Source organism: Pseudomonas sp. FYR_5 (assembly GCF_043106315.1).
Taxonomy (GTDB): domain Bacteria; phylum Pseudomonadota; class Gammaproteobacteria; order Pseudomonadales; family Pseudomonadaceae; genus Aquipseudomonas; species Aquipseudomonas putida_Y.
In genome coordinates this window covers 1-55,748 of sequence record NZ_JBICMK010000112.1, presented here as the reverse complement: position 1 = coordinate 55,748, position 55,748 = coordinate 1, and the positions used below count along the sequence as shown (strand labels likewise).

53 protein-coding genes and 1 pseudogene (1 of these 54 running past the window's edge) are annotated in these 55,748 nt (G+C 62.2%); 22 read left to right on the top strand and 32 right to left on the bottom strand.

The window, feature by feature from the left end; all coding sequences use genetic code 11:
• Together ACF8RA_RS23555 and ACF8RA_RS23550 are read right to left on the bottom strand one after the other, a co-directional pair.
• Nucleotides 1-1,534, bottom strand: the 5' portion of a protein-coding gene (locus ACF8RA_RS23555) for a TonB-dependent receptor (RefSeq protein WP_392519633.1). The gene continues 893 nt to the left of window position 1, outside the view; only the first 1,534 of its 2,427 coding nucleotides appear in the window; the start codon lies at nt 1,532-1,534; its stop codon lies off the left edge, out of view.
• A 228-nt stretch (nt 1,535-1,762) separates the two neighbouring features.
• Nucleotides 1,763-2,887, bottom strand: coding sequence for a sigma-70 family RNA polymerase sigma factor (locus ACF8RA_RS23550; protein ID WP_209964759.1), 1,125 nt, complete (start codon nt 2,885-2,887; stop codon nt 1,763-1,765).
• Between the two features lie 131 nt (nt 2,888-3,018).
• Between ACF8RA_RS23550 and ACF8RA_RS23545 the strand changes: the two genes are divergently transcribed.
• Nucleotides 3,019-3,501 carry an LEA type 2 family protein gene (locus ACF8RA_RS23545; protein WP_176684894.1) on the top strand — a complete coding sequence of 161 codons (483 nt, stop codon included), beginning with the start codon at nt 3,019-3,021 and terminating at the stop codon, nt 3,499-3,501.
• A gap of 17 nt (nt 3,502-3,518) precedes the next feature.
• Here ACF8RA_RS23545 and ACF8RA_RS23540 read toward each other — a convergent pair whose 3' ends face one another.
• Nucleotides 3,519-3,782 carry a hypothetical protein gene (locus tag ACF8RA_RS23540; RefSeq protein ID WP_003248880.1) on the bottom strand — a complete coding sequence of 88 codons (264 nt, stop codon included), beginning with the start codon at nt 3,780-3,782 and terminating at the stop codon, nt 3,519-3,521.
• 127 nt (nt 3,783-3,909) lie between these two features.
• Between ACF8RA_RS23540 and ACF8RA_RS23535 the strand changes: the two genes are divergently transcribed.
• On the top strand, nt 3,910-4,230 hold the full coding sequence (locus ACF8RA_RS23535; RefSeq protein WP_176684893.1) for a YqjD family protein: 321 nt from the start codon (nt 3,910-3,912) through the stop codon (nt 4,228-4,230).
• 22 nt (nt 4,231-4,252) lie between these two features.
• Here the strand turns inward: ACF8RA_RS23535 and ACF8RA_RS23530 are convergent, their stop codons facing one another.
• On the bottom strand, nt 4,253-4,870 hold the full coding sequence (locus ACF8RA_RS23530) for a tRNA-(ms[2]io[6]A)-hydroxylase (protein WP_003248869.1): 618 nt from the start codon (nt 4,868-4,870) through the stop codon (nt 4,253-4,255).
• A 154-nt stretch (nt 4,871-5,024) separates the two neighbouring features.
• On the opposite strand from ACF8RA_RS23530, the gene ACF8RA_RS23525 reads away from it, so the two are divergent.
• On the top strand, nt 5,025-5,888 hold the full coding sequence (locus tag ACF8RA_RS23525; protein WP_176684892.1) for a universal stress protein: 864 nt from the start codon (nt 5,025-5,027) through the stop codon (nt 5,886-5,888).
• 114 nt (nt 5,889-6,002) lie between these two features.
• On the opposite strand, the gene ACF8RA_RS23520 is transcribed toward ACF8RA_RS23525, so the two are convergent.
• From ACF8RA_RS23520 to ACF8RA_RS23475, 10 genes are all read right to left on the bottom strand, one after another.
• On the bottom strand, nt 6,003-6,206 hold the full coding sequence (locus tag ACF8RA_RS23520; protein WP_392461044.1) for a formate dehydrogenase subunit delta: 204 nt from the start codon (nt 6,204-6,206) through the stop codon (nt 6,003-6,005).
• Nucleotides 6,203-9,085, bottom strand: coding sequence for a formate dehydrogenase subunit alpha (fdhF, locus tag ACF8RA_RS23515; protein WP_176684891.1), 2,883 nt, complete (start codon nt 9,083-9,085; stop codon nt 6,203-6,205). The genes ACF8RA_RS23520 and fdhF overlap by 4 nt, the downstream gene beginning before the upstream one ends.
• Nucleotides 9,082-10,641 (bottom strand): formate dehydrogenase beta subunit, encoded by a 1,560-nt coding sequence (locus ACF8RA_RS23510; protein WP_392487658.1) that lies wholly within the window; start codon nt 10,639-10,641, stop codon nt 9,082-9,084. Before ACF8RA_RS23510 ends, fdhF begins: the two co-directional genes overlap by 4 nt.
• Complete coding sequence (locus tag ACF8RA_RS23505) at nt 10,635-11,117, bottom strand: formate dehydrogenase subunit gamma (protein WP_209964750.1); 483 nt, start codon at nt 11,115-11,117, stop codon at nt 10,635-10,637. Before ACF8RA_RS23505 ends, ACF8RA_RS23510 begins: the two co-directional genes overlap by 7 nt.
• A gap of 401 nt (nt 11,118-11,518) precedes the next feature.
• Nucleotides 11,519-12,034 carry a ProQ/FinO family protein gene (locus ACF8RA_RS23500; RefSeq protein WP_176684888.1) on the bottom strand — a complete coding sequence of 172 codons (516 nt, stop codon included), beginning with the start codon at nt 12,032-12,034 and terminating at the stop codon, nt 11,519-11,521.
• Between the two features lie 123 nt (nt 12,035-12,157).
• Nucleotides 12,158-12,712 (bottom strand): helix-turn-helix domain-containing protein, encoded by a 555-nt coding sequence (locus tag ACF8RA_RS23495; RefSeq protein ID WP_176684887.1) that lies wholly within the window; start codon nt 12,710-12,712, stop codon nt 12,158-12,160.
• Between the two features lie 183 nt (nt 12,713-12,895).
• Complete coding sequence (locus ACF8RA_RS23490; protein ID WP_392519626.1) at nt 12,896-14,254, bottom strand: aspartate aminotransferase family protein; 1,359 nt, start codon at nt 14,252-14,254, stop codon at nt 12,896-12,898.
• A 69-nt stretch (nt 14,255-14,323) separates the two neighbouring features.
• Nucleotides 14,324-15,097: a gamma-glutamyl-gamma-aminobutyrate hydrolase family protein gene (locus ACF8RA_RS23485; RefSeq protein ID WP_176684885.1), complete on the bottom strand. Its 774-nt coding sequence runs from the start codon at nt 15,095-15,097 to the stop codon at nt 14,324-14,326.
• A 72-nt stretch (nt 15,098-15,169) separates the two neighbouring features.
• Nucleotides 15,170-16,516: a glutamine synthetase family protein gene (locus ACF8RA_RS23480; protein ID WP_176684884.1), complete on the bottom strand. Its 1,347-nt coding sequence runs from the start codon at nt 16,514-16,516 to the stop codon at nt 15,170-15,172.
• Nucleotides 16,517-16,543: 27 nt separating this feature from the next.
• Nucleotides 16,544-17,098 (bottom strand): helix-turn-helix domain-containing protein, encoded by a 555-nt coding sequence (locus ACF8RA_RS23475; RefSeq protein WP_209964741.1) that lies wholly within the window; start codon nt 17,096-17,098, stop codon nt 16,544-16,546.
• Nucleotides 17,099-17,312: 214 nt separating this feature from the next.
• On the opposite strand from ACF8RA_RS23475, the gene ACF8RA_RS23470 reads away from it, so the two are divergent.
• The 4 genes from ACF8RA_RS23470 to ACF8RA_RS23455 all read left to right on the top strand — a co-directional run bounded on the left by ACF8RA_RS23470 (nt 17,313) and on the right by ACF8RA_RS23455 (nt 20,449).
• Nucleotides 17,313-18,206 carry a LysR substrate-binding domain-containing protein gene (locus ACF8RA_RS23470; protein WP_392519632.1) on the top strand — a complete coding sequence of 298 codons (894 nt, stop codon included), beginning with the start codon at nt 17,313-17,315 and terminating at the stop codon, nt 18,204-18,206.
• Nucleotides 18,207-18,305: 99 nt separating this feature from the next.
• A complete protein-coding gene (locus ACF8RA_RS23465) occupies nt 18,306-19,010 on the top strand; it encodes an SDR family oxidoreductase (RefSeq protein WP_392487656.1) in 705 nt (234 codons plus the stop codon).
• Nucleotides 19,011-19,091: 81 nt separating this feature from the next.
• On the top strand, nt 19,092-19,481 hold the full coding sequence (locus ACF8RA_RS23460; RefSeq protein ID WP_176684880.1) for a GFA family protein: 390 nt from the start codon (nt 19,092-19,094) through the stop codon (nt 19,479-19,481).
• A 128-nt stretch (nt 19,482-19,609) separates the two neighbouring features.
• Entirely contained in the window at nt 19,610-20,449 is an 840-nt protein-coding gene (locus ACF8RA_RS23455) for a GyrI-like domain-containing protein (protein WP_392519625.1), read from the top strand.
• A gap of 71 nt (nt 20,450-20,520) precedes the next feature.
• On the opposite strand, the gene ACF8RA_RS23450 is transcribed toward ACF8RA_RS23455, so the two are convergent.
• Together ACF8RA_RS23450 and ACF8RA_RS23445 are read right to left on the bottom strand one after the other, a co-directional pair.
• Entirely contained in the window at nt 20,521-21,495 is a 975-nt protein-coding gene (locus ACF8RA_RS23450; RefSeq protein ID WP_392461038.1) for an EamA/RhaT family transporter, read from the bottom strand.
• Complete coding sequence (locus ACF8RA_RS23445; protein ID WP_392519624.1) at nt 21,492-22,055, bottom strand: TetR/AcrR family transcriptional regulator; 564 nt, start codon at nt 22,053-22,055, stop codon at nt 21,492-21,494. Before ACF8RA_RS23445 ends, ACF8RA_RS23450 begins: the two co-directional genes overlap by 4 nt.
• Nucleotides 22,056-22,257: 202 nt before the next feature.
• Here ACF8RA_RS23445 and ACF8RA_RS23440 point away from each other — a divergent pair, with 202 nt between their 5' ends.
• Complete coding sequence (locus ACF8RA_RS23440) at nt 22,258-22,875, top strand: LysE family translocator (RefSeq protein ID WP_392519631.1); 618 nt, start codon at nt 22,258-22,260, stop codon at nt 22,873-22,875.
• 45 nt (nt 22,876-22,920) lie between these two features.
• On the opposite strand, the gene ACF8RA_RS23435 is transcribed toward ACF8RA_RS23440, so the two are convergent.
• The 4 genes from ACF8RA_RS23435 to ACF8RA_RS23420 all read right to left on the bottom strand — a co-directional run bounded on the left by ACF8RA_RS23435 (nt 22,921) and on the right by ACF8RA_RS23420 (nt 25,305).
• Nucleotides 22,921-23,229, bottom strand: a complete 309-nt coding sequence (locus ACF8RA_RS23435) for a chorismate mutase (protein ID WP_012053142.1) — start codon at nt 23,227-23,229, stop codon at nt 22,921-22,923.
• Nucleotides 23,230-23,662: 433 nt separating this feature from the next.
• On the bottom strand, nt 23,663-24,292 hold the full coding sequence (locus ACF8RA_RS23430; RefSeq protein WP_176684875.1) for a glutathione S-transferase family protein: 630 nt from the start codon (nt 24,290-24,292) through the stop codon (nt 23,663-23,665).
• A 76-nt stretch (nt 24,293-24,368) separates the two neighbouring features.
• A complete protein-coding gene (locus tag ACF8RA_RS23425) occupies nt 24,369-24,977 on the bottom strand; it encodes a glutathione S-transferase (RefSeq protein WP_392519623.1) in 609 nt (202 codons plus the stop codon).
• A 28-nt stretch (nt 24,978-25,005) separates the two neighbouring features.
• Nucleotides 25,006-25,305 (bottom strand): hypothetical protein, encoded by a 300-nt coding sequence (locus tag ACF8RA_RS23420; protein WP_392519622.1) that lies wholly within the window; start codon nt 25,303-25,305, stop codon nt 25,006-25,008.
• A gap of 134 nt (nt 25,306-25,439) precedes the next feature.
• On the opposite strand from ACF8RA_RS23420, the gene ACF8RA_RS23415 reads away from it, so the two are divergent.
• A complete protein-coding gene (locus ACF8RA_RS23415) occupies nt 25,440-26,351 on the top strand; it encodes a LysR substrate-binding domain-containing protein (RefSeq protein ID WP_392519621.1) in 912 nt (303 codons plus the stop codon).
• Nucleotides 26,352-26,598: 247 nt separating this feature from the next.
• Here the strand turns inward: ACF8RA_RS23415 and ACF8RA_RS23410 are convergent.
• Nucleotides 26,599-26,876: pseudogene (locus ACF8RA_RS23410) on the bottom strand (site-specific integrase); the annotation flags it as partial.
• A gap of 94 nt (nt 26,877-26,970) precedes the next feature.
• Between ACF8RA_RS23410 and dusA the strand changes: the two are divergent.
• The 3 genes from dusA (at nt 26,971) to ACF8RA_RS23395 (ending at nt 31,095) form a co-directional block, all read left to right on the top strand.
• Complete coding sequence (gene dusA, locus ACF8RA_RS23405; RefSeq protein ID WP_028697573.1) at nt 26,971-27,981, top strand: tRNA dihydrouridine(20/20a) synthase DusA; 1,011 nt, start codon at nt 26,971-26,973, stop codon at nt 27,979-27,981.
• A gap of 156 nt (nt 27,982-28,137) precedes the next feature.
• Entirely contained in the window at nt 28,138-29,064 is a 927-nt protein-coding gene (gene tal / locus ACF8RA_RS23400) for a transaldolase (RefSeq protein ID WP_319901960.1), read from the top strand.
• 180 nt (nt 29,065-29,244) lie between these two features.
• Nucleotides 29,245-31,095, top strand: a complete 1,851-nt coding sequence (locus tag ACF8RA_RS23395; protein ID WP_176684870.1) for an alkaline phosphatase D family protein — start codon at nt 29,245-29,247, stop codon at nt 31,093-31,095.
• A gap of 147 nt (nt 31,096-31,242) precedes the next feature.
• Here ACF8RA_RS23395 and rssC read toward each other — a convergent pair whose 3' ends face one another.
• Both rssC and rssB read right to left on the bottom strand, forming a co-directional pair.
• Entirely contained in the window at nt 31,243-31,725 is a 483-nt protein-coding gene (rssC, locus tag ACF8RA_RS23390; protein ID WP_021785405.1) for an anti-sigma factor antagonist RssC, read from the bottom strand.
• A complete protein-coding gene (gene rssB / locus ACF8RA_RS23385; protein ID WP_176684868.1) occupies nt 31,722-32,906 on the bottom strand; it encodes a two-component system response regulator RssB in 1,185 nt (394 codons plus the stop codon). Before rssB ends, rssC begins: the two co-directional genes overlap by 4 nt.
• Nucleotides 32,907-33,176: 270 nt before the next feature.
• Between rssB and ACF8RA_RS23380 the strand changes: the two genes are divergently transcribed.
• Nucleotides 33,177-33,476: a PilZ domain-containing protein gene (locus tag ACF8RA_RS23380; protein ID WP_176684867.1), complete on the top strand. Its 300-nt coding sequence runs from the start codon at nt 33,177-33,179 to the stop codon at nt 33,474-33,476.
• 34 nt (nt 33,477-33,510) lie between these two features.
• Here ACF8RA_RS23380 and ACF8RA_RS23375 read toward each other — a convergent pair whose 3' ends face one another.
• Nucleotides 33,511-34,218, bottom strand: coding sequence for a VacJ family lipoprotein (locus ACF8RA_RS23375; RefSeq protein WP_176684866.1), 708 nt, complete (start codon nt 34,216-34,218; stop codon nt 33,511-33,513).
• Between the two features lie 201 nt (nt 34,219-34,419).
• Between ACF8RA_RS23375 and ACF8RA_RS23370 the strand changes: the two genes are divergently transcribed.
• Nucleotides 34,420-34,983, top strand: a complete 564-nt coding sequence (locus ACF8RA_RS23370) for a phosphonoacetaldehyde phosphonohydrolase-related protein (protein ID WP_176684865.1) — start codon at nt 34,420-34,422, stop codon at nt 34,981-34,983.
• Between the two features lie 122 nt (nt 34,984-35,105).
• Nucleotides 35,106-35,369 (top strand): DUF4404 family protein, encoded by a 264-nt coding sequence (locus tag ACF8RA_RS23365; protein WP_003248815.1) that lies wholly within the window; start codon nt 35,106-35,108, stop codon nt 35,367-35,369.
• A gap of 30 nt (nt 35,370-35,399) precedes the next feature.
• Here ACF8RA_RS23365 and queF read toward each other — a convergent pair whose 3' ends face one another.
• Nucleotides 35,400-36,230: an NADPH-dependent 7-cyano-7-deazaguanine reductase QueF gene (queF, locus tag ACF8RA_RS23360; protein ID WP_392514856.1), complete on the bottom strand. Its 831-nt coding sequence runs from the start codon at nt 36,228-36,230 to the stop codon at nt 35,400-35,402.
• A gap of 68 nt (nt 36,231-36,298) precedes the next feature.
• Nucleotides 36,299-36,808, bottom strand: a complete 510-nt coding sequence (locus ACF8RA_RS23355; protein WP_176684863.1) for a plastocyanin/azurin family copper-binding protein — start codon at nt 36,806-36,808, stop codon at nt 36,299-36,301.
• Between the two features lie 201 nt (nt 36,809-37,009).
• On the opposite strand from ACF8RA_RS23355, the gene cinR reads away from it, so the two are divergent.
• A complete protein-coding gene (gene cinR, locus ACF8RA_RS23350; RefSeq protein ID WP_176684862.1) occupies nt 37,010-37,690 on the top strand; it encodes a two-component system response regulator CinR in 681 nt (226 codons plus the stop codon).
• Nucleotides 37,687-39,039, top strand: coding sequence for a two-component system sensor histidine kinase CinS (cinS, locus tag ACF8RA_RS23345; protein ID WP_176684861.1), 1,353 nt, complete (start codon nt 37,687-37,689; stop codon nt 39,037-39,039). The genes cinR and cinS overlap by 4 nt, the downstream gene beginning before the upstream one ends.
• Before the next feature lie 39 nt (nt 39,040-39,078).
• Here cinS and ACF8RA_RS23340 read toward each other — a convergent pair whose 3' ends face one another.
• From ACF8RA_RS23340 to ACF8RA_RS23330, 3 genes are read right to left on the bottom strand one after another with little or no spacing between them, the layout of a single operon-like run.
• Nucleotides 39,079-40,320 (bottom strand): lipoprotein-releasing ABC transporter permease subunit, encoded by a 1,242-nt coding sequence (locus tag ACF8RA_RS23340; protein ID WP_176684860.1) that lies wholly within the window; start codon nt 40,318-40,320, stop codon nt 39,079-39,081.
• A 60-nt stretch (nt 40,321-40,380) separates the two neighbouring features.
• On the bottom strand, nt 40,381-41,064 hold the full coding sequence (lolD, locus tag ACF8RA_RS23335) for a lipoprotein-releasing ABC transporter ATP-binding protein LolD (protein WP_392488162.1): 684 nt from the start codon (nt 41,062-41,064) through the stop codon (nt 40,381-40,383).
• A gap of 7 nt (nt 41,065-41,071) precedes the next feature.
• On the bottom strand, nt 41,072-42,322 hold the full coding sequence (locus ACF8RA_RS23330; RefSeq protein ID WP_176684858.1) for a lipoprotein-releasing ABC transporter permease subunit: 1,251 nt from the start codon (nt 42,320-42,322) through the stop codon (nt 41,072-41,074).
• Nucleotides 42,323-42,415: 93 nt separating this feature from the next.
• Here ACF8RA_RS23330 and ACF8RA_RS23325 point away from each other — a divergent pair, with 93 nt between their 5' ends.
• Together ACF8RA_RS23325 and ACF8RA_RS23320 are read left to right on the top strand one after the other, a co-directional pair.
• A complete protein-coding gene (locus ACF8RA_RS23325) occupies nt 42,416-43,000 on the top strand; it encodes a PilZ domain-containing protein (protein WP_176684857.1) in 585 nt (194 codons plus the stop codon).
• 31 nt (nt 43,001-43,031) lie between these two features.
• On the top strand, nt 43,032-43,748 hold the full coding sequence (locus tag ACF8RA_RS23320; RefSeq protein WP_176684856.1) for a glycerophosphodiester phosphodiesterase: 717 nt from the start codon (nt 43,032-43,034) through the stop codon (nt 43,746-43,748).
• A gap of 48 nt (nt 43,749-43,796) precedes the next feature.
• On the opposite strand, the gene sthA is transcribed toward ACF8RA_RS23320, so the two are convergent.
• The 3 genes from sthA to ACF8RA_RS23305 form a co-directional block, all read right to left on the bottom strand.
• Entirely contained in the window at nt 43,797-45,191 is a 1,395-nt protein-coding gene (sthA, locus tag ACF8RA_RS23315; protein WP_176684855.1) for a Si-specific NAD(P)(+) transhydrogenase, read from the bottom strand.
• 204 nt (nt 45,192-45,395) lie between these two features.
• Nucleotides 45,396-46,394, bottom strand: coding sequence for an FAD:protein FMN transferase (locus tag ACF8RA_RS23310; RefSeq protein ID WP_209964643.1), 999 nt, complete (start codon nt 46,392-46,394; stop codon nt 45,396-45,398).
• Between the two features lie 179 nt (nt 46,395-46,573).
• Nucleotides 46,574-48,037, bottom strand: a complete 1,464-nt coding sequence (locus ACF8RA_RS23305; protein WP_176684853.1) for a glyceraldehyde-3-phosphate dehydrogenase — start codon at nt 48,035-48,037, stop codon at nt 46,574-46,576.
• Nucleotides 48,038-48,204: 167 nt separating this feature from the next.
• On the opposite strand from ACF8RA_RS23305, the gene mfd reads away from it, so the two are divergent.
• From mfd to ACF8RA_RS23290, 3 genes are read left to right on the top strand one after another with little or no spacing between them, the layout of a single operon-like run.
• A complete protein-coding gene (gene mfd / locus ACF8RA_RS23300; protein ID WP_176684852.1) occupies nt 48,205-51,654 on the top strand; it encodes a transcription-repair coupling factor in 3,450 nt (1,149 codons plus the stop codon).
• Nucleotides 51,655-51,663: 9 nt separating this feature from the next.
• Nucleotides 51,664-52,236, top strand: a complete 573-nt coding sequence (locus ACF8RA_RS23295; RefSeq protein WP_176684851.1) for a CsiV family protein — start codon at nt 51,664-51,666, stop codon at nt 52,234-52,236.
• 4 nt (nt 52,237-52,240) lie between these two features.
• Nucleotides 52,241-55,558 (top strand): SNF2-related protein, encoded by a 3,318-nt coding sequence (locus tag ACF8RA_RS23290; RefSeq protein WP_392519620.1) that lies wholly within the window; start codon nt 52,241-52,243, stop codon nt 55,556-55,558.
• Nucleotides 55,559-55,748 lie beyond the last annotated feature (190 nt).

Below are 55,748 nucleotides of genomic sequence, written 5' to 3'. Positions count from 1 at the left end.
AGCTGGGGTAGCGTGCGGCCTTGCTGTCTTTTTCCAGCTCCAGGCCACCCGACTCGGACGAGGTCTGGGCGTTGAAGGTGGTCTGCTCCGCGTTGAAGCGCTCACGATCCAGATCAACGCCGTAGGTCAGCTTCAGCGTATCCCACTGTTTGGCAAACAGGCCCTTGAGGCTGGTGACCTCGAAGTTCTGCTGCGAGGCGGCAAAGTACACCCCGCGCGAGCCGGTGGGTGTGGCACGGTTGTAGTACGGGAACGGGTAGAAGTTGTCGTCTTCCTTGCGGTACGAGGCCTGCAGGTAGAAGTCCTGGCCCAGCACGTCGGTGTGGTGGTAATTGGCATTGAGCAGCAGGCGCCGCGTACGCGGCTCCAGGTCCGATGAATAACCGCTGCGCAGCTCGGCGTCTTCCAGGTCGGATGGCGCGTTGTAGTTCAGGTTGGGGAAGTAGATACCCGTGCTGCCGTGGTTGCCCGAGTCGTAGTACTGGGCCAACAGGTCGAGGCTCTGCTGGTCGTTCAGCTGCAGGCCCAAGGTACCGAGTACGTCGATGGTGCGGTTGTACTGCAGGTCGGTCTGGGTGTTGTCGATGAAGATCTGGTCGCCAGCACCATCGTAGAAGGCTTCGTTCTGCTCACCGGAAACCCCCAACCGGGCATTGACCCGCTCGTTGCCGCCGCTGACCGACTGGGCGAAACGCGTAGCCAGGTCGTCGCTGTTGTTGAAACCACTGCTGGCCCCCAACTGGGTCTCGAAGCGCGCCGGGCCGGGCTCGCCCTTCTTGGTCACGATGTTGATGATGCCGCCGGTGGCACCACCGCCGTAGATGGCGCTGGCGCCAGACAGCACTTCGACGCGCTCGACGTTGAACGGCGAAATGCTGTCGAACTGACGCGACAGGCCGCGTGAGCTGTTCTGGCTGACCCCGTCGATCATCACCAGCACGTTGCGCCCACGCATGTTCTGGCCGTAATTGGTGCGCCCTTCCGGCGCCAGGTCAAGGCCCGGCACCAGCTTGCCGATGGCTTCCTTCAGGCTGACGCCGCTGTCGATCTGCTCGCGCAATTGCTGCTGGTCGACCACCCAGACGGTCCCGGGGATTTCGCTGATGGCGGTGCTGGTGCGCGAGGCTACGCTGACCTCGATCGGCTTGAGGTTGACCGCCTGCGGCGCGGCCTCGGCCTTGCGCAGGGTGACGGTGCGAGCCTCGCTGAACTGCCAGCTCATGCCGCTGCCGGCCAGCAACTGCTGCAGGGCCTGCTCGACACTGTAGTTACCCTGCAACGCCGGGCTGACCTGGCCGGCGACATCGCCTGTGGTGTACAGCAGGTGCAGGCCGGCCTGGTCGGCGAAGGTGGTCAGCGCCTGGTCCAGTGGTTGGGCTGGCAGGTCGAGCTGGACCTGGCGAGCTTGCATCTGGGTCTGTTCGGCGGTCGTCGCGGCCCCTGCGTGCAGGGGACCGAACAACAAGGCCAAGGCACTGCAAGACATCAAGGCATGGTGAAAAGAACCGCGACGGCGGTGCAAGGGCTTGAGCATCAGAGGCACGAATGAGCTTCCTGACAAGTCGTAAATGAGAATGGGTTGCTGATCAGTCTCACTACGACGATCTGGCTTGCAGGAACTTGCAGTGCCAAATGAAAAATATTTTTATTTCTGTCCGGCCTCTTCGCGGGCAAGCCCGCTCCTACAACGACTGCGCCCGCCTGAATATCGTGCGACCTGTGCAGGAACGGGCTTGCCCGCCAAGAGGACGGTACAAGCTCATCAATGCACTACGGCCAACCACGGCAGGTAGGTCACCTTCAGGCCATACCGCTGCTCCAACGTCCGCAACAGGGCCTCAGGTTCATCCAGGTCGAACACCCCGCTCACCTCCATCGCAGCCAGCTTGCTGTCGGACAACACAATGCGCCCATGCCGGTAACGCTCAAGCTCCGTCAGCACCTGCCCCAGCGGCTTGCCGTTGAAGATCAGCTTGCCCCGCTGCCAGGCCATCTGCGTGACGGCATCGGCCGCCACCGCCAGTTGATGTTCACCCACCCTGGCTTCACCGCGAGCCAACACGACGTGGCCATCGCGCTGCACGCTGAAGGTGGCGGCATTGCCCTGCACCCGCGCACCGGCCGTATCGACCACAAACGGTCGTGAATCATCGGCGGTCTCGAACAGTGCCTCACCCGCATCGAGTACCACACGCCGCTCATGCTCGTTGAACGCCACGCTCAAGGCACTGGCGCTGTTCAGCGTCACCCGCGTGCCATCTGTCAGGGTAATGACCTGCCGCTCGCCCACGGCGGTGTGATAATCGGCCAGCAGCATCGGGGCTTGCTGCCAACCCGCCACCGCGGCGACCAGCAATACCACCGATGCCGCCACACCCGCCTGTTTCAGTCGGCCGCGGCAATGGCGCAGGGCCTGGCCGATGTACTTCGCCACCATGCTCTCGGAAACCCCCAGGCGTTGAGCAACCTGCTTCTGGGTCAGGCCCTCGACACGGTTGAGCAACAGCGCCTGGCGGGCATTGTCCGGTAACTGCAACAGCGCCTGGTCAAGAATCTGCAAGCGCTCACGGGCCAGCAACGCCGCCTCGGGTGCCGGCGCCGGGCAGGCCACCTCACAGGCTCCGTCGCTGTCGTCGTGGCTGGCGGCGATGCGTTGCTCACGGCGCAAGGCGTCAATCGCCAGGTTGCCCGCCACGCGGAAGATGAAGCTGCGCGCGTGCAGCACCGGCACCGCCTGCTCGTCGATGTTCACCAGCTTCAGGTAGGTTTCCTGGGCCACGTCGGCGGCACGCTGGCGGTCGCTCATGCGCCGCGTCAGAAACTGCAGCAGGTCGTCGTAGTGCTCCTGGAAACTTGCCAGCAGGCCCGACATGGGTGAAGTCAGCATGATTGGGGAACAGCCAGTAAGAGAGGTTAGCGGGCGTTAATGAGAAACAGTATCTTTCATATCAACCGATACTTTCAACGTCGACGCGCATTTGCCACACTGCCAGCTCCACTCCGGCAAGGTCACAGCCCATGACTGCCCGTCTGTACCGCAACACCCGCCTGTTCCTGGTCCTGCTGCTGACCTGCGGGCTGGCGGCCTGTGCGCTGTTCCAGCCACGCGACCCGGTGAACATCAGCGTGATCGGCATCGAACCACTGCCCGGGCAGGAGCTGGAACTGCGCATGGCGGTGAAAATGCGGGTGCAAAACCCCAACGAGGCGCCGATCGATTACAACGGCATCGCCTTGAACCTGGAAGTGAACGGCCAGCCGCTGGCCGCCGGGGTCAGCGACCAGCAGGGGCACATTGGCCGTTACGACGAAGCGGTGATCGTGGTGCCGGTCAGCATCACGGCGTTTTCCTTCCTTCGCCAGGCCTATGGGCTGGGCAAGCTGGATTCGCTGCAGGGGCTGCCCTACAAGCTGCGCGGCAAACTGGCCGGCGGGCCGCTGGGGACCGTGCGCTTTACCGATGAAGGCAGGCTGGACCTGCCCAAGGGCACCTACTGGTAAGCACCAAGCGGGAGTGCTCAGCGGTTGGCGCTGGCTGCGGCCATCAGCTTGTTGACTTCGCTGCGCACCATGCTGGCGTATTCAGGCGGCGTCATGCCGTCCAGTTCGGCGCGCACCCACTCGGCCCATTTGCCCTTGCGCCGTGGCTTTTCGGCAATCAGCCGGGCGGCTTCGCCCTTGGCTTTGCCCAGGTTGTTCTGCCACATCTCGAACAGCCGGGCCTTCTCTGCCTCGATCTGCGCCCGTTCCTCGAAGCTCATGTTGGCCAGATTGAAACTCATGAAGTTACCTGCAGGTTTGAAAATGGCCGCTATCTTACACCCAGGCAACCCATCATCGGAAAGCCGCCGCAACTTTCCCGACGTGGCGGCATCCATTGTTCACACTCCCATTGACGAGGACGAGTTCATGGCCCGGAAAAACGCCACGCTGACGGACAGCGATCAGATCAAGGACCAGGTATTCAGCGAACTGCAATCGCTGATAGAGGAATCGGAAAAACTGCTGAACGACAGTGCCGCCCTGGTCGGCGAAGAAGCAGAGACGCTGCGCGCCCAGGTAAGCCTGAAACTTCGTCAGGCTCGCCAGGCGGCCAGCAACGTGCGCAGCAAGGCGCAACCGGTGGTGGACGCCACCCAGGACTACATCGGCGGCCACCCCTGGCAAACCGTTGCCATTTCCGCCGGCCTCGGGCTGGTAGTGGGGCTGCTGCTGGGTCGGCGCCATTAAGGCCTGCGCCGCCTGGTGCACATCAGGCGGCCAAAGCCTGCGGGATGCCGCTGTGGAAGCGCAGTTCCTGGTCTGGTGACTGGATCAGCTCCATTTCCGCAGCGCGCACCAGCTCGACGCGGCGGGCGATGTCCGCCTCGTCTCCGTAGTTGTGCGCCAGTTTCAGGTAGCCCTGGTAGTGGCGCGCTTCGCTTTTCAGCAGCCCGTGGTAGAAGCGGCCCAGTTCTTCATCCAGATGCGGCACCAGCGCAGCAAAACGTTCACAGCTGCGCGCCTCGATGAACGCCCCCACCACCAGCGTATCCACCAGCTTGACCGGCTCGTGGGCGCGCACCAGCCGGCGCAACCCTGACGCATAACGCCCCGCCGACACCGGGCGCAACGGCACACCGCGACGCTTCATGAGGCGTAACACCTGTTCGTGATGCACCAGCTCCTCGCGGGCCAGGCGCGACATCATGTTGATCAGATCAAGGTGAGTGTTGTACTTGGCGATCAGGCTCAAGGCCGTGCTGGCGGCCTTGAACTCGCAGTTCTTGTGGTCGATCAGCAGGGTTTCCTGGTCGGCGAGCGCCGCTTCGATCCAGGCGTCTGGCGTCGGGCAGCCAAGAAAGGCGTCGATTTCGGGGATCAGGGACATAAGCGTGCAACCACACAGAACAGGCAGGGTCGGCGATTATACCGGCGGCGGCTGGCGACGCCAGTGACTATGCTTGATGTACATCAAGCGCTGGAGGGGAAAGCGCCGACTATAGTCAGGCACTGGTCGCCATCATCGAAGGGAGTTAACGCCCATGCAAGCCGTCCGCAGCATCCTCGTCGTCCTCGACCCCACACACGCCCATAGCCGGGCGCTTACGCGGGCCAAGCTGATCGCTGGCATCACCGGCGCACGCCTGCACTTGCTGATGTGCGACAAACGGCATGATCACAGTGCGCTGCTGAGCCTGCTGAGCAGCCAGTTGCATGATGACGGCTTCGACAATGTCACCCATGAAGAGGGCTGGCGCGACAACCTGCACGACACCATCATCCATGTACAGCAGGCCGAAGGCTGCGAACTGGTGATCAAGGATCACCGTCCGGACAACCCGCTGAAAAAGGCCCTGCTTACCCCCAGCGACTGGAAGCTGCTGCGCCAATGCCCGTGTGCCGTGCTGATGGTCAAGAGCGAGCGGCCGTGGACCGGGGGCAAGATCCTGGCGGCGGTGGACGTGGGCAACCAGGACGAAGACCACCGCCGCCTGCATGCCAGCATCATCGACCACGGCTTCGAGATTGCCAAACTGGCCAAGGGAGAACTGCATGTCATCAGCGCCCACCCCTCGCCGATGCTGTCAGCGGCGGACCCGACGTACCAGCTGAGCGATACGATCGAAAAGCGCTACCGTGAAGCGTGCAAGGCGTTCCAGGTCGAATACGGCATCAGCGAAGAGTGCCTGCATGTGGCCGAAGGGCCGGCGGATGTGTTGATTCCACATACCGAGCAGAAGCTCGATGCCGTGGTGACGGTGATGGGCACGGTGTGCCGCACGGGGATTTCCGGGGCGTTGATTGGTAATACCTCGGAGGTGGTGCTGGATGCGCTGCAGGGTGATGTGCTGGTGCTCAAGAGCGAGGAAGCCATCTCCCACCTGGCGGAGCTGGCCCGCGGCTGAGTAGGCAATATGCAGGCCCCTTGTAGGAGCGGGTTCACCCGCGAATGCGTCATTGATTTCAACGCCACATTCGCAGGGAAACCCGCCCCCAAGGTTCCGTTGCCGCCCGGGAATCTAGACCAACGCCTCCCGCACCTTCGGGTCAAGCCCCTCCCCCGCGTGGGCCTCGCTCCATTCCGCCAGCTGCCGGCGCATCGCCGGCGTCCAGAAGCTCTGCATATGCTGCCGCACCCCTTGCACCGCCAGCGCCCGGTCTGGCTCGCTGTCGAAGTAATGGGCAATCTGGTTGGCCATCTTGACCAGGTTTTCGCTGCTCATCGGCGAACCTCGGCTTTCTCCGCAGTACGGCGCTCTTTCAGCAGGCGCTGCTGTTCATCACTGAAGTCCTGGTAGCGCTTTTGCCATTGCGATGGCTGGAACACTTTCACCACTTCCACTGCCGTCACCTTGTACTCGGGGCAGTTGGTGGCCCAGTCGGAGTTGTCGGTGGTGATCACGTTGGCCCCCGACTCGGGGAAGTGGAAGGTGGTGTACACCACGCCCGGCGCCACCCGCGTACTGACCTTGGCACGCAGCACAGTCTGCCCGGCGCGGCTGCCGATGCCGACCCAGTCACCGTCGTGGATACCACGGCTTTCAGCGTCGGTCGGGTGGATTTCCAGGCGGTCGGCGTCATGCCAGGCGACGTTGCCGGTACGCCGGGTCTGGGCGCCGACGTTGTACTGGCTGAGAATGCGCCCGGTGGTCAACAGCAACGGGTAGCGGTTGTTGACCTTTTCGTCGGTGGGCACATAGCCGGTGAGCATGAAGCGGCCCTTGCCACGCACGAACTGGTCGATGTGCATGGTCGGCGTGCCGTCTGGCGCGGCGTCGTTGCACGGCCACTGCAGGCTGCCGTGGCGGTCGATTTCAGCGTAGCTGACACGACGGAAGGTCGGCGTCAGGCGGGCGATCTCGTCCATGATCTCGGAAGGGTGGCGGTAGTTCATCGGGTAGCCCAGGGCGTTGGCCAGGGCCACGGTAGCTTCCCAGTCGGCCTTGCCGGCCAGCGGCTCCATGACCTTGCGCACCCGCGAAATACGCCGCTCGGCGTTGGTGAAGGTGCCGTCCTTTTCCAGGAACGAACTGCCCGGCAGGAACACATGGGCGAACTTGGCAGTTTCGTTGAGGAAGATGTCCTGCACCACCACGCACTCCATGGCGAGCAAGGCCGCCGTGACGTGCTGGGTGTTGGGGTCGCTCTGGGCGATGTCCTCACCCTGGCAGTACAGCGCCTTGAAGCTGCCATCCAGCGCCGCTTCGAACATGTTGGGAATGCGCAGACCCGGGTCGGGCTGCAGGGTCACGCCCCAGGCCTGTTCGAACTCGGCGCGCACGCCCTCGTTGGAGACATGCCGGTAGCCGGGCAGCTCGTGGGGGAACGACCCCATGTCGCACGAGCCCTGCACGTTGTTCTGCCCGCGCAGCGGGTTCACCCCTACCCCTTCTCGGCCGATGTTGCCAGTGGCCATGGCCAGGTTGGCAATGCCCATCACTGCGGTACTGCCTTGGCTGTGCTCGGTCACGCCCAGGCCGTAGTAGATCGCCGCGTTGCCGCCGGTGGCATACAGCCGGGCCGCAGCGCGGATCTGCTCAGCGGGCACACCACAAACCGGGCCGAGCACCTCGGGGGCGTTTTCTGGCAGGCTGACGAAGTCGCGCCAACGGGCGAAGTCTTCGGTTTCGCAGCGGGCATCGATGAAGCGCTGGGCCAGCAGGCCCTCGGTGACGATCACGTGGGCCAGGGCGTTGAGCATGGCCACGTTGGTGCCCGGGCGCAGTTGCAGGTGCAGGTCGGCGCGGGCGTGCGGCGAGTCGACCAGGTCGATGCGCCGTGGGTCGATCACGATCAGCCGCGCCCCCTGGCGCAGGCGGCGCTTGAGTTGCGAGCCGAACACCGGGTGGGCGTCGGTGGGGTTGGCGCCGATCACCAGCACAACGTCGGCCTGCATCACCGAGTCGAAGCTTTGCGTGCCGGCTGACTCACCCAGGGTCTGCTTCAGGCCATAACCGGTGGGCGAATGGCATACTCGTGCGCAGGTGTCGACGTTGTTGTTACCGAACGCCGTGCGCACCAGTTTCTGCACCAGATAGGCTTCTTCGTTGGTACAACGGCTGGAGGTGATGCCGCCGATGGAGTCGCGCCCGTACTTGAGCTGAATGCGGCGGAACTCGCTGGCAGCATAGGTCACGGCCTCGTCCCAGCTGACTTCCTGCCACGGGTCTTCCAGGCGCTTGCGGATCATCGGTTTGGTGATGCGGTCCGGGTGGGTGGCGTAGCCCCAGGCAAAGCGGCCCTTGACGCAGGCGTGGCCGTGGTTGGCGCCACCGTTCTTGTCCGGGACCATGCGCACCAGCTGGTCACCCTTGATTTCGGCGCGGAACGAGCAGCCAACGCCGCAGTAGGCGCAGGTGGTAATGACCGAACGCTCAGGCTGGCCCAACTGCACCAGGCTCTTTTCCGTGAGGGTCGCGGTCGGACAGGCCTGCACGCAGGCGCCGCACGACACGCATTCGGAAGCAAGGAAGTTTTCGCCCCCCGCTGCCGCCACCCGCGATTCGAAACCACGCCCGGTAATGGTCAGGGCGAACGTACCCTGGATGTCCTCGCAGGCGCGCACACAGCGGCTGCAGACGATGCACTTGCTCGGCTCGTAGTCGAAATACGGGTTGGAAACGTCTTTTTTCTCGTCCAGGTGGTTGGCGCCGTCATAGCCGTAGCGCACCTCACGCAGGCCCACCTGGCCGGCGACGGTCTGCAGCTCGCAGTTGCCGTTGGCCGAACAGGTCAGGCAGTCCAGCGGGTGGTCGGAAATGTACAGCTCCATCACGTTGCGACGCAGGCCGGCCAGACGCGGGGTTTCGGTGCGCACCACCATGCCTTCGCTGACTGGCGTGGTGCAGGATGCCGGGTAGCCGCGCATGCCTTCGATCTCCACCATGCACATACGGCAGGAGCCGAAGGCTTCGAGGCTGTCGGTGGCGCACAGTTTGGGGATGCTGGTGCCCAGCATGGCGGCGGCGCGCATGACCGAGGTGCCAGCCGGCACGCTGATGGCGCGGCCGTCGATGCTCAGGCTGACCTGCACTTCGCTTTCGCGGGCCGGGGTGCCGAGGTCGCTGCTTTTATCAGAAGCGGGGTCGAAGAAATTGATCACTGTGCGGCCTCCGTGGTGGTCAGCCCAAAATCGGCGGGGAAGTACTTGAGCGCGCTGGCCACCGGATAGGCAGTCATACCGCCCATGGCGCACAGCGAACCGTACTGCAGGGTGTCGCACAGATCGCGCAGCAACAGCGCCTGGTCGTGGCGCTCGGTGATGTCGCTGCTGGCGATCAGCCGGTCAACCACTTCCATACCCCGGGTGGAGCCAATGCGGCACGGGGTGCACTTGCCGCAGGACTCCTCGGCACAGAACTGCAGGGCGAAACGCGCCATGCTGGCCATGTTCAGCGTATCGTCGGCCACCACCACACCGCCGTGGCCGAGCATCGCGCCCACGGCAGCAAACGCTTCATAGTCCAATGGGGTGTCGAAATGGCTGGGGGGTACCCAGGCACCAAGCGGGCCACCGACCTGCGCAGCCTTCAGCGGGCGGCCACTGGCCGTGCCACCGCCATAGCCTTCCACCAGCTCGCGCAGGGTCAGGCCGAACGCGCGCTCTACCAGGCCACCCTGGCGAATGTTGCCGGCCAGCTGGAACGGCATGGTGCCCAGCGATCGGCCCATGCCAAAATCGCGATAGAACGCTGCACCCTTGGCCAGAATGATGGGCACCGAGGCCAGGGTAAGCACGTTGTGCACCAGCGTTGGCAGGCCGAACAGCCCTTGCAGTGCAGGCAGCGGTGGCTTGGCGCGGACGATGCCACGCTTGCCTTCGATGGATTCAAGCAGCGCGGTTTCTTCGCCGCAAATATAGGCGCCGGCGCCCACCCGTACTTCCAGGTCGAACGCCTGGCCGCTGCCGGCTACGTCAGCCCCCAGGTAGCCAGCGTCACGCGCGATGGCGAAGGCCTGGTCGAGTACCCGGATGGCGTCGGGATACTCCGAGCGCACATAGATGTAGCCCTTGTCGGCACCCACGGCGAGGCCGGCAATGATCATGCCCTCGATCAGCAGGAAGGGGTCGCCCTCCATCAGCATGCGATCAGCGAACGTGCCCGAGTCACCCTCGTCGGCGTTGCACACCACGTACTTCTGCCCGGCACCAGCGTCACGCACGGTGCGCCACTTGATGCCGGCCGGGAACGCCGCGCCACCACGGCCACGCAGCCCGGAATCGAGTACTGCGGCAACCACTTCGGCACCGTCCAGCGCAACGGCAGCCTCGAGGCCCGCGAACCCGCCATTGGCACGATAGTCGTCCAGCGACAATGGCCGGGTAATGCCAGCGCGAGCGAACAGCAGGCGTTGCTGGGTCTTGAGATAGGGTATTTCTTCGACCGGCCCCAGTGCCAGCGAGTGGCCACCGGTTTCGCCCGCCAGGGCATCAAGCAGTGACGGCACATCGTGTGGCGTAACCGGACCGAAACCCAGGCGCCCTTGCGCACTGTCGCACTCGATCAGCGGCTCCAGCCAGTAAAGCCCGCGCGAGCTGGTGCGCTGGATGTCCAGCGGCAACTGGCGGCGCTCGGCCTCGCGCAGCAGGGCCTCGGCAACCTGATCGGCACCCACGGCGCGGGCAACCGAATCACAGGGAATATACAGCTTCAGCATGCTGAGTCCTCCTGGCAACCGTTGACCAAGTCCCGCAGGCGCTCAGGGGTGAGGCGCGCGTGCACCTGGCCGTCCAGCTCCAGCGCTGGCGAGCAGGCACAGGCACCCAGGCAGTACACCGGGCGCAGGCTGATGGCCCCGTCAGCGCTGGTGCCGTGGTCGTCCAGTGCCAACTGTTCACGCAACTGCGCGGCCAGGGCTTCAGCGCCACGGCTCTGGCACGACTCGGCACGGCACAGGCGCAGGGTGTGACGAGCGGGCGGCGCGGTGCGGAAGTCGTGATAAAAACTGATAACCCCACGCACTTCAGCCAGGCTGAGGTTGAGCGCATGGGCGATCTCGGGGACCGAGGCATCAGGGATGTAACCAATCTCGTGCTGGACGGCATGCAGGATCGGCAACAGGGCACCTGGGGTGTCCTTGTCGCGGTCCAGAATACGCTGGATCACAGGCAGGTGGAGCAATTCATCAGGCATACAGCGGACCTCGGCATCACGGACCCTGCCTGAATGTTTGAAAGGGCAGGTTTCCGGCGTGTTCTGCTGCGGCGCACCGTCCACGTCACAGTTGCGTGGTACTGGCGGCCTCCTCGCCCACGGCCGCACGTCTGCGCGCACTGACCCTTGGGCATCCTGCTAGCATGGCACTTGTGGCGCCGAGGGGTTGTATACGAGCGACCAGGCGCATTCTGAAACCGACGCACGTATTTGCGCCCCGGCATCCTGTGCCGCGGCTTGCCGGTCAGGTGTGTCTTGAAACCATCGTTGCATGCGCCAAGTCCTCGAAACCGGACTTGGCCCATTGCCGGGCCTGCCAGACGGCAGCCCCGGCAATGGGCTGCCATCCAGCGTGGCTACGGGACAGAACGCGACTGAATTCAGTCGGTGGACTGCACCGCCGCGGTGTCGGCGGCGGGTGCCGGAGCCTGGGCCTGGGCCTTTGACTTCGCGCGATTGCGTCGGTCCTGGCTGCGTTGCCGCGCAGCTTGCTGCTTGGCATGCAGCGCCTGAGCGGCGGTCACAGTACCCGCGGCCTGACCGTTCAAGTCAAGGCGCGGAGCATTCTCCACCATGCTCGCCCAGTATCGAGCGCCCCGGCACCACGTGGAAATGCCCAGCTTGAGCTGTTCGCGGGTCAACCCAAGCAGCTCCAGGTGTTGCTCGGCATCCTTGAAGATGCCCTCCTTGAGCGGCACCTTGGGGGCCGGGTTGACCGGGAAAGCCAAGGGAAAATGCTTCTGCAGGGGCCAGATCGCTGCCACCGCCGGGTCCATCTCACGCGGCTTCGCCTGCGGGGGCGACTTGCGCTTGGGCGGTTTCGCGCTATCGGCCTTTACCTGCCCTTTTTCCGCCCGCAGGCGGTCTCGTAGCTCAGCTAGTTGTTCAAAACCCATTGTTCATTCACTGCTTCGAAGTTGATTGCGTGGTGCAAGGATACCCCATGCAGCCTGCACATTGCTTGCAGGCCAACTTTCCCGGCTAGCCGAGGCACAACGTACATGCCAGTGCGAAGGCCCTCAGCTGAACACCCAAAGCACGCGTGTGGGCTTGTCGGTCAGGTTGGCGTAACGAAAACGGGCGTGGGGTTGCAGCTGAAAACTGTCATTGGCGTGCAGCGTGACCGGCTCAGCATCGCCCACCCACACGGTCAGTTCGCCCTCGAGCACAAAGCAGCCCTGCTCCGAGCTGTCGTCCAGGTACTCCTCGCCACTGCTGGCCCCCGGCTGCAAATGGCTATCGAGCATGGAGAACGCGCCCGTTATCGAGGGCGATGCCAGCACATCGGTGATGCCTCCCGCCAGGTGCAGCGTGCGACGCTCGTGCGGGCGGGTCACCCAGTCGAGCTCGCGGGGTTTGTCCAGCTTGTAGAAGTAGGCTGTCGATACACCCAGCTCTTCGCTGATGGCTGTGAGATCGGCCACGGTCGGGCGTGATACGCCGCGTTCGACCTGGGACAGAAAGCCCACCGAACGGCCAATGCGCTGTGCCAGTTCGCCCAGCGTCAGGCCCTTGAACTTGCGCAGGTCGCGAATCAGTACTGCCAGGCCTTCGATTTCTTCGTGCACTTTCATGGTTGAATCGCGACTTTCAGACGGGAAATGGATGCCCGGAAAAGTACAGGATTCATTTCACAAAGCAAAATGCTTTGCGGGAGATGCCTGACGTGAAATGTGCGATTGGGGCACCGATCGAGCACCGCGCGGGCGGCGCTCGATTTCACAGGCGCTGAGAATGGCTAAACAAGCCCTCTGCCCTTACCGAACAGCCTCATAGGTCAGGTCCAGGCACTTGCGGGCTTTCTCCACCAGCTCGTCGATCTCTTCGATACTGATCACCAGCGGTGGCGCGATGATCATGGTGTCGCCCACCGCGCGCATGATCAGGCCGTTGTCGAAGCAGTGCTGGCGACAGATCATGCCGACACCTTTGCCTTCATGACGGGCGCGGGTGGCCTTGTCTTTCACCAACTCGATCGCCCCGAGCATGCCCAGGCCGCGCACTTCGCCTACCAGCGGATGGTCGGCCAGTTCGCGCAGGCGTTGTTGCAGATAAGGCGCGGTTTTATCGTGCACCTGCTGGATGATCTGCTCGTCACGCAGGATCCGCAGGTTCTCCAGGCCTACCGCTGCCGCCACCGGGTGGCCGGAATAGGTAAAACCGTGATTGAAGTCGCCGCCTTCGCTGATGACCTTGGCCACCTCGTCACGCACGATCACCCCGCCCATGGGGATGTAACCGGAGGTCAGGCCCTTGGCGATGGTCATCAGGTCAGGCTTGAGGTCGTAGTAATCGGTGCCGAACCACTCACCGGTACGGCCGAACCCGCAGATCACTTCGTCGGCGACGAACAGGATGTCGTACCTGGCCAGGATTTCCTTGATCTTCGGCCAATAGGTCTGCGGCGGAATGATCACGCCACCGGCGCCCTGGATCGGCTCGGCGATGAAGGCGGCAACGTTGTCCACGCCAACTTCGAGGATCTTCTTCTCCAGTTGCTCGGCCGCCCACACGCCGAAGTCGGCCTCGGTCATGTCGCCGCCTTCGCCGAACCAGTATGGCTGCGGGATGTGCACGACATCCGGGATCACCCCGCCCTGCTGGTGCATGCCACTCATGCCGCCCAAGGCCGCGCCCGCCACGGTAGAGCCGTGGTAGCCGTTGATACGGCCAATGATAACCTTCTTGTTGTTCTGGCCCTTCAGTGCCCAGTAATGGCGGACCATGCGCAGCACGGTGTCGTTGCCTTCGGAGCCGGAGCCGGTGAAGAACACGTGGTTCATGCCTTGCGGGGCCACCTCGGCGATGGCCTTGGCCAGCTCCAGCGCGGGCGGGTGCGCGGTCTGGAAGAACAGGTTGTAGTAAGGCAACTGCTTCATCTGCTGGCTGGCGACCTCGGCCAGCTCATCGCGGCCATACCCGACTGCCACGCACCACAGGCCGGCCATGCCATCGAGAATCTTGTTGCCCTCGCTGTCCCACAGGTACACACCCTTGGCCGAGGTGATGATGCGCGGGCCTTTCTCGGCCAGTTGCCTGACATCGCTGAACGGGGCCAGGTGATGGTCGCGGCTCATTGTTTGCCAGGCGAGGGTCTGCGAATTCTGTTCACTCATTGACTTCACTCCATCAAGTTGCGCAGCCGTGCTGCGAGGGTACTTTTTACAGGTGGGAAAGGTCGCTGCTCAGGCAGACAGCAACAGCCTCTGACGCAGGACCGAGCGATGCCGGCAGGCCTTGCCAAAGGACTGGAAGATGGCCAGGTAATGTGGGTTATCCATGACCTGGAACTCGGGGTGCCATTGCACGGCCAGGGCAAAACCCTTGCTGTTCTCGACCGAAACCGCTTCCACCAGGCCATCGGGCGCCAGCGCTTCCACCCTCAGCCCGGGGGCCAATACGTCGATGCCTTGGCCGTGGATCGAATTGACGTCGAACATCGCCGGCAAACCCATGCGGTCGAGCATGCCGCCAGGCTCTACATGCAGGGTGTGGCGCGGCCCATATTGCTTGTCGAGAGGCTCATCCTTGCCTTCGCGGTGGTCCATGAACATGCCGGTCTCGTGGACCTTCTGGTGCAGGGTGCCACCCAGCGCCACGTTCATTTCCTGGAAGCCACGGCAAATGCCGAGTACCGGTACGCCGGCGGCGATGGCCGCGCGCATCAGCGGCAACGTGGTGGCATCGCGCAGAGGGTCGTGATGGGTACCCGCAGCACTGGCCGGGCCGTTGTAATGGTACGGCTCGATGTTGGACGGCGAACCGGTGAAGATCAGCCCATCCACCACGTCGAGAATATCGGCGCTGTCCATCAACTCACCGAGGCTGGGAATGACGATGGGCAGCCCACACGCTGCCTTGGCTGCCGCGCGCGCATATTTTTCGCTGATGGTCTGGGTTGCATGCAGCCCAATCATGCTGGTGCATGCGGTAATGCCAATCACGGGCACACGTGGCATATCTTCCTCCGGCAAATCCATATTGCGCGTTGTATTGAAACGGTAGAAAGGGAGCGTGCAGCGTCGCTGCACCTACAGGAACCAGCGGTATTCGCGAGCATCGATGTGGTGCATGAAGTCCAGTTGCTCCTGGTATTTGTTTTCGCAATAGACCATCACGAACTCACTGCCCAGGCCTTGGTTGACCACCGGGTGATGACGCATGGCGGCCAAGGCGCTGAGGGCATCCTTGGGGAAGTCGATGCCGCTCTGGCGGTTGTCGTTCAGCGGGGCGATGGGCTCCACGCCGCGGTCCAGGCCATGCTCCATCCCGGTCAAAATGGCCGCCAGTACCAGATACGGGTTGGCGTCGGCGCCAGCGAGGCGGTGCTCGATGCGCAGGTTGCGCGGGTCGGACTCGGGAATGCGGATGCACGCGTCACGGTCTTCGAACCCCCAGCTGGCCTTGCTCGCCGCGTTGACCATGGCGCCATAACGTCGGTAGGCATTGTGGTTGGGGGCAAAGATCGGCATGCAGTGCGGCAGCAGTTCCAGGCAGCCTGCCACCGCATGGCGCAGCTTGCGCTGTTCGCTTCCCGCCAGGATGTTATTGCCGGCGGCGTCGTACAGGCTGACGTGCACATGCATGCCGCTGCCTGGCGCGTCCAGGTACGGCTTGCTCATGAAGCTGGCACGGTAGCCATGCTTCATCGCTATACCGCGGGTACTGCGGCAGAACAGTGCCGACCAGTCCGCCGCACTTAGGGCATCGTCGCTGTGCGAGAAGTTGATCTCGAACTGGCCTGGGCCCAGCTCTGCGGTGATGACGTTCGCCGGTACGCCCTGCTCGTTGGCGCCGTCGACCATCTCGTGCAGGACCGACGAAAAGCGCGACAGCCGCTCGATGTGCATGTTCGGCTGATCGTCTTCATCCCCGGTTGCCGTGTCGCGTGGATACTGTGGCAGGCCGTTGTCAAGCTTGCGGTCGAACAGGTAGAACTCCAGTTCGAACGCTACCACCGGGCGGATGCCACGTTTGGCCAGACGCTGAAGCACACGCGCCAGCACTTCACGGGGCTCGAACTCGATCGGCTTTGCAGTGCCGTCGGACGTGATCAGCATCTGGGCGATCACTTCCTTTTCCCAGCGCACCGGCTTCAGTGTACCCGGCACCAGGCGCCGGGCGGCATCCGGGTCGCCGTCGGCGAAGCAATAGTCCCCAATCGGGTAAAGGCCACCCTGGGTACCCAGCAGCACGCAGTTCTGCGGCAGCTTCAGTGGCGCACCGGCTGCGACTTTCTCCAGCATCTCCATGGGGTAGCGCTTGCCGTAGAAGTGCCCGGGGATGTCCAGCGCAATCAGGTCGACATAGCGAATTGCCGGGTGTTCTGCTCGGAACGAGCGCACTTCAGCCAGCAGATCCGGAAAGATGACACTCATCTTCTTATCCTTGTGAGGTGAACGAATTCAATTGAAGACCCAGAGCACACGGGTGGCTTTATCCGTCAGGTTGGCGTAACGGAACGGCGCATGGGGTTGCAGCTGGAAGCAGTCGTTGGCCTGCAGGGTCACGGCATCGCCCTGGTCCAGCCACACCGTGAGTTCGCCCTCGAGCACGAAACAGCCCTGCTCGGAACGGTCGCTCAAGTACGCCTCCCCACTGGTGGCGCCCGGCTCGAGATGGCTGTCGAGCATGGCGAAGGCGCCTGTGATGGTCGGCGAAGCCAGCACGTCGGTGATGCCCGACTCCAGGTACAGCGTGCGCCGCTCGTGGGGACGCGTGACCCAACCAATGCTGCGGGGCTTGCTCAGGTTGTAGAAGTACGCGGTTGATACGCCGAGCGCTTCGCTGATAGCGGTGAGGTCTGCCACGGTCGGGCGCGAAACGCCGCGTTCGACCTGGGAGAGGAAGCCCACCGAACGGTTGATGCGCTCGGCCAGTTCACTCAAGGTCAGGTTCTTGAATTTGCGCAGGTCGTGAATAAGGATCGCGAGGGCTTCAACCTCTTCGTGCATCTTCATCGTTTCGGACTGCCGTGAAATTTTTAGACTTATTTTTCATGAAAATTTACATGAAAATTTTCACGCGTCAAGCCAAACGATGGAAATGTGCAGCCGCCAACAGAGGGCTTGCTGCGCCGCGTGGCGGATTGGCTGCGATGGCGCGGGTTTTTTTACAGGCGCTCGGCGAGTAGCCTCGTGGGTGAATTCCTCCAGCCCGACCACGTCCATCGCCATGCCAAACGGTTTCCCTGATTTGCCCTCGCTCAATGCGCTACGTGTGTTCGAAGTGGTTGCCCGTCACCTGAACTTCCGCCTGGCCGCCGAAGAGCTGGGGGTGACCCAGGCGGCAGTGGCACAGCAGATACGCGGGCTGGAAGCGAGCCTGGACCTTCGCTTGTTCGAGCGCCTGCCCCGGGGCCTGGCACTGACCGATGCGGGGCTGGGCTACAGCGGCAGCATTCGCAACGCCTTGGCGATGATCGATGAGGCAACCCGCCTGCTGCGGCCACAGGCGGCTCACCTGACGGTCAGCGTGACACCGACCTTTGCCTCCAAATGGCTAATTCCCCGGCTGGGCAACTTTGCGCAAAGCCATCCGGACATCGATTTACGTGTACTGGCCACAGATCGGCTGTCCCACTTCAATACTGACGGCGTGGATATCGCAGTCCGCTATGGCAAGCCCGACTTCGGTGCGGGTTTGAACAGCGAACTGTTGATGGACGACCGTATCGTCGCCGTGGCCAGCCCAACGTTGTTCGAAGCCGGCAAAGCCCCCGCCATCTTCGAGCAGCTTCAAGCGTTCACCCTGCTTCACGATGCCCATGATTTCTGGCCTCGGTACCTCGCACAACTGTTCCCGCAGCACGGGCAAGCGACTGCCAAAAACCTGCGCTTCAATCAGACCTCATTGGCCATCGATGCGGCCATCAGTGGTCAGGGTATTGCGTTGGCAAGCCTGGCGTTCGTCAGTGATGACATCGTCGCGGGCAGGTTGACCCAGGTCTTCGCTCAGCAGCTCAGGCTCGATAAGGCGTTCTATCTTGTGTGGTCACGAAAGATGCAGCAGCCGGAGTCGCTAGGCATTGTCCGGCACTGGTTCAAGCAACAAGCCAGCAATAGATAATCTACTGCATCAGTAAAGTTTAGCTGTCTCCCTCGCCGCCACTTCTGCTGCTAATTTTAGTGCTTACAGGCAATCATCCATTCGCGTTACGGAGGCAGAATGTCAGTAGAAAAAGTTGCGATCATCACGGCAGGTGGCAGTGGTATGGGTGCCGCAGCGGCACAGCGCCTGGCCGCTGACGGGTTCAAGGTTGGCATCCTTTCCTCCTCGGGCAAGGGCGAAGCACTGGCTGCCGAGCTTGGTGGTATTGGCGTAACAGGTAGCAACCAGTCGGTTGAGGACCTGAAACGCCTGGTCGATGCCGTGGTGGAAAAATGGGGGCGCATCGACCTGCTGGTCAATAGCGCCGGCCATGGTCCGCGCGCGCCAATCCTGGACATCAGCGACGAAGACTGGCACAAGGGCATGGACACCTATCTGCTCAATGTCATTCGCCCGACGCGCCTGGTAACGCCCTACATGCAGCGCCAGAAAGGGGGCGTGATCATCAACATTTCCACGGCCTGGGCGTTCGAGCCGATTGAGCTGTTCCCGACGTCTGCAGTGTTCCGCTCGGGCCTGGCCGCATTCACCAAAATCTTCGCCGACCAATTCGCCGGGGACAACGTGAGGATCAACAACGTCCTCCCCGGCTGGATCGACAGCCTGCCAGCCACCGAACAGCGCCGCGACAGCGTGCCACTCAAACGCTATGGCACCCGCGAGGAAATCGCCGCCACCATTGCGTTTCTCGCCAGCGAAGGCGCTGCCTACATCACCGGGCAGAACATCAAGGTCGATGGCGGCGTGACACGTAGCGTTTGATTGTCTGTCGGCCCGCAGGCCAGTCGACTGATCAGGCCAAGGCGTTTACGCTGGCGTTTTCCCACCTGCACGGAAGCGCCAATGACAGAGACATACCAAGGAAGCTGCTTGTGCGCAGCAGTCTCTTACCTGTTACTCACCCCACCCAAGGCAGTGAGCCACTGCCACTGCAGCCAGTGCCGCAAAAGTCACGGCGCCGCATTCGCTTCGTACGGCAGCATTCCGCGCAGCATGCTGCGCATACTGCGCGGCGCTGCCAGCATCAAGGCCTTCTCTTCATCACCGACGGTTACGCGCGAGTTCTGCACGGAGTGCGGCTCGACCTTGTTCTGGTCACGCGCCCAGGGTGAGTTTGCCGACTGGATTTCGATAGCGCTGGGAACGCTTGATACACCGTTCCTGCCCAGGAAGCAGAAACATGTTCACGTCGACGCTGCTGCCCCTTGGTACTCACCCTGCAACCCTGACTGATCACCCAGCGCAGGACCAATAGAGCAATCACGGCTAGGCACCTCAGTGCCTGAACAACGGATGCTAGCGCTCACCGCACCTTCCAGAGATTCCGTTCGTTGACTGACTCACAGCACAACCCAAGCTACATGAAACGGTTCGAAACCGTGCTTGCCTACATCGACAGCCACCTCGAAGGTGACCTGTCGGTGAACGCCTTGAGCCGCATCGCCAACTTCTCGACGTTTCACTTCCACCGGCAGTTCACGGCTTACATGGGTGTTCCGGTTTCACGGTATGTGCAACTGATGAGGCTTCGACGCGCAGCGCATCAACTGGTCGCCTCGCCCGCGACGCCCATACTGGAGGCCGCATTCGGCGCCGGCTTCGAAAGCCCCGAAGCCTTTGCCAGAGCGTTCAGGCGCGCCTTCGGCATGGCGCCGAGCGCGTTCGCCAAGGCGCCGAACTGGCAGGCCTGGAGTGCGGTATTCAATGTTCCTCACCGATCCAGGAGTATCACCATGCAGATCCGTATCGTGAATTTCGCCGAAACCCGCGTGGCCGCGCTCGAACACCAGGGGCCGCCCGGCCTGGTCAGCGAAAGCGTCGCGCGTTTTCGCCAATGGCGCATGCAAAGCGGCCAGTCGCCTGTGACCAGCAGCCGTACTTTCGGTATCCCCTACGACAACCCCGACACCACCCCGGCCCACGCCTTTCGCTTTGCCGTGTGCGGCGAGATAGAAGAGGCGGTGCAGCCCAACGATTTCGGCGTGCAAGAACGGGTTATACCGGCAGGGCGTTGTGCCGTGATTCGACATACCGGCTCGCCTGACTACATTGGCGAAACCATCTACCCGCTTTATCGTGACTGGCTGCCATCGAGCAACGAAGAACTGCGTGATCATCCGTTGTTCTTTCATTACCTGAGCGCCTACCCGGAAACACCACTGGAGCAATGGCAAACGGACATCTACGTGCCGCTGAAGTAGGCTGGGCCATGGGTAGCGGGCGTAGCCAACTTGGCCGGCCCAGGCGCATGGCCAGGCAACCGGGCCGGGGATCAGATACGTACCCTGGGTGCCTCGCCATGCGTCTGGAGGCGTGTTTGCTTGCGATAAAAGGCGTGAATAGCCCACACCACCCCTACGAACAACAAGGCTGTACCAAGCGCTTCCATAGGAGACGGCCAGCGTTGGTTGATGAGCAGGCCCATCGTAGTTGCATAAATGGTCCCGCTGGCGATCAATTGCCCGCTCAGCGCCAGCGGAAGACGCCGCGTTGCGATTGACCATGCCCAGGCACCTGCAAGGGTGGCCCCTAACCCCTGAATCAGCCCACAGAGGATCAGCGCCTGAGTACCTGCCAAACCGCTCGGATGGCTAGCGAAATGAGACAGTTTCAAGTACAGCCCAACCGGGATGAACGCCAGCATTTCGACGCTGCACATGAAGATCAACATGGCTGACCACAACATGGGAGACATGCTTGGCCGTCGAGCCAACGCACTTTCATTCAACAGGCCAAAACCGGTCCAGAATGCGATTGCCAGCAACGATGCAAGCAACCCAAGCAGTAACGACGCGGTCGGGAGCACTACCGACGCACGGCTAGCATCAAACACACTCAGATTGACCAGGCTGATGCCCAGGGCCGCCACCAGCAGTGGCCCGGCAATGGCACGCCAAGGCACGCTGGCGCTGCGCATGTTGCCGGCAATCGCGAGCACGATCGGTACTGAGCCCATCATCACCGGAGGGATCACCGGCCCGGCTGCCAAAACCGCAGTGGTGATCAGGAAGAAGTAGCCAATGTATCCCAAGAAGCCCAGCAGTGCGGCACTGGCCCAGTCACTCAGTCGCAATTGCCGCACTTCGCTGCGATAAACGAACAACACCAGCAGGCTACCTAACCCGGCAAAGGCATAGCTCACCACCGCCAGGTCAAAAAGGCTGTAGTCGCCGACCAACCCCGGAAAGATATAGAGTAGCGACCAGGAAAAGGTGGCGGCAATGGCCGCTAACAAACCCAGGGTCATACGCTCTGCTCCTGCCGCTGGATCCAGCAATGAGCTATTTGCCGGGCAGTGTCGAATACCCGCATGTCCTGGCCCATCGCACCGCTGACAAAACTGCCCTCCAGCAAGATAAACAACCCTTGGGCAACGGCGTCAGGATCGTTTATACCGGCGCTCATGGCCAAGGCAGCAAGGTTTTCGCGTATTCCTTGCTTATGCCGGCTCACCGCCAAATGCACGGGGTGGCTAAACTGGGGGAATTCAGCCGCACTGTTAACGAACAGGCACCCGCGCTCGCTATCTTTCAAAAGAAAGCGTTCATACAAATCGAAAAAGGCGAGCATGCCACTGACCGGATCAGGATGCCCAGCCAGGGTGCGCGCTACCTCTTCACGCCAGCGTCGGTCACGCTCCTCAAGGCACGCCACTATCAGCGCATCCTTGGAGGGAAAATGACTGTAGAGTGTCATTTTGGTAACGCCCGCCATCGCGGCAATGGCCGTTACCCCGGTGACGTACACGCCTTGCGACAGAAACAGCTTCAGCGCGGCATCAATCAAGCGCTCACGGGTGTTGTCCAATTCAAGGCACTCCGGCAAAGGCACGGCGTTGACTATACTGACCGGTAAGATTCAGGTGCATCCAGATACGACCTGAAGCATGGCCGCTACGACATAGACCGCAGCAGTAAAACGTAGGACTTCAGCATTTTTGGTAGCGCTGGGCTGATTCCACCGTCAGGATGGATGCTTCATCAGGCTTAAGGAGAGAGCTGTGTTTCCCATGAACGTGTGGTTCGCCTACACCGCCGCCTGCGTGCTGTTGGTGCTGGCACCGGGCCCTGACAACTTGTTGGCCATTGGTCGCGGTCTCAGCCAGGGTAAAGTCGCAGCGGCTGTATCCGGCATGGCGTCAGGCGCAGGCATTCTGTTTCACGTTGCAGCCGCTTCGTTAGGCTTGACCCTACTGATGCAAACCTCGGTGCTCGCATTTTGGGTGATCAAGCTCATTGGTGCCGGCTATCTGCTCTGGCTAGGGATCAAGGTTCTGCGCGCTCGTAGCCTGATAAGCTTCCAACCGGCGTCCAGGCAATCTCCGTCCAGCATTTTTCTGACCGGTCTGCTGTCGGCTGCGCTCAACCCCAAGCCAGGTTTGTTCGTGCTGGCGTTCATTCCCCAATTCGTCGACCCCGCACGCGGGTCGGTCAGTGTGCAGATGATGGTTTACGGCGTGTGGTTCGCTGCACTCACTGCATTGGGGTTTGCCTTGATGGGCATTTTTGCCACGGGGCTGTCTCGCTACCTGTACCGGCGGCCACGGCTGGTGAATGGGCTGAACGTGGGCGCAGGCCTCACCTTCGTCGCCTCTGGCGTTTCGATTGCGGCGTTGAGCCAGAGATAGCAAGCAGGAGAAAGCGGCGGGGCTGCGCATGAGCCCCGCACTTCATCACGATGCAGAAGCCTCGTCGGCCAGCTTCGCATGGGTGTTCAGTTCCTCAGCGATGAAGGCCGAAATCATCGCCCTGTAGACCTGCTCCACCACCTCAGCCGAGGCACCGGTTTCGTCAGCCATCTCACGAACCTTCTTGATCACTTGCTCGACCCGGGCAGGCGCACGCACATCATCGGTGGTTTTCTTGAAGCCCGCTGCTTGCGTCACGAGCCTTCCACGTTTGGCGAGAAGCGAAACGAGGCTGCGGTCGATTTCATCGATCCGTTGACGGACTTCGTCCAGAGAGGTGCAAGGTACATCCATTTGCTTGACTTCCTTTTCATGAGCCTGCGCTGAATTGAAGCTGGCTGTCGTGGGTGATCGGGTCGTGCAGTGTAGCTGCTATGCCAGGTCCGCTTCACACGCCTCAGAGGGTGTAACGCCGCAGGGATATCCCAATCCATTTCGAATAACCAGCTCACGCCTGCGTGGCGCAGATCGTGAAAATGCAGATCCTCCACACGAACCATCTTTCGCCCAGGCTCAAGCAGCCTGCTGGCGGGTGAATGTTTGGAGCTCTTGGTAGACCAGGACACCCTTTTTCTTGAGGTGGATCTGGACGGGATAGATAAACGTCCCATCGGCCTTTTTCCTTGCTCTGATCGTTGCCATGATTTCCGGTGCTACGAGCGTGATTGGCGGAGGCCATTCCGGCTATTTGTCCGGTCTGGGCTATTTCAGGGAGACTCTCGGTGCATCATCCCGGGAGCGTCGATGTTGACCTTGCCCCCTTGGCATAGGCGGTCAGCACTTCTTCACGGGCCGCCATTCGCTTCAGGTAGCCGGTCACATTGGGCAATGTCTGGATATCCACCTGCAATTGAGCGTGGATGCGCAGCCAGGGATAGATGGCCATGTCGGCAATCGAGTACATCCGAGCAATGAAATCGCTTCCGGCCAAAGCCTTTTCCACTGTGTTGAACAAATTGACGGTTTGTTCCTGATAGCGCGATATTGCGTACTGGTTGCCTTCGGCCTCTTGATGAATGAAGTGATAGCTCTGTCCGGCCATCGGCCCCAGGCTGCTGATTTGCCAGGCCAGCCAGTGGAGCACCGCATAGCGCTCAGGCCCTACGCACGGTAGGAATCGCAAGTGCTTTTCCGCCAGATATTGAAGGATAGCTCCGGACTCGGGCAGGATCAGCGCCTGATCGTGATCGACCAACAACGGGATCTTTCGGTGGATTGTCAGGCGCGCGAAGTCCGGCTGGTGTTGTTCACCCTGCGCCAGGTTTATCCGATGGATCCGGTAGGGCACGCCAAGCGCCTCTAGCATGATCAGGATCTTGTGACCATTGGCCGTCGGCGCGAAATAAAGTGTGTACATGGATACGGCTCGCAAAAACCAATCAGTGGCGGGAGGGGCAATCGGCGCGGTTGAGCCCGGCCCGTTCCACCAGGGCTCAGGCAATCGGATAACGCTTGAACAGATCAGTCTGTTCCAGGCGGGCCGCATGGGCATTGATGGCCGGGAAATCGCTGGCCTTGACTACGTCGGGCAGCATCAACTGCATGAACGACCAGGCCACCGCACAAGTGACCTCAACCTGGTCTGGGCGCACCCCGTGCGACGCTTGTGCCGCCAACCGCTTGTCCAACTCCGCGCACGCCGCCAGCAACTGCCGGGTGACGCGTTCGACCCAGGGCTGATGAAGCTTTTCCGCCGGTCGAAGATTGTGTTCATAGACGATCTGGACGGTCTTCTCGCATGCCGCCAGCGCCAGCCCCAATGTACTCAAAGCTCTGGCCAGCGCCTGCGGTTGACTTGGCAATAGCTTGCTCCCGGGTGAGCTGAGGGTCTCGAAATAATCGATGATCAGCGTCGAGTCCATCAGTACGGAGCCGTCATCGAGCAGCAGAGTCGGCGCTTTGACCACCGGATTGATCCTCGAAAACTCTTCGAATGTGCTGAACACCGACAGTGGGGCATGTTCGAACTCGATGCCTAGAAGGTCCAGGGATATAGCTACCCGGCGAACGTAAGGTGAATCCAGCATCCCAATGAGTTTCATCGATAGGCTCCTTGATTGATGTTGATCTCTAATGCCGTTGTCTGGCGTTTGAACAGCAGGGGAACGGATACGCCGGGTGCTGCTTCTGTGCCCTGACTGGCTCCAGTTGCAGAAGACCTTCCCCATCAATCAGCGCTAGCCCGGCAGACAATTTCACGCGCTCGCCGGGGCCAATCGCGAAGTCGACACCGTCCGCGCTGATCCAATGCTTGCCGCTCACCGCACGCGTGTAGATGTCGTGAGTAAACCGCACCGAAACCAATTGCGCGCTGGTCAATGAAATCTGCAACCACTGGTGGTCTTCACAGTCAGGATTACCCGTTGTCATTTGCCGTGCTCCCCACGCACCGTCTATGGCTCCATTCCTCTTGCCAGTCGAAGACTTTACCGTCACTTACATTAATGAGAGCCTTGCCACTTATAAATCAGTTTTTTTTTCCACTATTTGTAAGAAATACTTACATGTCGAAAATTCCTCCTATCACCTGCCTACGCTGCTTCGAATCGGTTGCAAGGCTGGGGAGCGTCACCGCAGCCGCCAAGGAACTGCATGTCACCCATTCGGCCATCAGCCAGCAGATCAAGGTGTTGGAAGAGATGATCGGCGTCACCCTGTTCGTCCGTGAGGGACGGGGTCTGCGGGTCAGTGAGGACGGACGACTGTATGCCTTGCAGATCCGCGAATGCTTGGGCGGAATCGCCGAAGCCACGCGACTGATCAAGACGCAACCCAAGTCAACGGAACTGGTGGTCGCCGTTCTCCCTTCGTTCGGATTCAGCTGGTTGTTGCCCCGCTTGCCACGTTTCCAGCAATTACAGCCGCATATCAGCGTCCGGCTGCAGGCCAATCTGGCGCTATCGGACCTGACGCGGGAATCTGTCGACGTAGGGATCCGCATGGGCAAGGGCGACTGGGACGGGGTGGAGCAGCATCTGCTCTTTCATGACGAGACGTTGGTGGTTGCCGCTCCGCACTTCAACGGCGGGGTGCTACCACAGACCCCTGAAGAGATCATCGGCAGCAACATTGTTTTCAACATGGAATCATGGCAACCGTGGTGTCAAGCGGCCGGGCTGGATAGGGAAGTCCCACGCATCGGCCTGTGCAGCAACGACTCCAACCTGGTACTTCAAGCCGTGCGCTTGGGCCAGGGGATCGCCCTGGAGCGCCGCAGCCTTGTGCACGATGCGATCCAACGAGGGGAGTTGGTGCAACTCTCCCCCGTGATCGCTCCCTATCCCTACCCGTATTGGCTGGTATTACCCAACCGCGAGCGTTCGGAAACAAAGCAGCAGGTGTTCTCAAGTTGGCTGACACATGAGGTCGCTGTATATCTGAACGAACTGGATCATGGCAGCAAGACGGTCCGATGATGGCCGATTGTTGCCCTTGCCAAGGGGCTGCTAACCGACCCGGAGCGGACGGTCATGGCATTGGGTTCGGTGGGGGCCTTGAGGTGTTCGTCATGAGGTTTTTGGTGGTTATCAGACCGAGCGCCGCCCGCGCGGCGCATCGCGAGCTGGCGCTCGCTCCTACGTTTTTTCGGGCCAATTGTTCCTGAGGATTTTGCGCGCGAACGCCTTGGCGCATGGCTCGGTATCGCGTCGTACAAACCAGGCGGGTCTGCCGCTTCGTCTTACCCAGCGGCCGGGCTTTCTCGGCTTCCACCAGGTAGCGATCAATCATGTCCTTGATTGCGTACCCTCCACGGTTGGCCCGCTCGATGGCACCATGCTCTGTCAACTCTGTCTCTCGTCGCTTCGCCCAAGCCTGCGCTGCCTGCTTACGGGCGAACGTCTGGGCTTCTTGGTAGACTAGGACACCTTTTTCTTGAGGCGGATCTGGACGGTATAGCTGACCGTTCCATCGGCCTTTTTCCTTGCTCTGATTGTTACCATGATTTCCGGGGGTACAAGCGTGAATGGCGGTGCTACCTCGCACCACTGTCTCACCAAAAAACCCGAAAAGTGGTACATAAATGCGTAGACCAGAATGCCCCTAGAACTAGCTTCAAAGCCACAAACCACGCGCCCTGAGCCGTCACGCCGCTTCAGCGTTGCACCGATGATGGACTGGACAGACAGACATTGCCGGTTCTTCCTGCGCCTGCTCTCCCGGCAAACCCTGCTCTACACCGAAATGGTCACCACCGGTGCCCTGCTGCACAACGACGCCCACCGTTTCCTGCGCCACGATGCCTCTGAGCACCCGCTGGCCCTGCAACTGGGTGGCAGTGTGCCGGCCGACCTGGCCGCGTGTGCGCGCCTGGCTGAAGAAGCGGGCTACGATGAGGTCAACCTCAACGTTGGCTGCCCGAGTGACCGGGTGCAGAACAACATGATCGGCGCGTGCCTGATGGCTCACCCGGCACTGGTGGCCGACTGCGTGAAGGCCATGCGTGACGCCGTATCGACGCCTGTGACGGTGAAGCACCGCATTGGTATCAACGGCCGTGACAGCTACGCCGAATTGAGCGATTTCGTCGGCCAGGTGCGTGAGGCCGGCTGCCGGAGTTTTACCGTGCATGCCCGCATCGCGATTCTGGAAGGGCTGTCGCCGAAAGAGAACCGCGAGATCCCGCCGCTGCGCTATGACATCGCAGCGCAGTTGAAGAGGGACTTCCCGGACCTGGAGATCGTGCTCAATGGCGGGATCAAGACCCTGGACGAGTGCCAGGCGCACCTTGAAACCTTCGATGGCGTGATGCTGGGGCGCGAGGCGTATCACAACCCTTATCTGCTGGCCGAGGTGGACCAGCAACTGTTTGGCAGCGATGCGCCGGTGGTCAGCCGTAGCGAGGCATTGGCGCAGCTGCGGCCTTACATCGTGGCGCATATGGAAAGTGGCGGTGCGATGCACCACGTTACCCGGCATATTCTGGGGCTGGCCCAAGGATTCAAAGGGGCGCGGCGCTTCCGCCAGTTGCTGTCGGCAGACATTCACAAGGCGGCTGAACCCTTGGCGGTGTTTGACCAGGCCGTGGAGTTGTTGCAGGGGCGGTGACCTCAGAAGGAGGGAACCTCGGGCTTGCTTGCGACTCGAATCTTCACCTTTCGCACAGCCCCGTGCGGACCAGCGGGTCCGCCGGGTTTCGGCGGCCCTTGAGCGGCTGCCGGGGCTCGGGTAATGTCGAGTAAATGCACAGGACAGAGCACGCCCATGACCTCCAAGCTGGAACAACTCAAGCAGTTCACCACCGTGGTCGCCGACACCGGGGACCTGGACGCCATCACCCGCCTGAAGCCGGTCGATGCCACCACCAACCCGTCGCTGCTGCTCAAGGCTGCTGCCATCCCAGGCTACGCCGACCTGCTGAAACAGGTGAAGGCCGACGCCAAGGGTAATGTCGACCTGGCCTGCGACAAGTTTGCAGTGGCGGTAGGCTCGGGCATTCTCAAGGTCATCCCGGGGCGTATCTCCACCGAGGTGGATGCACGCCTGTCGTTCGATGAGCCAGCCCTGCTGAACAAGGCTCGTCAGCTGATCGCCCTGTACGAGGCGGCCGGAGTGCCAAAAGAGCGTGTGCTGATCAAGCTGGCCTCCACCTGGGAAGGCATTCGCGCCGCCGAGAAGCTGGAGAAGGAAGGCATCCAGACCAACCTGACCCTGCTGTTCTCCTTCGCCCAGGCCCAGGCTTGCGCCGATGCCGGGGTGTTTTTGATTTCGCCGTTCGTGGGCCGTATCTACGACTGGTACAAGAAGAGCACCGGCCAGGAATACGTGGGCGCCGAGGACCCGGGCGTGCAGTCGGTCACGCGCATCTACAACTACTACAAGGCCAATGGTTACAACACCGTGGTCATGGGCGCCAGCTTCCGCAATATCGGCCAGATCGAACAACTGGCCGGCTGCGACCGCCTGACCATCAGCCCCGAGCTGCTGCAGCAGCTCAGCGATGACCAGGGTGAGTTGCCGCAGGTGCTGAAACCAGGCAACGCCGGTGAAGCCAAGCAGCACCTGAACGAAAGCCAGTTCCGCTGGGCGATGAACGAAGACGCCATGGGCACCGAGAAACTGGCCGAAGGTATCCGCCAGTTTGCGCGGGACCAGGAAAAGCTGGAGAAGTTGATGGCTGAAAAGGCCTGATACAGTTCGGGTTTGCCCGACGGGCGGGAAGTGTTCAGTATTTTCCGCCCGTTTTGTTTTGCCACGCCTTAGCTGTGTATTGAATTCTCGGGCCTGCTCGCGGACAAGCCCGCTCCTACACCGATCGATGTAAGGGCGGGCTTGCCCACGAACAGGCCGCCATAGCCACCCGAGCTGTCGATGACCTCCCCTAACCCGTTGCCCCTCGTACTCGCTGGCCCGGTACTGCGCCGCCTGGAACCCCAGCGTCTGGCCATCTGGCTGGTCACTACCCAACCGCTGCAGCCCGAATTCGTCTGCCTGGCAAGCGCGGCCCAAGTCGATTGCCAGGTGGTGCCGATAGGCCGGCACGCCCACGTTCACCTGCTGGACATCCGATTCGCCAGCCCCCTGCCCTGCAACCAGCTGCTCGACTACGACCTGCTGATCAACGGCCAGGGTATCGCCGACTGGGCCCCACACCTGCTCTACCCCGGCAACCCACGCCCGAGCCTGGTGCTGCGTGAGCGCCTCGACCATTTGCTGCACGGCTCCTGCCGCAAGCCGCACCACCCTGCTGCCGACGGCCTGCTGTGCGCCGACCGCCTGCTACAGGCCTCTACAAGACCAGAAGATCGCCCCGCCGTCCTGCTGATGACCGGCGACCAGGTATATGCCGACGACGTCGCCGGCCCGATGCTGCGTGCCATCCATGGCCTGATCGCGCGCCTGGGCCTGTTCGACGAGCAACTGGAGGGTGCGGTGGTAGCCGACAGTCAGGCGCTGTACCAGCACCCGGCCAGCTACTACCACCGCGCCGACCTGCTGCCGGCGCTGGAGCGCAACGACACCCTGCGCGAGCGTTTTTTCGGCGGCAAGCGCAAGCCGATCTTCTCGTCCAGCAACGCCGACAACCACTTGGTGACCTTGGCCGAAGTCATGGCCATGTACCTGTTGGTGTGGTCGCCGGTGCCTTGGCAGCTGGTGGACCTGGGCATCCCCAGCGGGCTCAGCGACGAGCATCAAGCCCGATACCGGCATGAGCTGCCGCTGATTCAGGGGTTTGCCGACAATCTCGGTCAGGTGGCGCGGGTGATGGCCCACCTGCCCTGCCTGATGATCTTCGACGACCACGACATCACCGACGACTGGAACCTCTCGGCGCAGTGGGAGGAAACGGCCTACGGCCACCCATTCTCGCGAAGGATCATCGGCAACGCCTTGCTCGGCTACCTGCTCTGCCAGGCCTGGGGCAACAGCCCGGACGATTGCAATCCGCTGATCAAGCAGTGCCAGGCGCTGACCCGCCAGAACCAGGATGAGCTGATTGGCGAGCTGCTGCGCTTCCAGGGCTGGCAGTTCAGCCTGCCTACCGAGCCACCGCTGCTGGTCCTGGACACTCGCACCCGCCGCTGGCGCAGTGAAAGCAGCCTGGCCAAGCCGTCCGGCCTGCTGGACTGGGAAGCGCTGAGTGAATTGCAGCAAGCACTGCTCGATCATCCCTCGGCGGTCATCGTCTCACCAGCGCCGATTTTCGGGGTGAAGCTGATTGAAACGGTGCAGAAGGTGTTCAGCTGGCTGGGCTACCCGCTGCTGGTGGATGCCGAGAACTGGATGGCCCACCGCGGCTCAGCACAGGTCATCCTCAATATTTTCCGCCACTCGCGCACACCGGGGCACTACGTGGTGCTGTCGGGGGATGTGCATTACTCGTTCGTGTATGAGGTGCTGATTCGCCACCGCCAGCGCAGCCCGCACTTGTGGCAGGTGACCAGCAGCGGAATCAAGAACGAGTTTCCCCGGCGCTTGCTGGATGTGCTCGACCGGCTTAACCGCTGGTTGTATGCGCCGCGCTCGCCACTCAACTGGTTTACCAAGCGCCGAGAAATGGAGGTGGTGCCGCGTACGCCCAGCCACAGCAAGGCCGGGGAACGGCTGTGGAATGGTGCCGGGCTGGGACAGGTGTTTTTTGATGAACAGGGGCGGCCGGCGCGGGTGTATCAGCTGGATGCGGGCGGGGGTGAGGCTACAGAGTTTAAAAACCGGGCGTAGTGAGATTCAGGATTTTTACAAACTGCGCTGGCCTCTTCGCGGGTAAACCCGCTCCTACACCTGATTGGGGTGGACACACATTGGTGTTTGGGCGCAGGCCGTCGTAGGAGCGGGTTTACCCGCGAAGAGGCCGGCACAGGCCAGAGATCAGCCCCGCTCCAGCGCATTGACCAGGTCATGGAAGGCTTCGCGGTTGGAGTCATTCAGGCCCATGAGGATCTTGTGCGCCTCCAGCACTTTGGAACGCACCACCTCTTCACTCTGGTCCTGCGACGGCAGGTCGGTCAGGCATTCGGGGCATGGAATTGGCCGATCGACGATGTTGAACACCTGATCGAAGCCCATCGACTGCAACAACCGTGAAATGTCTGGATTGGTAGTCACCACGGTCGGCAGCAGGCCTACCTTCTGCCGCGACAGGATCGACAGCTTCGCCAGCAGGCCCAGTGTGGTGCTGTCGATACTCTCGGTTTCAGTCAGGTCGATGACAATCGCCGAGAAGTTCAGCGCAGTGAAAATCTTCTCGATCGTCGCATCCAGCGCCGAACACAGGGTCAGGCGCACTTCACCAACGAATTTCAGTACGAAGGTACCGCTCTGCTCGGCGAACTGAATTCTACCGGTACTCATTGAAGGTTCCTGCTCAACACCAATAGGGCGATATCATCCGGCATCTCCCCAAGCGTAGCCAATCCAAATCGTTGACGCAGCCCATCCAGACTGCCACCTGCTGCCTTGACGATCTCCGGCAAGGCGGCTTCTTTATCTTTGAGCGTATCACCCGGCAAAAGGTCCAGAATGCCATCGGACATCAGGCTGAGGCTGAACTGCGGGGGCAGTTCCACCACCAGGTCCTGGTAGCTGGCCTCATCGAACAGCCCCACCGGCAGGCCGCGGCCTTCCAGGTAGCGGGTGTGCTCGGGGGTGTACAGCACCGGCAGCGGCAGATGGCCGCCAACGGCGTAGGTCAGCAGGCCGGTGTCTTCGTCGATCACCCCACCCACCATGGTCACATGCTTGCCCAGCTTGCAGTTGATCAACCCACGGTTGATATGGCTAAGCACCTGCGAAGGTTTGAACTCGCGCATCTTGCCGCCACGCTTGAATTCGAACAACAGCCGCGTGGTCATGAACTTCAGCAGGACGGTGACGAACGCTGATGATGCACCATGCCCGGAAACATCGGCGAGGTAGAAGGCAATACGCCGTTCGTCCACGCGGAAGTAATCGGCAAAGTCACCCGACAGATACAGCGACGGGATGATCTGGTGCTCGAAAGCAAACTCGCCGGCTACCCAGGGGCTTTCGGGCAACATGTTCATCTGCACCTGGCGACCGGCGGTCTGGTCTTCCTGCAGCAGGTGCAGGCTGGCCTCCAGTTCGCGGTTGGCGGCTTCGAGCTTGTCGCGGTAGCGCTGGTTTTCCAGCACAAGGCGCGAGCGGTCGAGGGCGCGGCGCACCGAATGCTCGAGTACGGCCAGGTCTTCCAGCGGCTTGATGAGGTAGTCGGCGGCACCCAGGCGCAACGCTTCCACCGCATCACTCATGACGCCGGCACCGGACACCACGATCACCGGCAACTGCGGCGCACGCTCGCTGACCTGACGGATCAGTTCGAGGCCGCCCATCTGCGGCATGCGCAGATCGCAGATCACGAGGTCGGGCTGGTGTTCTTCGAAGACCTGAAGCCCCTGCTGGCCATTACCGGCCTGGAGGACGCTGAAACCACTGTCTTCAAGGTAGGCGGCGAGGCTGGCACGGACCACGTCGTCGTCATCGATGATCAGCAGCGTTGCACTGGTTTTCTGCATGTGGGCGAACGGCGCCGATTTAGGTTGGTGCAGCGGTGTCGGCAAGGCAGACGGCCAGCTACGGGGATTCTTAATGGTCACACTCTACTTGAGTTGTAGGACAAGAACACCTGCCCGGCAACTGTCAGAGGTACCTTGTAAGGCGCAGACGGTACTCCCATCCGGCAGGGGTTTCAAGCATGCTGGGGTCGACCTCGCTGCTCTTTACAGGGCAAATCACCGGGAGTTATAAGAAAGTCGACCAGCGCAACCCGACGGGAAGGATGCAGCATGCCCCACACGCCCTCCAGCCACAGCGAGAAACGCGACTTCATTCGTATGCGCATCGACACCGAGATCAGCCTTTTGCACGAAGGCCAGGTGATTACGGCGGTGTGCCTGGACCTGTCCAGCGGCGGCATGCAGGTGCAGGCGCCGCAGCGCTTTCTGGTGGGTGATCGCATTGAGGTACGGATCGACTCCGACCATCCGGCACTGAAGGGGTTGCATGCCAGTACCGAAGTGGTATGGATCGCCGACCAGCCGGGCGGGCAGCAGAAATTCGGGCTGAGGATTCTGGCCATGCATTGAACAAGGGGCCGCGTTGCGGCCCCGGGTTCACAAGTCAGAAGTCGTCTTCGACCTCGCCATCCTTCACCTTGAACTCGCGGTTCTGCAGGTAGGCGTTACGAATGAAGATGTACTTGTCACCCTGAATCAGCTTTTCGGCCGAGAGCAGGCTGGCGCGGGTGTCGATCACGTCCAGCGCAAAGATCGAGTTGCGCGTAGGCACGTGGTCGATATAGCGATAGGGTTTGGTGTAGGTGTCCGGGTACTTGGCCACGCCGTCACGCACAGTGCTTGGGCCCAGCAGCGGGATGACCACATACGGCCCGCTCGGCACCCCCCAGTAGCCCAGGGTCTGGCCAAAGTCCTCGTCGTTGCGCTGCAGGCCCATCTTGGTCCCCACATCGAAGAAGCCACCCAGGCCGAAGGTGGTGTTGACGATCAACCGCGCCGTATCCACGCCCGCCGCATGCGGCTTGAGTTGCAACACGTTGTTGGCCAGGTTGGTCACGTCACCCAGGTTGCGAAAGATGTTGTGGATGCCATCTTCGAGGAACTGGGGAGTGACCGCCTGGTAGCCCTTGGCCAATGGTTTGAGGGCATAGGTGTCGAGGGTATCGTTGAAGCGGAAGATCGGGCGGTTGACCGCTTCCCAGGGATCTTCCTCGGTGGCGGCCTGGGTGGCAGCCACGGGCGCCAGCAGCATGCTGGCGCAGACACAGGCCTGGGTGACTCGTTCGATCACACTGGCACCGATCCTACGCATAGATGTTTCTCCATCGAATTTCTCGGCCGCAAGCGCAACAGGTCGCGCTGCTATCAAGGCGGCAGTATAGAGACTTGCGGGCTGATAAACAGCCTTACACATTTTTGCTCAATATTTTGTGAACAACTGTTGCACAGCGGGCGGTGTCACAGGACGGTAACAATCAACGCATAGCCTGCGAACTATTTGGGGGAAGTTGCCATGGACACTGCGCCTGCCTTCACTGCTGTACTGTTCGGCTTGCGCGGCTGCCTGGTGCAGGCCGCCAATGGCGCTCCCTCCCCCGCCCCCGGCGCCCTGGCCACGCTTGCCAGCCTGCGTCAGCGCCAAGTGCCGTGCATCTGGCTGGATGACCTCAATACCACGCAAAGCGAGCACCTGGCCCATGTGCTGCCCGACTGGCTGCCAGGGCATGCGGTCAACGGCGTGCCCTGGCCAGCGCCAAACGCTTGCTGGCAGGCACTGATGGCGCTGGACAGCGAGCGCCTGGATGGCTGCGTATTGGTCAGCGGCGACCCGCGCCTGCTGCAGTCTGGCCTTAACGCCGGCTTGTGGACGATAGGCCTGGCCGCCTGCAGCCCGTTATGCGACCGCACGTCTGCACAATGGCAAGCCCTGGGCCCGCAAGAGCAGGATCTGGCACGCAGCAAGGCGACGCTGGCGCTGTTCAGCCTGGGCGTGCACTCGGTGATCGACCATCTGGAAGCGCTGGACACCTGCCTGCAGGACATCGCCCAGCGCCGACGCAAGGGTGAAAAACCCTGATACAGCAGCCTTGACGCGGATCATGCAAATCGGCAGCAGGTAGATTACCCTGAAGACAGGCCAGAACCTTTGCCACGTCGCCGAGGTCCATGGCTTGCCAAGCCATTGATGGAGAATAACCAATGCCTGCCCGCGAATTGCAAGAGCGCCTGAACAGCTTGCGCGAGCAACTGGACCGCAACGTACCGCTTTCGGAAGAAGAGCTGGCTGCCCTGCACGAAGAGGCGCGCCAGATCGAGGCGCAACTGAAACTTGAAGAAGCCACGCCAGACAACAACCTGGTGGACGGCGTGAACCTGGCGATCGAACGCTTCGAGGCCGACCACCCCGACCTCACAGCCACCCTGCGCAGCATTGCCAACTCGCTGCACAGCATGGGGATCTGAAATAACGGGGGCCGCAAAGCGGCCCCTGTATTACTGCCGAACCAGGCGCTTGTTATCCGGGCTGATCGCCCCGGTGCTGCGGTACGGGTTGATATCCAGCCCACCGCGGCGCACATAGCGCGCATAGACCGTCAGGTGCTCCGGCTGCAGCAGATTCTTCAAGTCCAGGTAAATCCGTTCCACACACTGCTCATGGAAGTCGGCATGTTGGCGGAAGCTGATCAGATAGGTCAGCAGACTGGCGTGGTCCAGTGCCCGCCCCTTGTACTCGACCACCACGCTGCCCCAATCCGGCTGGCCGGTGACCGGGCAGTTGGACTTCAGCAGATGGCTGTGCAGGGTTTCTTCCACCATCCGCTCCGGGTTGCAGCGCAACAGCTCTGGCTGTGGCTGCTCGTAGTTGCTGATGGCCACGTCCAGTGCATCGATGCACTGCCCCGGCAAAGCCACCACACCCTGGGCTTCAACCTCGGCCAACGTGCGAACCTTCACCCCCACCGGCTTGCCGGCAGCGGCGGACAGGTCTTTTTGCAGGCATGCCTGCAACTCGCCCAGCGAGGCGAACACCGTCTGGTTCAGCGAGTTGAGGTACAGCTTGAATGACTTGGACTCGATGATGTTTGGCGAGTCAGCCGGGATGGCGAACTCGCCGATCGCCACCACCGGCTTGCCCGAAGGCAGCAGCCAGCTCAGCTCGAAGCAGTTCCAGTAATCCACCCCCTGCCAGGGCAAGGTCTGTGCAGTAACGCCCAGCTCGGCCCACTTGGCAGTACGCGGGATCGGGAACAGCTGCTCCGGGGAGTAGGTGGCGATGTATTCGCTGGACTTGCCCAGCGGGGAATGTTCGGCAGCGGGATGCATGGAAACTGACCTAGAGGTTCGGATTTACCTCTAGTCTAACGGTTTTGCACCCCGCCTTGCAGGGCCAGTCACTCAATGGTCAATGCCCCGACCATACCCGCCTGGTAATGCCCCGGCACGTTGCAGGCAAACTCGATGGGTGCCGACTGACGGAAGGTCCAGGTCAGCTCGGCGCGCTGGCCGGGCATGACCAGCACGGTATTGCCAGCCCCGTGACCATGGCCGTCACCGTGGTTCATCATCTTGCCGTGATCCATGCCTTCGTGGTTCATGGCCTGGGTGAACATCTTGCCTTGCATGGCGACCATTTCCTTCTGGTGTTCGGCATGCATGGCCTTGTCGCCCAGGTTGAATTCGTGCGGCAGTTTGCCCTCATTGACCAGCACGAAGCGCACTGTCTCGCCGGCTTTTACCTGCAGGCTTTTGGGCTCGAAGGCGATGTCCTTGAGCACCACGTTGACCGTACGGGTGGCCTTGGCCGCCGGGGCAGGCTCGCCAAAGGCGAAGGTCTGCGCCTGGCCAGCAACAGCCGGCAGGCTACCCAGGGCAAGGGTGGCGGCAATGAGCAGGTGTTTCATGATGACTCCGGGTTACACAATCGGGATGAAGCCACGTTAGCCGGGGGCGACTGGCAGCTACCTGACAGGCACATTACAACTTTGTCAGCTTGGGCGAGCGGGCACATCGTCACGTATCATTTCAGCCATCACATTGCTCCTGTGCTAGCAGGGTAAAACAACGCCCATTGGCTACGCTAACTTTCAGATTATGGACAGTGCATGAAACTGCTGATCGTCGAAGACCAGGCCCGCACCGGCCAGTACCTGAGCCAAGGCCTGAGCGAGGCCGGCTTTGCCACCGAGTTGGCTACCGATGGCGAGACCGGCCAGTTCCTCGCCCTGACTGGCGACCACGACCTGCTGATCCTCGACGTGATGCTGCCCGGCCGCGACGGCTGGCAGATCCTTCAGGCCGTGCGCCAGGCTGGCCTGGATACCCCAGTGCTGTTCCTGACCGCCCGCGACGCCGTCGAGGATCGTGTGCATGGTCTGGAACTGGGCGCCGACGATTATCTGGTCAAGCCGTTCGCCTTTTCCGAACTGCTGGCCCGGGTACGCAGCCTGCTGCGCCGAGGCACCAGCCCGAGCCAGGACACCACCCTGTGCCTGGCCGACCTGCGTCTGGACCTGATCCGCCGCCGTGCCGAGCGTGCCGGGCTGCGCATCGACCTGACCGCCAAGGAGTTTTCACTCCTTGAACTGCTGCTGCGCCGCCAGGGCGAGGTGCTGCCAAAATCGCTGATCGCCTCGCAGGTATGGGACATGAACTTCGACAGCGACACCAACGTGATCGAAGTGGCCATCCGCCGCCTGCGCCTGAAGATCGACGACCCACACCCCAACAAGCTGATCCACACCGTACGCGGCATGGGTTACGTACTTGAAGAGCGCACCGAGTGATGCGCCGGATTTCCCTCGGCAGCCGCCTGGCCCTGCTGTTCGCCGCCTGCACCGCCACCGTCTCGCTGGGCGCCGGCCTGTTATTCAGCCGGGCCAGCGAGCAGCACTTCATCGAGCTCGACCAACAACTGCTGGACTCGCGCCTGTCATTGTTCCGTACGCAACTGGCTGGCGTCAGCACGGCTGATGAACTCCAGGCCCGCCTGCCTGCCCTGCACGATGAACTGAGTCACCAGGCAGACCTGGCCCTGCGTATCAGCGCCAGCAATGGCGTTACCTGGTTCGAAAGCCGCAGCGGGCTGCCGCTTGCAGCGCAGGCCACCGGGCTGGCCACCCTGCATGCGCCAGGCATCGACTACCGCAGCCTGTCCGTACCCCTGATGCAGAGCGCCATGCAGTCGCCGCGACTGACCCTGTACCTCGACATCACCCACCACCAGCACTTCCTCCAAGGCATGCAACGGCTGATATGGCTGACGGTCGGCCTGTCGGCGCTAACCACCGCACTACTGGGTGCCTGGGCCGCCCGCAGCGGCCTGCGACCATTGCGGCAGATGGGCCAGGTGGCCGCCAGCGTGTCAGCGCGCTCCCTCACCACCCGTCTGCCGGTGGCGCAGATGCCCGAAGAACTGGCCGAACTGGCCAGCAGCATGAACGCGATGCTGCAGCGCCTGGACGATGCCTTCCAGCGCCTGTCAGCGTTTTCCGCCGATATCGCCCACGAGTTACGTACGCCGCTGTCCAACCTGCTGACCCACACCCAGGTCACCCTCACCCGCCCACGCAGCCTCGAAGAATACCGCGAGGCGCTGCATGGCAACCTGGAAGAACTGCAATGGATGGCGCAGATGATCAACGACATGCTGTTTCTGGCCAAGGCCGACCACGGCCTGCTGGTACCGGGCCACGCGCCTTTGGCGCTGCATGACGAGGTGGATGCGCTGCTGGAGTACTATGCGCCGCTGGCCGAAGACAGCGACGTGCAAATGCTGCGCGAGGGTGAAGCCGTGCTGCTCGGTGACCAGCATATGCTGCGCCGGGCGCTGTCCAACCTGCTGGACAACGCCATGCGCTTCACGCCGGCAGGAGGACAGATAAAGGTAACCTTGGGGCCGGGACCGACGATTAACGTGGCCAATACCGGGCTGGCTATCGACCCGGCGGCGCTACCGCGGCTGTTTGACCGGTTCTACCGGGTGGACCCGGCTCGGCGGGAAGGCAGCAGCGAGCATGCAGGGCTGGGCTTGGCGATTACCCGGTCGATCGTGCAGGCCCATGGCGGGTGCATACGGGCGGAGTGCGAGGGTGGGTGGACCCGATTCGTGATCGACTTCACTCAAGATCGGTAACCCTGGGGCGCTTTACGCCCCCAGGATCTCAGGCAAGCATCAAACCGCCAGGCCAATCGCCGGCTGCACCTGCGACGCCCGGTAGGCCGGGTAAATGGTCGCCAGGAAACTCATCACCAGGCCGGCGGTGCAGATGATCGCCACATCCCCCCACTGTAACTGCGACGGCAAGCTGCTGACGAAATACACATCCGACGTGAAGATGTGCTGCCCGCTCACCCGCTCCAGCCAACCGACAATCTGACTGACATTGAACGCCGCAATCACGCCCAGTACGCCACCAATCAGCGTGCCGACAATGCCGATCAGGCTGCCCTGGACCATGAACGTACCCATGATCTGCGCCGGCGTGGCACCCAAGGTACGCAGGATGGCAATGTCCGGCCCCTTGTCGTTCACCACCATCACCAGGGTGGCGATGATATTGAACGCCGCCACCGCGATGATCATCATCAGCAGCAGACCGATCATGGTCTTTTCCATCTTCATGGCGCTGAACAGGCTGCCCTGGGTATGCGACCAGTCATCGGCGCGGTAGGCGTCACCAAGCCCGGCAGCAATCGCCTTGGACACCTGCGGAGCGGCATACAGGTCGTGCAGCTTCAGCCGCACACCTTGCACCTGGCCTGGCGCCCAGCGTTGCATCTCGGCGGCATCCGCAACATGGATATAGGCCTGCGACCCATCCAGCTCGGCGCCGACCTTGAAGATGCCAACCACGGTGAGGCGCTGCATGCGCGGGGTGATGCCACCCGGTTCCTTGCTGATTTCCGGCACGATCAAGGTCAGCTTGTCGCCGGTATTCAGACGGAAGCGGCGTGCGGTCAGCTCGCCGATGACCACGCCGAATTCACCTGGCTGCAAGCCCTGCAGGCGGCCTTGGACGATGTGCTGGCCAACGATGGAAACCTTGCCCTCCTCGGCCGGGTCGATACCCCCCACCTGGATCGGCTGCATGGCGCCCTTGTACGACAGCATGCCTTCCATCTCGGTAATCGGCGCCACTGCCATCACCGCCGGGTTCTTCATGGCTGCATCGGCCACCTTGTGCCAATCGTCCAGCGGCTGCAGGCCAAGGATGGCGGCATGCGGCACCAGGCCGAGAATGCGCGAGCTCATTTCGCGCTGGAAGCCGTTCATCACCGACAGCACCACGATCATCGCCAGCACGCCCAGCGACAGGCCGATCATCGAAGTCATCGAGATGAACGAAATGAAGTGGTTGCGACGCTTGGCTCGGGTGTAGCGCGCGCCGATAAAGATGGGCAAGGGTCTGAACATGTACGAAATCACCCAATGAAAACAGGAAAACGGGGCAGCACCTGCCACCCCGGCAGTCGATCAGATGGCCACCAGGTGGCCATCGTCGAGCTTCAGCACACGGTCCATCTGCCGCGCCAGGTTGAGGTCGTGGGTGACCACCAGGAATGCCGTGCGCGAGGCACCGGACAGCTCCTGCATCAGCTCCTGGATGCCCTGGGCGGTATGGTGGTCGAGGTTGCCGGTCGGCTCGTCGAGCATCACCAGGCCGGGGCGGTTGACCAGCGCCCGGGCAATCGCCACGCGCTGGCGCTCGCCGCCGGACAGTTCGGCCGGCTTGTGGCTCAAGCGGTGACCCAGGCCTACCCGCTTGAGCAGCGCCTCGGCACGCTCCCGGGCCTCGGGGATGGACGTTCGGCCGATCAGCAACGGCATGCACACGTTCTCGATGGCGGTGAACTCCGGCAGCAGGTGGTGAAACTGGTAGACAAAGCCCAACTCACGATTGCGCAGCAGGCCACGGGCACGCTCGCCCAGTGCCGACAGCTCTTCGCCAGCCAGCCATACGCTGCCTTGGGTCGGCCGGTCGAGGCCGCCCAGCAGGTTGAGCAAGGTACTCTTGCCAGAGCCGGAACTGCCGACGATGGCCACCCGCTCACCGGCCTGCAGCTCCAGGTTGAGCCCGGACAGTACCTGCACCGACTCCGGGCCCTCGTCGTAGGACTTGCCCAGGTTGCGGCAACTCAGAACGGCTTTATCACTCATGCGCGACTCACTCATAACGTAGCGCCTCTGCAGGCTGGGTGCGGGCCGCACGCCAGGCCGGGTACAGGGTGGCGAAGAAACTCAGGACCAGTGCCGCACCGCAGACCATGTACACGTCCTGGGCCAGGATCTGCGACGGCAGGTAATCGATGAAGTACACGTCGGCGTTGAGGAACTTGTGCCCGATCAGTTTCTCGATGCCTGCGATCGCCGCGCTTACGTTCAGCGCCGCGAAGATCCCGACCACGGCGCCGATCAGGGTACCGATCACCCCGATCACCGTGCCCTGAACCATGAAAATGAGCATGATCTGCCCGGGCGTGGCACCCAGGGTACGCAGGATGGCGATGTCGCCGCGCTTGTCGTTCACCACCATCACCAGGGTGGAAATGATGTTGAACGCTGCCACCGCCACAATCAGCAGCAACAGCAGGCCGATCATGGCCTTTTCCATACGGATCGCCTGGTACAGGTTGCCGTGGGTACGGGTCCAGTCGCGGCTATAGAATTCCTGGTCGCCCAGCTGCTGGGCGATGCTCCAGGCTACGCGTGGCGCCTGGAACAGGTCGTCGAACTTCAGGCGCAGGCCCTGGACCTGGTCGGGCCTCCAGCGGTGCAGGCGGGACAGGTCGCTGATATTGGTCAGGCCCAGGTAGCCATCGATCTCGCCCGCGCCAACGTGGAAGGTGCCGACCACGGTGAAGCGCTTCATGCGCGGGAACATGCCGGCGGGGGTCACGCTGACCTCGGGGGCGACGAAGGTGAGCTTGTCGCCGATGGCAACGCCCAGTTTGGCCGCCGCCTTGTCGCCGATCATGATGCCCCACTCGCCCGGTGCCAACTGGTCAAGGCGGCCTTGCTGGACGAAGTTGTCGATGATCGACACCTCGCGCTCGCGAGCGGGGTCGATGCCATTGAGCAGCACCTTCTGCACCTTGCCATCATGGGTCAGCAGGCCCTGCATCTGGGTGAACGGCGCAACCGCTACCACCTGCGGATTCTGCTTTACTTGTTGGGCAAGGGCCTGCCAGTCGGCAATGGGCTGGCCGCTCTCCAGCGTGGCATGGGGAATCATGCCCAACACGCGGGTGCGCATCTCGTGGTCGAAACCGTTCATCACCGACAGCACCACGATCATCACCACCACGCCCAGGGCGAGGCCGATCATCGAGGTCAGGGAAATGAACGAGACGAAGTGATTGCGACGTTTGGCACGGGTATAACGCGTGCCGATGAATGCGAAAAGAGGTCTGAACATGTCGGGGCTTGTTCGGATGAAAGGGAACGTCCTTGTGGCGAGGCGCCTACGGCGGCTTTACACTCGGACCACCGCCGCTACCTTGGGTTCGCCATGACGACATTAGACGAAGAAGATCGCCGCGAATACTACCGCATCGAAGATCGGATCGCACTTCAAATAAGCCCCCTTAGCGCGGCCGAAGCCCTCGAGCCAGATGTGTTGCAAGATGATTCGCCGTTATTCAACCTGCTCAGCGAGCTGCACCTGTCCGACTTCGAGTCGCAACACCTGTTGCGCCAGCTGAGCGACAAGGACCGCACCCTCGCCGCCTTCCTGCGAGCACAGAGCAAGCGCCTCGACTTGCTCAGCGCGGTGGTTGCGCAAACCCTGCTTGGCGAAGTCGGCGAGCCACTACCGGTGGTCATTTCCGAAGGCGGCATCGAATCCGTCCAAGCCACACCGATTGCCCCCGGTACCCGGGTGAAAGTGAAAATGGTGCTGATGCCGCGCGCCCATGGCCTGCTGCTGCGCGGCAGAGTCAGCCATTGCGACCCTCGCCCGGAGGGCGGCTTCGAGGTCGGCACCGAGTTCATCGACATGACCGACGCCCAACGACAACTGCTGGCCCGTTACATCCTGCAGCGCCAGCAACAACAACGGCGCCAGCAGCTGGAACTGAACGACCCCGCCTCCTGAGCCAATTTTTCCCTGATTTGAAGGAACGAACGTGACCCTGATCTACGGCCATCGCGGCGCCAAGGGCGAAGCACCCGAGAACACCCTGAAAAGCTTTCAGCAATGCCTGGCACATGGCGTGACCCGCTGCGAGCTGGACCTGCACCTGTCATCCGACAACGAACTGATGGTCATCCACGACCCCACCCTCAAGCGCACCACTGGCCGGCGCGGCAAAGTAGTCGAGCACCCGGCCGCCGAACTGGTCATGATCGATGCCCGCAAAGGCGGCCCGGGCCATGTGCAGCCCTGCCCGATCCCGAAACTGGAAGAGCTGTTCAAAAAATGCCCGTTCGAGCACTGGCAGCTGGAAGTGAAAAGCGCCTCGCGCACCCGTGCGGCTACCACTGTCCTGGCGATCCGTGAACTGGCCCAGCAATATGGCCTGCTGGACAAGGTGACCATCACCTCCAGTTCACGCGAAGTACTGGGCGCCGCCCTGGAACTGGTGCCAGACGTGAAGCGCGGGCTGGTGGCCGAATACGCCTGGCTCGACCCGCTGAAGGTGGCACATAACTATGGCTGCGAGCTGCTGGCATTGAACTGGACACTGTGCACCCCCGAGCGCCTGCTCAAAGCACAGGGCCAGGGTTTGCATGTGTCGGTGTGGACGGTCAACGAGCCGGCACTGATGCGCCGGCTGGCTGACTTTGGTGTGGACAGCCTGATTACAGACTTTCCCGGTTTGGCCAAGACCACCCTCGGGTAGGGTTGAAATCGGTCTCTCCGACCGGCTCAGGCCACCGGTCGGAGCCGCTCAAAAAAGCCGGTTCAGGCCGTCATAGGCAGCTACCCGATAGGCTTCGGCCATGGTCGGGTAGTTGAACGTGGTGTTGACGAAGTACTTCAGGTTGTTGTGCTCACCTGGCTGGTTCATGATCGCCTGGCCAATGTGGACAATTTCCGAAGCCTGGTAGCCGAAGCAATGCACGCCGAGGATTTCCAGGGTTTCGCGGTGGAACAGGATCTTCAGCATACCCTGCGGCTCGCCGGCGATCTGCGCACGCGCCATGCCCTTGAAGAAGGCCTTGCCCACTTCGTACGGTACCTTGGCCTGGGTCAGTTCCTGCTCGTTCTTGCCGATCGAGCTGATCTCCGGAATGGTGTAGATACCGGTCGGCACGTCGTTGACGAAGCGCCAGCTGCCATTGTCGACAATGCTGCCAGCGGCCGACCGGCCCTGGTCATGGGCCGCACTGGCCAGGCTTGGCCAGCCGATCACGTCACCGGCGCCATAGATGTTCGGCACGGCGGTGCGGTAGGCCTCGTCGACCTCGATCTGGCCGCGACTGTTCACCTTGATGCCGATGTTTTCCAGGCCCAGCTTGTCGGTGTTGCCGGTACGACCGTTGCACCACAGCAAGGCGTCGGCCTTGATCTTCTTGCCCGACTTGAGGTGCAGGATCACCCCGTTATCCAAACCTTCGACGCGCTCATACTCTTCGTTGTGACGCACGGTGATGTTGTTGTTGCTGAAGTGGTAGCTCAGTGCCTGGGAAATTTCCGAATCGAGGAAGCTCAGCAGTTGGCCACGGTTGTCGACCAGCTCGACCAATACGCCCAGGCCACTGAAGATCGAAGCGTATTCGCAACCGATCACGCCGGCACCGTACACGATCAGCTTGCGCGGGGTATGGCTGAGGCTGAGGATGGTGTCGCTGTCGTAGACGCGCGGGTGGTGGAAGTCGATGTCGGCCGGGCGGTAGGGGCGCGAACCAGTCGCGATGATGATGTGCTTGGCGTTGAGTTTCTCGACCACCCCGTTCGGGCACACCACTTCCACGGTTTGCTCGTCGGCGAAGCTGCCGGTGCCGAAGAACACGTCGACGCGGTTACGGGCATAGTAGCCAGTGCGCGATGCCACCTGCTTGGCGATGACCTTCTCGGCGCTTTTCAGCACGTCCGGGAACGAGAACCAGCGTGGCTCACCGATGGCACGAAACATCGGGTTGGTGTTGAACTGCATGATCTGCCGCACCGAGTGACGCAGTGCCTTGGACGGAATGGTACCCAGATGGGTGCAGTTGCCACCGACCTGGCGACGGTCATCGACCATCGCTACCTTGCGCCCTGCTTTGGCGGCGTTCATTGCCGCGCCTTCACCGGCCGGGCCGGAACCCAGCACCACTACGTCGTAGTTGTAGACAGCCATGCGTACTCCTTCAGAACTGGCCCGCAAGCCACGGTCGCTCGCGGGGCACGATCATGCCGCCGGGGCGCCATGAGAAAATTCGGGTGCAGTCTAATCAACCCTGAACGCCGCGCACATTAACCCTTGGTCGCGTCGTAGGCCAATTTCGCCCGCACTACATATGCTTCACCCATTCCCTGGCGGCAATCATCCCTGCTTGTGCTTTCACTGGCCTTTCACTGCCCGTTCGAACGCGGGCGTAGCTCGGGAGACGAAGCCACCCTCCGCCCGAGTCACCAAAACCGCCGCCAGGTCATGCGCCACGGCAAAATCCCAGCCTCGCTGCGGCCCCAGGATGAGCAGCAGCGTCGAATAGCCGTCGGCCTGCAGTGCTGAGGCGTCCAGCACAGTAACGGCCGCCAGGTCATGCTCGACCGGTCGCCCGAGGCGGGCATCGAAGGTGTGCGAATAGCGCCGGCCATTCTGCTCGAAATAGTGCCGATAGTCACCCGAGGTTGATACTGAAAGGCTATTGACCGGGATGATCTGGCGGGCGACCTGCCGGTCTTCGCGGGGCAGTTCCAGGGCAATGCGCCAAGGGCCGCCGTCAGGCTTGCGGCCAACCGCCTTCAACTCGCCAGTGACCTCGGCAACAAAACTGCTGACACCCATGGCCTGCAGGCGCGCAGCGATCAAGTCGACAGCATGGCCGGCGACGATGCTGTTGAAGTCGAGCTGCACCGGGGCATCCTTGCACAGGGCTCGACCTTTGACGCGCAGGTGCTGGTAACCCACACGCCGGCGTACCTGGGCCAGTGCCTGTGGTTCGGGCACCTGCTCGTGACGGGCCTGAGGGCCGAAGCCCCACAGGTCGAGCAAAGGCTCCACCGTGAGATCGAAAGCGCCATCGCTCTGTTCGGCAAGGTGCTGGCCGAGGCTGACCAATTCAAGCATATCGGGCGGCAGGGCCAGGCACTGGCCGGCGGGTAACCGGTTGAACTGGCTGACGATGGAATCGCCGCGGTAGGTCGAGTAGTGGTGGTCGATGTCATGCAGGATGGTTTCAACCGCCCTCTGCACCTGTGCTGGCACCGGACCACCAGGCTCGCGGACGTACTGGATGCTGTAGCTGCTGCCCATGGTCGGGCCACCCAGGCGCTCCAGGGTGGGGCCCTGATTGCAGGCGGTGAGTAGCAGCAGAATGAACAGTAGGGCTGTGCGCACAGTAGGGTTTCTCGGTTGCCGGTGCTGGCCTCTTCGCGGGTAAACCCGCTCCTACAGGGGCAGTGATAATCCTGTAGGAGCGGGTTTACCCGCGAAAGGGCCAGCACTGACAACACACATTCAGAATAAAAAAAACGGGAACCCGAAGGTTCCCGTTTTTTCATTGCCTTACAAGCGAATCAGCGTGGAAACGCTGGCGGGTTCACACCGGCCATGTCTTCCATCACACGAACCACCTGGCAGCTATAACCGAATTCGTTGTCGTACCAGACGTACAGAACAACGCGGTTGTCGTTGGCGATGGTCGCCTCTGCGTCAACCACACCGGCGTGGCGCGAGCCCACGAAGTCGGTCGAAACCACTTCCTGCGAAGCCACGTAGTCGATCTGCTTGTGCAGCTCCGAGTGCATGGCGGTCTGGCGCAGGTACTCGTTGATCTCGTCGCGGGTGGTGGCCTTTTCCAGGTTCAGGTTCAGGATGGCCATCGAAACGTTCGGCGTCGGGACACGAATGGCGTTGCCGGTCAGCTTGCCCTTCAGCACTGGCAGTGCCTTGGCAGCAGCGGTGGCGGCGCCGGTTTCGGTGATTACCATGTTCAGCGGCGCGGCACGGCCACGGCGGCTGCCCTTGTGGAAGTTGTCGATCAGGTTCTGGTCGTTGGTGAACGAGTGAACGGTTTCGACGTGGCCGTTGACGATGCCGTACTGATCGTTGATGGCCTTGAGCACCGGCACGATGGCGTTGGTGGTGCAGGAGGCCGCCGAGATGATCTTGTCATCGGCAGTGATGTCACCGTGGTTGATTCCGTGCACGATGTTCTTCAGCGCGCCCTTGCCAGGTGCGGTGAGGATCACGCGGGCAGCACCCGGGCAGGCCAGGTGCTGGCCCAGGCCGTCGGCGTCACGCCAGACACCGGTGTTGTCGACGATAAGCGCATTGTCGATGCCGTACTGGGTGTAGTCGACTTCGCTCGGGTTCTTGGCGTAGATAACCTGGATCAGGTTGCCGTTGGCAGTGATGGTGTTGTTGGCTTCGTCGATGGTGATGGTGCCATCGAACGGACCGTGCACCGAGTCACGGCGCAGCAGGCTGGCACGCTTGACGAGGTCGTTTTCGGCGCCCTTGCGCACGACGATGGCACGCAGACGCAGGCCGTCACCACCACCGGTCTTCTCGATCAGGATGCGCGCCAGCAGGCGGCCGATGCGACCGAAACCGTACAGGACAACGTCGGTGCCTTTGCGCGCCGACGCGTTCTGCTGGCCAACCACGTCGGCCAGCTCTTCACGGACGAACTGCTCGGCAGTGCGGCCATTGCCTTCCTGCTTGAACTTGTTGGCCAGCTTGCCCAGGTCGACCGATGCGGCGCCCAGTTTCAGCTCGCTCATGGCCTTGAGCAGGGGGAATGTCTCGTGGACGGACAGTTCGGTTTCGTCGGTTTGGCGGTGGCGCGCAAAGCGGTGCGCCTTGAGGATCGAGATAACCGAACGGTTGATCAGGCTGCGGCCATAAATCGAGCTCACCACGTTGTTATTGCGGTAGAGCTGACCGATAAGCGGGATCATCGCTTCAGCCAGGGCTTCACGATCAATCCACTCACCAAGACACTGGTCGGGCTTCTGAGTCACGGGAACCTTCCACATGTAGGGACAGAAAAAAGGGGCTACATTATGACGCCCCAACGCGGAACCGGCAATGAGTGCCTGTCGCAGCGACGCAAGCCAGTGCTCATGCCCTTTCGAGCCTGACAGCCGACACTGTCACCGGTACAATCGGTCTCTTTGCCGCAACGCTTGGAGTGCAATCTCCCGTGTCAGTTCTGCGCCTACCGCAAATGTCGGCCACGGCCGGCAAACAAACCTGGGGCAACCTGCCCGGTGCCGCCCTCAGCCTTGCCATCGCCGAAGCCGCCAGCAGCGCTGGCCGCTTCACCCTGCTGCTGACGGCCGACAGCCAGGCCGCCGACCGTCTGGAGCAGGAGCTGCGCTTCTTTGCCCCGGACCTGCCCGTGCTGCCGTTCCCCGATTGGGAAACCCTGCCCTACGACCTGTTCTCGCCGCACCAGGACATCATCTCCCAGCGCATCGCCAGCCTGTACCGCTTGCCGGAGCTGAGCCACGGCATCCTCGTGGTGCCGATCACCACCGCCCTGCACCGCCTGGCGCCCACGCGCTTTCTGCTGGGCAGCAGCCTGGTGCTGGATGTGGGCCAGACCATCGACGTGGAGCAGATGCGCACGCGCCTGGAGGCCAGCGGCTATCGTTGTGTCGACACCGTCTACGAGCATGGCGAGTTCGCCGTGCGCGGTGCACTGATCGACCTGTTCCCGATGGGCAGCAAACTGCCCTATCGCATCGACCTGTTCGATAACGAGATCGAGACGCTGCGCACCTTCGACCCCGAGACCCAGCGCTCGATCGACAAGGTGGATTCGGTGCGCCTGCTGCCAGCACGCGAATTCCCGATGCAGAAGGAAGAAGTGACCCGCTTCAAGGCACGTTTTCGCGAGCGCTTCGACGTCGACTTCCGCCGCAGTGCAATCTTCCAGGACCTGGCCAGCGGCATCATCCCCGCCGGTATCGAGTACTACCTGCCGCTGTTCTTCGAAGAAACCTCGACCCTGTTCGACTACCTGCCGACCGACACCCAGGTGTTCTCGCTACCCGGTGTGGAACAGGCCGCCGAGCACTTCTGGAACGACGTGCGCGGGCGTTATGAAGACCGCCGCGGCGACCTCAGCCGGCCGCTGTTGCCGCCGGCCGAGCTGTTCCTGCCGGTGGAAGATTGCTTCGCCCAGCTCAAGCAGTGGCCCCGGGTGGTGGTCAGCAGCGAAGCGCTCGACCCTGGCGCGGGCCGCGAGCGCTTCCCGGCGCGCGCCCTGCCCAACCTGGCCATCGAGGCCAAGGCCAACCAGCCGCTGGCCGAGCTGGCCAACTTCCTCGACCAGTTCCCCGGCCGCGTACTGTTCACGGCCGAATCAGCAGGCCGTCGTGAAGTGCTGCTGGAGCTGCTCGAACGGCTGAAGCTGCGCCCACAGACCGTCGAAGGCTGGGACGATTTCATTACCGGTGCCGAGCGCCTGGCGATCACCATCGCCCCGCTGGACGACGGCCTGCTGCTGGACGACCCAGGCCTGGCCCTGATTGCCGAAAGCCCACTGTTCGGCCAGCGGGTGATGCAGCGCCGGCGCCGTGACAAGCGCGGCGAAACCGCCAACGACGCGGTCATCAAGAACCTCACCGAGCTGCGCGAAGGTGCGCCGGTGGTGCACATCGACCATGGCGTCGGCCGCTATCTGGGCCTGGCCACCCTGGAAATCGACGGCCAGGCCGCCGAATTCCTGACGCTGGAATACGCCGAAAACGCCAAGCTGTATGTGCCGGTGGCCAACCTGCACCTGATCGCCCGCTACACCGGCAGCGACGACGCCCTGGCACCGCTGCACCGGTTGGGTTCGGAGGCCTGGCAGAAGGCCAAGCGCAAGGCCGCCGAACAGGTCCGCGACGTGGCCGCCGAACTGCTCGACATCTATGCTCGCCGCGCCGCACGCAAGGGCTACGCGTTTGCCGACCCGTCCGTCGACTACGCCACCTTCAGCGCCGGCTTCCCGTTCGAGGAAACCCCGGATCAGCAGGCCGCCATCGAGGCCGTGCGCGCCGATATGCTGGCACCCAAGCCAATGGACCGCCTGGTCTGCGGCGACGTGGGCTTCGGCAAGACCGAAGTGGCCATGCGCGCAGCGTTCATCGCCGTGCACAGTGGCCGTCAGGTGGCCGTACTGGTGCCCACCACCCTGCTTGCCCAGCAGCATTACAACAGCTTCCGCGACCGCTTTGCCGACTGGCCCGTGACCGTGGAAGTGATGAGCCGCTTCAAGTCGGCCAAGGAAGTGGCCGCCGCCGCCGCGGACCTTGCCGAAGGCAAGATCGACATCCTTATCGGCACCCACAAGCTGTTGCAGGACGACGTGCGTTTCAAAGACCTGGGCCTGGCCATCATCGATGAAGAGCACCGCTTTGGCGTGCGCCAGAAAGAACAATTGAAGGCGCTGCGCAGTGAGGTCGACATCCTCACCCTGACTGCCACGCCGATTCCGCGCACGCTGAACATGGCGGTGGCGGGCATGCGCGACCTGTCGATCATCGCCACACCGCCAGCACGCCGCCTGTCGGTGCGCACCTTCGTCATGGAGCAGAACAAGAGCACGGTCAAGGAGGCGCTGCTGCGCGAACTGTTGCGCGGTGGCCAGGTGTACTACCTGCACAACGATGTGAAAACCATCGAAAAATGCGCCGCCGACCTTGCCGAACTGGTGCCTGAGGCACGCATCGGCATCGGCCACGGGCAAATGCGCGAACGCGAGCTGGAACAGGTGATGAGCGATTTCTACCACAAGCGCTTCAACGTGCTGGTGGCCTCGACCATTATCGAAACCGGTATCGACGTGCCCAGCGCCAACACCATCGTCATCGAGCGCGCCGACAAGTTCGGCCTGGCCCAGCTGCACCAGCTGCGTGGCCGGGTTGGCCGCAGCCACCACCAGGCTTACGCCTACCTGCTCACACCTACCCGTCAGAAGGTCAGCGCCGACGCCGAAAAGCGCCTGGAGGCAATCGCCAACACGCAAGACCTGGGCGCAGGCTTCGTGCTGGCCACCAACGACCTGGAAATCCGCGGGGCCGGCGAGCTGCTGGGCGAAGGCCAGAGCGGGCAGATCCAGGCGGTGGGCTTCACCCTGTACATGGAAATGCTCGAGCGTGCGGTCAAGGCAATCCGTAAAGGTACCCAGCCGAACCTTGAGCAGCCACTGGGCGGCGGCCCGGAGATCAACCTGCGCCTGCCGGCACTGATCCCCGAAGACTACCTGCCTGACGTGCATGCGCGCCTGATCCTGTACAAACGCATTGCCTCGGCTGCCGACGAGGAAGGCCTCAAGGACCTGCAGGTCGAGATGATCGACCGCTTCGGCTTGCTGCCGGAGCCGACCAAGAACCTGATGCGCCTGACGTCGCTCAAGCTGCACGCGGAAAAGCTCGGCATCAAGAAAGTCGATGCGGGGCCCAACGGTGGCAAGCTCGAGTTCGAAGCCGAAACCCCGGTCGACCCACTGACCCTGATCAAGCTGATCCAGGGCCAGCCCAAACGTTACAAGTTCGAAGGCGCTACCCAGTTCCGCTTCCTGGTACCGATGGAGCGCCCCGACGAACGTTTCAATACCCTGGAGGCGCTGTTCGAGCGCCTGACCCCACAGCCTGCCTAAGGAAGACCCATGCGTGCCATCCGTTGCCTGACCCTGCTGCTGGCGCTGTTCGCCCCGGCTGCCTTCGGCGAAGGCCTGTATCAGGTAGAAATGATTCTGGTGCGGCAGAACAGCGTGCCCGCCTTCACCAGCCCGTTCGCCCCCGAAGACTGGAGCGCTGGCGCCCCACGCCTGAGCAAAGACGCCGAGCACCGCCTGGCACTGGAAGATGAAGCCACCCGCCTGGCAGCCACCGCCGACTACACCGTGCTCATGCACAAAGCCTGGCAGCAGCAGGTGGGCAGCGAACCCAGCCGCATCGCCGTGGGCGAAGGCACCGAACAGTTCGGGCACTTCCCTATCGAAGGCAACCTGAGCATCGCTGAAGGCCGCTTCATCACAGTCGAGGCCAACTTCTGGGTCAACCAGCTGGATGGCAACGGCAACGTGCTGCAAAGCGAGCAGTTCAGGCAGAGCAACAGCAACGTCAAGGGCGGCCAGCTGACCTTTCTCGACGGTGGGCACCTGGCAGTGCTGCTGAAGGTGACACCACCGGGCACGCCGAAAATGCCAGTGATGGACCCGGAGATGATGGAGCAGTAAGCCCATGAAGCACGATGCTGCCGAGATGGTGAACGCCTATCCGAACTGGATTCAATCATTCAGCAAGGCCACCCTGCAGCGCGGTGAGCGCTATGCCGAGGAAGGCAGGGTCGAACTGGAAGGCATTCATGGGCAGAGCATAACGGCCAATTGCCAGGGAAGCGGCAACAACCACTACCGGCAACACATCGAGTTGCACGTTGCGGGCGGCCGGTGCCATGTGCGCGGCGAATGCGATTGCCCGGTACGACACAACTGCAAGCATTGCGCCGCTGCACTTTTCTGCGTGAGCGACCGCTTTTCCAACAGTGAGGTAACGCAAGCCAACCCGGGCACCTTGTCCGCCGAACTGCAGCACTGGTTGAGCGGCCTGGAGCAGGCCCCGCCCAAAGCCGACGCTACCGAAGACAAGCGTGGACGCATGGTGTGCTATCAGCTCCAGCTCACCGACGATGCCGGCTGCGCCCTGCTTGTCCGCAAGGGCACGCGTACGGAGGATGGCATCCGCTTCAGCCGCGTCCAGTCACTTTACGATTTTCTCTACGAGCCACCGCGCTTCGTAACAGACGAAGACACCCGCATTCTGCGTCTGCTCTCGGCCCTGAATCAGGGTGGCGGCCAGGATCGCGGCTACAGGCTGAAGGGCCACGAAGGTGGCGAGTTGTTCCAGCGCGCCCTCGAAACCGGGCGAATGTTCTTCGATACCGACTTCCCCCTGCTTCACGAAGGCCCGGTGCGCCATGCCGAGTTTCGCTGGGTACGCCTGGACAACGGAAACTACCGGGGGCGGTGGTACAGCGGCGAAGAGACGCTGCGCTGCGTCATCCCGCTGCTGCCGCTTTACTACTTGAACCTGCTGACCCGTGAAGTGGGCAAGGTCGAACACAGCCTGGATCCGCACGTCGCCGTTCAGCTGACCATCGCACCCGATGTACCGGAACACCTTGTCGTACCCTTGAGCCACAAGCTCAATGCCCTCAGCCACAAGGTGCCGACGCCGACGCAAGTGCAGGAGCAACTGCTCGATAACATCCAGCCAAAGCCCCTTCTTGCTCTCGGCAGCCTTGAATACACCGCCTACATGCCAAAAACCGGTCGCATGCAGCGGCAAATGCAACATCGCGCCGCACTGGCGTTCGATTATGACGGCTTGCAGGCCAGCGGCACCGACGAAAAGCCGCTGACCCGCCTGGCGGGCAGCACCAGCCAGCGCATTCGCCGCCAGACTCAAGCCGAGCAGGCGCTGCGCCAGATGCTGCGCGATTTCGGTTTCAAACCCGCCACACGCCAGAGCAAGGCCCTACCCGACAGCGCCGGCGAAATGTACCAGTTGCCGGACGACGAAGCCTGGCTGCACTTTGCCCGCGAAGGCCTGCCGCGCCTGCGCGAAGCCGGCTGGGACATCGACATTCACCGCGACTTCGCCTTCAACCTGCAGGAGGTGGACGACTGGTATGCGACCATCAACGAAGCGCCCGGCCATGAATGGTTCGACCTGGAACTAGGCATCGTGGTCGATGGCCAGCGCCACAGCCTGCTGCCGATCGTGTTGCAACTGTTGCGCAGCAGCCCGGAGCTGCTACGCCCTAGCGAACTGGCCCGGCGCAGTGACGATGAACACCTGCTGATCGACCTCAACCGCGGCCGTCTCGATGCCCCCGCTTTGCGCGTCGCCCTGCCTTACGGCCGCATCAAGGCCGTCATGGGCACCCTGGGCGAGCTCTACTTGCATGAGGACACGGCAGGCCCGTCCCTGCGCATGGAGCGCGCCGAGGCCGCGCGCCTGAACGAAATCGAAGGCCTGCCCCTGCACTGGGAAGGTGGCGAGCATGTACGCGATCTGGGTCGCCGCCTGCGCGATGCCCGCGACCTGCAGGTAGAACCGCCCACCGGGCTGCAGGCCAGCTTGCGCCCCTATCAGCGGCAAGGCCTGAACTGGCTGCAGGCCCTGCGCGAGATGGGTACCGGCGGCATCCTCGGCGACGACATGGGCCTGGGCAAGACCCTGCAGGCCTTGGCCCATCTGCTGCTGGAGAAACAATCCGGGCGCCTGAGTACACCGGCCCTGGTGGTCATGCCAACCAGCCTCATACCCAACTGGCTGGACGAAGCCCAGCGCTTCGCGCCCGACCTGCGCGTCCTGGCACTGCATGGGCCGGGGCGCAGCAAGTACTTCACCAAGCTCCATGAGTACGATCTGGTCCTGACCACTTACGCCCTGATGCCACGCGACCTCGAACAGTTGCGCCCCCAGGCCTGGCACATGCTGATACTGGACGAGGCGCAAAACATCAAGAGCAGTAGCAGCAAGGCCGCCCTCGCCGTCTGCGAGCTACAGGCCGGCCAGCGCCTGTGCCTGACCGGCACGCCGATGGAAAACAACCTGGGCGAACTGTGGTCGATCTTCCACTTCCTGATGCCCGGCTGGCTGGGCGACCTGAAGCGCTTCAACCAGGATTACCGCAACCCGATCGAACGCCACGGTGACAGCGAGCGCATGGCCCACCTGGCCAGCCGCATCCGGCCGTTCCTGCTGCGCCGCACCAAAGAGCAGGTGGCCACCGAGCTGCCGGCCAAGACCGAGATGGTGCACTGGGTCGAGCTCAGTGATGCCCAGCGCGATACCTACGAGGCCGTGCGAGTGGCCATGGACCAGAAAGTCCGCGACGAAATCGCCCGCAATGGCGCCGCACGCAGCCAGATCGTGATCCTCGACGCGTTGCTCAAGCTGCGCCAGGTGTGCTGCGACCTGCGCCTGGTCAAGGGGGTAGAAAGCAAAGGCAACCAGGCCGACAAGGGCAAGCTGGGGGCGCTGCTGGAAATGCTCGAAGAACTGCTCAGCGAAGGGCGCCGGGTGTTGCTGTTCTCACAGTTCACCTCGATGCTGGCGCTGATCGAGCAGGAACTCGAGAAGCGCAAGATCCGCTACAGCCTGCTGACCGGTGACACTCGCGACCGTCGCACGCCAGTGCAGCAGTTCCAGCAAGGTAACAGCGAAGTGTTCCTGATCAGCCTCAAGGCGGGGGGCGTTGGCTTGAACCTGACGGCAGCGGACACCGTGATCCACTTCGACCCCTGGTGGAACCCGGCCAGCGAAAACCAGGCTACCGATCGTGCCTACCGCATCGGCCAGGACAAGCCGGTGTTCGTGTTCAAGCTGATTACCCGGGGTACGGTGGAAGAGAAGATCCAGCTGCTGCAGCAGGAAAAGGCAGCACTGGCAGCCAGCCTGCTGGACGGCGGGCAGGCTGGGCAATGGCGGCTTGGCGATGAAGAAATCGAGGCCCTGTTTGCGCCATTGCCCGGAAAGCGCGGGCGGTAGGCCAAAGGGGATAGAGCGTAGGAGCGGGTTCACCCGCGAATGGGCCGGGCCTGCTGGCCAATCTCCACCTGCCGCTCACCGTTGCCGCCGCTACCGTATTCGCGGGTAAACCCGCTCCTACAACGCAATGGGTGGTGGGCACACATCGGAGGTTGGACGCAGGCCGTCGTAGGCGCGGGTTTACCCGCGA

What these genes read in the sequence shown, in the direction of transcription:
- ACF8RA_RS23550 (WP_209964759.1), bottom strand. Translation starts at nt 2,887, where the DNA reads ATGCTGACTTCACCCATGTCGGGCCTGCTGGCAAGTTTCCAGGAGCAC.
- ACF8RA_RS23545 (WP_176684894.1), top strand. Translation starts at nt 3,019, where the DNA reads ATGACTGCCCGTCTGTACCGCAACACCCGCCTGTTCCTGGTCCTGCTG.
- ACF8RA_RS23540 (WP_003248880.1), bottom strand. Translation starts at nt 3,782, where the DNA reads ATGAGTTTCAATCTGGCCAACATGAGCTTCGAGGAACGGGCGCAGATC.
- ACF8RA_RS23535 (WP_176684893.1), top strand. Translation starts at nt 3,910, where the DNA reads ATGGCCCGGAAAAACGCCACGCTGACGGACAGCGATCAGATCAAGGAC.
- ACF8RA_RS23530 (WP_003248869.1), bottom strand. Translation starts at nt 4,870, where the DNA reads ATGTCCCTGATCCCCGAAATCGACGCCTTTCTTGGCTGCCCGACGCCA.
- ACF8RA_RS23525 (WP_176684892.1), top strand. Translation starts at nt 5,025, where the DNA reads ATGCAAGCCGTCCGCAGCATCCTCGTCGTCCTCGACCCCACACACGCC.
- ACF8RA_RS23520 (WP_392461044.1), bottom strand. Translation starts at nt 6,206, where the DNA reads ATGAGCAGCGAAAACCTGGTCAAGATGGCCAACCAGATTGCCCATTAC.
- ACF8RA_RS23510 (WP_392487658.1), bottom strand. Translation starts at nt 10,641, where the DNA reads ATGCTGAAGCTGTATATTCCCTGTGATTCGGTTGCCCGCGCCGTGGGT.
- ACF8RA_RS23505 (WP_209964750.1), bottom strand. Translation starts at nt 11,117, where the DNA reads ATGCCTGATGAATTGCTCCACCTGCCTGTGATCCAGCGTATTCTGGAC.
- ACF8RA_RS23500 (WP_176684888.1), bottom strand. Translation starts at nt 12,034, where the DNA reads ATGGGTTTTGAACAACTAGCTGAGCTACGAGACCGCCTGCGGGCGGAA.
- ACF8RA_RS23495 (WP_176684887.1), bottom strand. Translation starts at nt 12,712, where the DNA reads ATGAAAGTGCACGAAGAAATCGAAGGCCTGGCAGTACTGATTCGCGAC.
- ACF8RA_RS23490 (WP_392519626.1), bottom strand. Translation starts at nt 14,254, where the DNA reads ATGAGTGAACAGAATTCGCAGACCCTCGCCTGGCAAACAATGAGCCGC.
- ACF8RA_RS23485 (WP_176684885.1), bottom strand. Translation starts at nt 15,097, where the DNA reads ATGCCACGTGTGCCCGTGATTGGCATTACCGCATGCACCAGCATGATT.
- ACF8RA_RS23480 (WP_176684884.1), bottom strand. Translation starts at nt 16,516, where the DNA reads ATGAGTGTCATCTTTCCGGATCTGCTGGCTGAAGTGCGCTCGTTCCGA.
- ACF8RA_RS23475 (WP_209964741.1), bottom strand. Translation starts at nt 17,098, where the DNA reads ATGAAGATGCACGAAGAGGTTGAAGCCCTCGCGATCCTTATTCACGAC.
- ACF8RA_RS23470 (WP_392519632.1), top strand. Translation starts at nt 17,313, where the DNA reads ATGCCAAACGGTTTCCCTGATTTGCCCTCGCTCAATGCGCTACGTGTG.
- ACF8RA_RS23465 (WP_392487656.1), top strand. Translation starts at nt 18,306, where the DNA reads ATGTCAGTAGAAAAAGTTGCGATCATCACGGCAGGTGGCAGTGGTATG.
- ACF8RA_RS23460 (WP_176684880.1), top strand. Translation starts at nt 19,092, where the DNA reads ATGACAGAGACATACCAAGGAAGCTGCTTGTGCGCAGCAGTCTCTTAC.
- ACF8RA_RS23455 (WP_392519625.1), top strand. Translation starts at nt 19,610, where the DNA reads ATGAAACGGTTCGAAACCGTGCTTGCCTACATCGACAGCCACCTCGAA.
- ACF8RA_RS23450 (WP_392461038.1), bottom strand. Translation starts at nt 21,495, where the DNA reads ATGACCCTGGGTTTGTTAGCGGCCATTGCCGCCACCTTTTCCTGGTCG.
- ACF8RA_RS23440 (WP_392519631.1), top strand. Translation starts at nt 22,258, where the DNA reads ATGAACGTGTGGTTCGCCTACACCGCCGCCTGCGTGCTGTTGGTGCTG.
- ACF8RA_RS23435 (WP_012053142.1), bottom strand. Translation starts at nt 23,229, where the DNA reads ATGGATGTACCTTGCACCTCTCTGGACGAAGTCCGTCAACGGATCGAT.
- ACF8RA_RS23430 (WP_176684875.1), bottom strand. Translation starts at nt 24,292, where the DNA reads ATGTACACACTTTATTTCGCGCCGACGGCCAATGGTCACAAGATCCTG.
- ACF8RA_RS23425 (WP_392519623.1), bottom strand. Translation starts at nt 24,977, where the DNA reads ATGAAACTCATTGGGATGCTGGATTCACCTTACGTTCGCCGGGTAGCT.
- ACF8RA_RS23420 (WP_392519622.1), bottom strand. Translation starts at nt 25,305, where the DNA reads ATGACAACGGGTAATCCTGACTGTGAAGACCACCAGTGGTTGCAGATT.
- ACF8RA_RS23415 (WP_392519621.1), top strand. Translation starts at nt 25,440, where the DNA reads ATGTCGAAAATTCCTCCTATCACCTGCCTACGCTGCTTCGAATCGGTT.
- dusA (WP_028697573.1), top strand. Translation starts at nt 26,971, where the DNA reads ATGCCCCTAGAACTAGCTTCAAAGCCACAAACCACGCGCCCTGAGCCG.
- tal (WP_319901960.1), top strand. Translation starts at nt 28,138, where the DNA reads ATGACCTCCAAGCTGGAACAACTCAAGCAGTTCACCACCGTGGTCGCC.
- ACF8RA_RS23395 (WP_176684870.1), top strand. Translation starts at nt 29,245, where the DNA reads ATGACCTCCCCTAACCCGTTGCCCCTCGTACTCGCTGGCCCGGTACTG.
- rssC (WP_021785405.1), bottom strand. Translation starts at nt 31,725, where the DNA reads ATGAGTACCGGTAGAATTCAGTTCGCCGAGCAGAGCGGTACCTTCGTA.
- rssB (WP_176684868.1), bottom strand. Translation starts at nt 32,906, where the DNA reads ATGCAGAAAACCAGTGCAACGCTGCTGATCATCGATGACGACGACGTG.
- ACF8RA_RS23380 (WP_176684867.1), top strand. Translation starts at nt 33,177, where the DNA reads ATGCCCCACACGCCCTCCAGCCACAGCGAGAAACGCGACTTCATTCGT.
- ACF8RA_RS23375 (WP_176684866.1), bottom strand. Translation starts at nt 34,218, where the DNA reads ATGCGTAGGATCGGTGCCAGTGTGATCGAACGAGTCACCCAGGCCTGT.
- ACF8RA_RS23370 (WP_176684865.1), top strand. Translation starts at nt 34,420, where the DNA reads ATGGACACTGCGCCTGCCTTCACTGCTGTACTGTTCGGCTTGCGCGGC.
- ACF8RA_RS23365 (WP_003248815.1), top strand. Translation starts at nt 35,106, where the DNA reads ATGCCTGCCCGCGAATTGCAAGAGCGCCTGAACAGCTTGCGCGAGCAA.
- queF (WP_392514856.1), bottom strand. Translation starts at nt 36,230, where the DNA reads ATGCATCCCGCTGCCGAACATTCCCCGCTGGGCAAGTCCAGCGAATAC.
- ACF8RA_RS23355 (WP_176684863.1), bottom strand. Translation starts at nt 36,808, where the DNA reads ATGAAACACCTGCTCATTGCCGCCACCCTTGCCCTGGGTAGCCTGCCG.
- cinR (WP_176684862.1), top strand. Translation starts at nt 37,010, where the DNA reads ATGAAACTGCTGATCGTCGAAGACCAGGCCCGCACCGGCCAGTACCTG.
- ACF8RA_RS23340 (WP_176684860.1), bottom strand. Translation starts at nt 40,320, where the DNA reads ATGTTCAGACCCTTGCCCATCTTTATCGGCGCGCGCTACACCCGAGCC.
- lolD (WP_392488162.1), bottom strand. Translation starts at nt 41,064, where the DNA reads ATGAGTGATAAAGCCGTTCTGAGTTGCCGCAACCTGGGCAAGTCCTAC.
- ACF8RA_RS23330 (WP_176684858.1), bottom strand. Translation starts at nt 42,322, where the DNA reads ATGTTCAGACCTCTTTTCGCATTCATCGGCACGCGTTATACCCGTGCC.
- ACF8RA_RS23325 (WP_176684857.1), top strand. Translation starts at nt 42,416, where the DNA reads ATGACGACATTAGACGAAGAAGATCGCCGCGAATACTACCGCATCGAA.
- sthA (WP_176684855.1), bottom strand. Translation starts at nt 45,191, where the DNA reads ATGGCTGTCTACAACTACGACGTAGTGGTGCTGGGTTCCGGCCCGGCC.
- ACF8RA_RS23305 (WP_176684853.1), bottom strand. Translation starts at nt 48,037, where the DNA reads ATGTGGAAGGTTCCCGTGACTCAGAAGCCCGACCAGTGTCTTGGTGAG.
- ACF8RA_RS23295 (WP_176684851.1), top strand. Translation starts at nt 51,664, where the DNA reads ATGCGTGCCATCCGTTGCCTGACCCTGCTGCTGGCGCTGTTCGCCCCG.
- ACF8RA_RS23290 (WP_392519620.1), top strand. Translation starts at nt 52,241, where the DNA reads ATGAAGCACGATGCTGCCGAGATGGTGAACGCCTATCCGAACTGGATT.